This window comes from Bartonella sp. AC70YNML (genome assembly GCF_042196545.1).
Classification (GTDB): domain Bacteria; phylum Pseudomonadota; class Alphaproteobacteria; order Rhizobiales; family Rhizobiaceae; genus Bartonella.
The window spans coordinates 461,374-504,926 of the sequence record NZ_JBHIQK010000001.1 but is presented as its reverse complement, the minus strand read 5'-3'; the positions used below and the strand labels follow the sequence as shown (position 1 = coordinate 504,926).

32 protein-coding genes and 1 tRNA gene (1 of these 33 running past the window's edge) are annotated in these 43,553 nt (G+C 38.0%); 24 read left to right on the top strand and 9 right to left on the bottom strand.

Annotation, left to right across the window (positions count from 1 at the left end; translation table 11 throughout):
- Nucleotides 1-166: 166 nt before the first annotated feature.
- From ACFIMU_RS02195 to ACFIMU_RS02140, 12 genes are all read left to right on the top strand, one after another.
- Nucleotides 167-460 carry a hypothetical protein gene (locus ACFIMU_RS02195; protein WP_375606464.1) on the top strand — a complete coding sequence of 98 codons (294 nt, stop codon included), beginning with the start codon at nt 167-169 and terminating at the stop codon, nt 458-460.
- Between the two features lie 51 nt (nt 461-511).
- Entirely contained in the window at nt 512-1,594 is a 1,083-nt protein-coding gene (locus tag ACFIMU_RS02190) for a quinone-dependent dihydroorotate dehydrogenase (RefSeq protein ID WP_375609059.1), read from the top strand.
- A 138-nt stretch (nt 1,595-1,732) separates the two neighbouring features.
- A tRNA-His gene (locus ACFIMU_RS02185) sits at nt 1,733-1,809 on the top strand.
- A gap of 829 nt (nt 1,810-2,638) precedes the next feature.
- Complete coding sequence (locus tag ACFIMU_RS02180) at nt 2,639-2,767, top strand: DUF2924 domain-containing protein (RefSeq protein ID WP_375686367.1); 129 nt, start codon at nt 2,639-2,641, stop codon at nt 2,765-2,767.
- Between the two features lie 1,112 nt (nt 2,768-3,879).
- Nucleotides 3,880-5,817 (top strand): site-specific DNA-methyltransferase, encoded by a 1,938-nt coding sequence (locus ACFIMU_RS02175; RefSeq protein ID WP_375696784.1) that lies wholly within the window; start codon nt 3,880-3,882, stop codon nt 5,815-5,817.
- Nucleotides 5,818-5,845: 28 nt separating this feature from the next.
- Nucleotides 5,846-9,043, top strand: a complete 3,198-nt coding sequence (locus ACFIMU_RS02170) for a DEAD/DEAH box helicase family protein (protein WP_375696783.1) — start codon at nt 5,846-5,848, stop codon at nt 9,041-9,043.
- Nucleotides 9,044-9,448: 405 nt separating this feature from the next.
- Entirely contained in the window at nt 9,449-10,369 is a 921-nt protein-coding gene (locus ACFIMU_RS02165) for an MFS transporter (RefSeq protein ID WP_375686370.1), read from the top strand.
- The gene (locus ACFIMU_RS02160; RefSeq protein WP_375686371.1) at nt 10,366-10,635 is read left to right on the top strand and encodes a hypothetical protein; all 270 of its coding nucleotides are present in this window, start codon (nt 10,366-10,368) and stop codon (nt 10,633-10,635) included. Before ACFIMU_RS02165 ends, ACFIMU_RS02160 begins: the two co-directional genes overlap by 4 nt.
- 553 nt (nt 10,636-11,188) lie before the next feature.
- Nucleotides 11,189-11,365 carry a hypothetical protein gene (locus ACFIMU_RS02155; protein WP_375686372.1) on the top strand — a complete coding sequence of 59 codons (177 nt, stop codon included), beginning with the start codon at nt 11,189-11,191 and terminating at the stop codon, nt 11,363-11,365.
- Nucleotides 11,366-11,487: 122 nt separating this feature from the next.
- On the top strand, nt 11,488-12,831 hold the full coding sequence (locus tag ACFIMU_RS02150) for an MATE family efflux transporter (protein ID WP_375695254.1): 1,344 nt from the start codon (nt 11,488-11,490) through the stop codon (nt 12,829-12,831).
- A 260-nt stretch (nt 12,832-13,091) separates the two neighbouring features.
- The gene (locus ACFIMU_RS02145; protein WP_375606460.1) at nt 13,092-13,430 is read left to right on the top strand and encodes an NADPH-dependent FMN reductase; all 339 of its coding nucleotides are present in this window, start codon (nt 13,092-13,094) and stop codon (nt 13,428-13,430) included.
- A 558-nt stretch (nt 13,431-13,988) separates the two neighbouring features.
- Nucleotides 13,989-14,378 carry a hypothetical protein gene (locus ACFIMU_RS02140; RefSeq protein WP_375608560.1) on the top strand — a complete coding sequence of 130 codons (390 nt, stop codon included), beginning with the start codon at nt 13,989-13,991 and terminating at the stop codon, nt 14,376-14,378.
- A gap of 46 nt (nt 14,379-14,424) precedes the next feature.
- Here ACFIMU_RS02140 and ACFIMU_RS02135 read toward each other — a convergent pair whose 3' ends face one another.
- The 3 genes from ACFIMU_RS02135 to ACFIMU_RS02125 all read right to left on the bottom strand — a co-directional run bounded on the left by ACFIMU_RS02135 (nt 14,425) and on the right by ACFIMU_RS02125 (nt 18,005).
- Entirely contained in the window at nt 14,425-14,571 is a 147-nt protein-coding gene (locus tag ACFIMU_RS02135; protein WP_375608561.1) for a hypothetical protein, read from the bottom strand.
- A 781-nt stretch (nt 14,572-15,352) separates the two neighbouring features.
- On the bottom strand, nt 15,353-16,573 hold the full coding sequence (locus ACFIMU_RS02130; protein ID WP_375614152.1) for an MFS transporter: 1,221 nt from the start codon (nt 16,571-16,573) through the stop codon (nt 15,353-15,355).
- 10 nt (nt 16,574-16,583) lie between these two features.
- On the bottom strand, nt 16,584-18,005 hold the full coding sequence (locus ACFIMU_RS02125) for a coproporphyrinogen-III oxidase family protein (protein WP_375696782.1): 1,422 nt from the start codon (nt 18,003-18,005) through the stop codon (nt 16,584-16,586).
- A gap of 1,610 nt (nt 18,006-19,615) precedes the next feature.
- Here ACFIMU_RS02125 and ACFIMU_RS02120 point away from each other — a divergent pair.
- From ACFIMU_RS02120 to edd, 5 genes are all read left to right on the top strand, one after another.
- The gene (locus tag ACFIMU_RS02120; RefSeq protein ID WP_375606455.1) at nt 19,616-21,043 is read left to right on the top strand and encodes a glutamine synthetase family protein; all 1,428 of its coding nucleotides are present in this window, start codon (nt 19,616-19,618) and stop codon (nt 21,041-21,043) included.
- Nucleotides 21,044-21,048: 5 nt separating this feature from the next.
- Nucleotides 21,049-22,338 (top strand): NAD(P)/FAD-dependent oxidoreductase, encoded by a 1,290-nt coding sequence (locus tag ACFIMU_RS02115; protein ID WP_375609062.1) that lies wholly within the window; start codon nt 21,049-21,051, stop codon nt 22,336-22,338.
- Between the two features lie 119 nt (nt 22,339-22,457).
- On the top strand, nt 22,458-23,930 hold the full coding sequence (zwf, locus tag ACFIMU_RS02110; protein ID WP_375696781.1) for a glucose-6-phosphate dehydrogenase: 1,473 nt from the start codon (nt 22,458-22,460) through the stop codon (nt 23,928-23,930).
- 10 nt (nt 23,931-23,940) lie between these two features.
- Nucleotides 23,941-24,693 carry a 6-phosphogluconolactonase gene (pgl, locus tag ACFIMU_RS02105; RefSeq protein ID WP_375606452.1) on the top strand — a complete coding sequence of 251 codons (753 nt, stop codon included), beginning with the start codon at nt 23,941-23,943 and terminating at the stop codon, nt 24,691-24,693.
- A gap of 55 nt (nt 24,694-24,748) precedes the next feature.
- Nucleotides 24,749-26,572, top strand: coding sequence for a phosphogluconate dehydratase (gene edd / locus ACFIMU_RS02100; protein WP_375608566.1), 1,824 nt, complete (start codon nt 24,749-24,751; stop codon nt 26,570-26,572).
- A 60-nt stretch (nt 26,573-26,632) separates the two neighbouring features.
- Here edd and folD read toward each other — a convergent pair whose 3' ends face one another.
- Nucleotides 26,633-27,532, bottom strand: coding sequence for a bifunctional methylenetetrahydrofolate dehydrogenase/methenyltetrahydrofolate cyclohydrolase FolD (folD, locus tag ACFIMU_RS02095; protein WP_375606450.1), 900 nt, complete (start codon nt 27,530-27,532; stop codon nt 26,633-26,635).
- Nucleotides 27,533-27,829: 297 nt separating this feature from the next.
- Between folD and ACFIMU_RS02090 the strand changes: the two genes are divergently transcribed.
- Nucleotides 27,830-29,710: an AsmA family protein gene (locus ACFIMU_RS02090; RefSeq protein WP_375696780.1), complete on the top strand. Its 1,881-nt coding sequence runs from the start codon at nt 27,830-27,832 to the stop codon at nt 29,708-29,710.
- 319 nt (nt 29,711-30,029) lie between these two features.
- On the opposite strand, the gene ACFIMU_RS02085 is transcribed toward ACFIMU_RS02090, so the two are convergent.
- Nucleotides 30,030-30,173: a hypothetical protein gene (locus tag ACFIMU_RS02085; RefSeq protein WP_375606448.1), complete on the bottom strand. Its 144-nt coding sequence runs from the start codon at nt 30,171-30,173 to the stop codon at nt 30,030-30,032.
- Between the two features lie 237 nt (nt 30,174-30,410).
- On the opposite strand from ACFIMU_RS02085, the gene ACFIMU_RS02080 reads away from it, so the two are divergent.
- The 3 genes from ACFIMU_RS02080 to ACFIMU_RS02070 all read left to right on the top strand — a co-directional run bounded on the left by ACFIMU_RS02080 (nt 30,411) and on the right by ACFIMU_RS02070 (nt 35,910).
- Nucleotides 30,411-31,154 (top strand): 16S rRNA (uracil(1498)-N(3))-methyltransferase, encoded by a 744-nt coding sequence (locus ACFIMU_RS02080; RefSeq protein WP_375606447.1) that lies wholly within the window; start codon nt 30,411-30,413, stop codon nt 31,152-31,154.
- Nucleotides 31,155-31,213: 59 nt separating this feature from the next.
- Nucleotides 31,214-32,587, top strand: coding sequence for a glutamate--cysteine ligase (locus ACFIMU_RS02075; protein WP_375606446.1), 1,374 nt, complete (start codon nt 31,214-31,216; stop codon nt 32,585-32,587).
- Between the two features lie 1,967 nt (nt 32,588-34,554).
- A complete protein-coding gene (locus ACFIMU_RS02070; protein ID WP_375606445.1) occupies nt 34,555-35,910 on the top strand; it encodes an L-cystine transporter in 1,356 nt (451 codons plus the stop codon).
- A 7-nt stretch (nt 35,911-35,917) separates the two neighbouring features.
- Here the strand turns inward: ACFIMU_RS02070 and ACFIMU_RS02065 are convergent, their stop codons facing one another.
- Nucleotides 35,918-36,796, bottom strand: a complete 879-nt coding sequence (locus ACFIMU_RS02065) for a methyltransferase (protein ID WP_375606444.1) — start codon at nt 36,794-36,796, stop codon at nt 35,918-35,920.
- Nucleotides 36,797-36,992: 196 nt separating this feature from the next.
- Between ACFIMU_RS02065 and ACFIMU_RS02060 the strand changes: the two genes are divergently transcribed.
- Together ACFIMU_RS02060 and grxC are read left to right on the top strand one after the other, a co-directional pair.
- The gene (locus tag ACFIMU_RS02060) at nt 36,993-37,778 is read left to right on the top strand and encodes a ComF family protein (RefSeq protein ID WP_375609068.1); all 786 of its coding nucleotides are present in this window, start codon (nt 36,993-36,995) and stop codon (nt 37,776-37,778) included.
- Between the two features lie 46 nt (nt 37,779-37,824).
- Nucleotides 37,825-38,082 carry a glutaredoxin 3 gene (grxC, locus tag ACFIMU_RS02055; protein ID WP_375606442.1) on the top strand — a complete coding sequence of 86 codons (258 nt, stop codon included), beginning with the start codon at nt 37,825-37,827 and terminating at the stop codon, nt 38,080-38,082.
- A 17-nt stretch (nt 38,083-38,099) separates the two neighbouring features.
- Here grxC and ubiG read toward each other — a convergent pair whose 3' ends face one another.
- Nucleotides 38,100-38,843, bottom strand: a complete 744-nt coding sequence (gene ubiG, locus ACFIMU_RS02050) for a bifunctional 2-polyprenyl-6-hydroxyphenol methylase/3-demethylubiquinol 3-O-methyltransferase UbiG (RefSeq protein WP_375606441.1) — start codon at nt 38,841-38,843, stop codon at nt 38,100-38,102.
- Nucleotides 38,844-39,031: 188 nt separating this feature from the next.
- On the opposite strand from ubiG, the gene ACFIMU_RS02045 reads away from it, so the two are divergent.
- Nucleotides 39,032-40,288 (top strand): aspartate kinase, encoded by a 1,257-nt coding sequence (locus ACFIMU_RS02045; RefSeq protein WP_375606440.1) that lies wholly within the window; start codon nt 39,032-39,034, stop codon nt 40,286-40,288.
- A 1,217-nt stretch (nt 40,289-41,505) separates the two neighbouring features.
- Here ACFIMU_RS02045 and nhaA read toward each other — a convergent pair.
- Together nhaA and ACFIMU_RS02035 are read right to left on the bottom strand one after the other, a co-directional pair.
- Nucleotides 41,506-42,867, bottom strand: a complete 1,362-nt coding sequence (nhaA, locus tag ACFIMU_RS02040; RefSeq protein ID WP_375606439.1) for a Na+/H+ antiporter NhaA — start codon at nt 42,865-42,867, stop codon at nt 41,506-41,508.
- Nucleotides 42,868-43,015: 148 nt separating this feature from the next.
- Nucleotides 43,016-43,553, bottom strand: partial view of a hypothetical protein gene (locus ACFIMU_RS02035; protein ID WP_375696779.1) — the 3' end only. Its footprint extends 1,169 nt past the window's final position; 538 of the gene's 1,707 nt are visible here — the last part of the coding sequence; the start codon falls outside the window, past its right edge — the gene reads right to left on this strand; the stop codon is at nt 43,016-43,018.

Genomic DNA, 43,553 nt, shown 5'->3' with positions numbered 1-43,553 from the left:
ACGTGCAAGCGAATGGTTTTGATTGATTCAAGATAAACAGATTTGAAATGAGACAATCTTACGATATTCGGGATTCTTATTCAATATGAATAACGATTAACTATCATTAAAATCAATATATTATATGATATTACACAAAGTAACTTTGAGAATAGAGATAATTTTTTTGCCTTTTAAAGGGGGGTATAAGCTTACCTATAAGAAAGAAGAGAAAGGCTTTGGTGAAGAGCCATTGATGTCTCAATTTGTGCTGCATTTTATAAGGTTTAGGTTTGAAAGTTTATCTCTGAACAGTAGCAAAAAAGAGAAACGTTTTTTAAAGAATAAAAAGTTTTTACACGGTATGCATCAATATAAATGTGTATGGTTATTAATGGATTTTTATGCTGAAGTTTCTTATAGAAGAGAGCAGTATTATTTGGATAATATGCTCTCTTTGATTGGTAATCTTTTGTGTTAAAAGATATAGGTGAGGTGCGATGGATCATTTTTATGTTGTGGAGAAGGATTGATGAGTTTTTTTCGTTGTATTGGCCGTTCTGCCTTATTTATGTTGGATCCAGAGCAAGCACACGGTTTAGCGATTCTCGGGCTGAAAAGTGGATTAAATGGCTGTCAAAAGGTTATCGATAAACGTTTGTGTGTAACTGTTGCTGGGCTTGAGTTTGAAAATTTTATTGGTCTTGCTGCGGGGTTTGATAAAAATGCAGAGGTTGTGGATGGTGTTTTTCGTTTAGGATTTGGTTTTACAGAAATTGGGACAGTGACACCAAAGCCTCAGATTGGAAATTCTAAACCACGACTCTTTCGTTTAAAAGAAGATGAAGCAATTATTAATAGAATGGGTTTTAATAATGATGGACATCAAGTTGTTTACAACAGATTGCGCGCGTGTAAAAAAACTGGTGTTGTAGGCGTTAACATTGGAGCCAATAAGGATACGGTTAATAAGATTGGTGATTATACTGTTGGTATTGCTCATTTTTATGATGTTGCTGATTATTTTACGGTTAATATTTCTTCTCCTAATACACCAGGCTTACGTGATTTACAGGCCCGTGACAGTTTGCATCTTTTGTTGAGTGCAATTTCGCAAGTGCGAAATGAGCAAGAGAAAAAGCATGGATTCTCCATTCCCATTTTTTTAAAAATTGCTCCTGATTTATCAGAGAAAGAATTAGATGATGTTGCTGAAGAAATAAAGCTTTCTAATTTTAATGGGCTGATTGTTTCTAACACAACTCTTTCACGCCAGGGGCTTAGCAATAGTCACCTCAGCAATGAAGAGGGAGGGCTTTCTGGACGTCCACTTTTTGAACGTTCTACTATTGTGCTTGCAAAAATGCGTCAAAAGTTAGGGAAGGAGATTGCAATTATCGGTGTTGGCGGTGTAAAGGACGCACAAACTGCTTTGGAAAAAGTAAAAGCTGGTGCAGATTTGATTCAATTATACAGTGGGATGGTTTATGAAGGTCCAGATCTTGTCATAACTATTCTGCAAGAGATTTTGCAGATGATGCAACAAGATGGAGTTGATAACATAAAAAGCTATCGTGATCATAGTCTTGAGCATTGGGCAAAATTTCCTTTGTAAAAAACGCTTTTTTCTTCACAAAAAATTGCGAGATTTTTTTAAAGGGGCTTGCAAACTTTGTTGATTTTCCTTATGTCACATAAGCAAAGGATAAATGTTTACAAAATCGTGAACAGTTATGGTACATTTTCTTTTTATGCGGTTGTAGCTCAGTTGGTTAGAGCGCTGGTTTGTGGCACCAGAGGTCGTAGGTTCAAATCCCACCAACCGTACCATTTTCCTTTATAAACTATTCTCATTTCTTTTGTTTCTTTAAGAAATCTGCACTTCTCAGCCTCTTTTGCATATGATCGCTAACGTAGCTTAAGTTCCTTGAGACAGTGAATTTTTCTCTCTTTTCGCCCAAAATAGCCAAAACATCTCATTGAGCGGAGACTTTTTTAAAAAGTCCTCTTCTAAATTTATTATTTTTTTCAATAGGATATAAATTTATCGTTTTGGGGGCACGGTAGACTTATAGCAGTAACAAGCTTAGGCGTATAGTTAGTAGACACCGTCATTATTGAGGAGTTTATTTAAATTGTGTTTGATCGATTAAGGTATACAGAAAAACGTGATCAATAAGCTTAGGTTTATTGGTTCTAAGCGTGGAGGGGGGGAAGCTATCCAATGCAAAAGAATAAATTATTTTTTTGCGCTGAGCGTTGGTTGTTTTTCGACATAATTGCATTTTTGTCTAACTTTGTGAACACACACTATTTTCTGGACTAATCGAGGAAATAGAACATTCATGTGTTAAGAGGATTAGACAGTGAGTTGTAAACAATTAGAGCAAGAAATAGCCACTGTAAAGTATACATCAATGTAGGAATCCAAAGCCTTATAGCACACTTATTTCAGTGAGGATGTGCTGTGGTGCAATAAAGCAACACTGGCTATGAAGCGGGCTTATCGTATGAAAGTGCTAGAATATGGTGGTTTAAGTTAAGAGACACTGATCTTTTTGCGTGATGAACAGTCGGCTAAAATAAAGAGCACGCAAAAGAAAAGCGCCCGTTTTGGGTACACAATTGCGCCGCGACGATTATTTAGGCCAAACGCATCATGTGCTTGTGGTGCCAAAAGGCTATCAATGAGGGCAAGATTTACAAAAGCTTGAAAGCTATTGCCAAATATATTACTGACATCAATTGGAATGGCTATTTGTTTTTTGGCTTTGTAGGGCGGGGATGAGAGGATGACAGTGGACAAGAAAGGTGCTTAAACAAACGATAAAACCAATACGCGGCGCTATATATAAACGTAAATTCACTGAAGAAGGCTTAGAGCAAGAGTTTAATTCACTAGACGACAAAAAGAAGCAGGCGAAAGCTTTGTTAAAGCTTATTGTTATGAAGGTTGGCAATTAATACCAACGTTGCTGATAATGTAAAAATTATGACACAATATATTTAAGGAGCGAGTGCAAGAGATTAATACATTCCTATGGCAGATTGTAAAAGCATGGTTTGCACATGAGCCTAATTATATGATTGATAAGGCAATACAAATCATTCAGGGAAAAAATGACAAGAGCTATATTTTATTATGAATCTGACACACAGTATAAAACCTATAAAAGCAAAGCGTTTTATGGCATGGGAAGGATTTTCAGCCTCCTGGCGGGCGTTTGAGGGTGTTCTTACACACCGTAAAAGGTATTTTAGCAAATTTTGCTTGCACGGACAAGGGAGAACTAGAAGTGGATGTCGACATAATTCCTTGTGAAATTGGTTTTTATTGCGTCGAAATAAATGATGAAGAAATTTATGTTTTAGTTGGCAGTGATAGTCTTGTATGTGCTTGACCAAGCCACATGTGACGCAATTTTAAAATTACCTATGGTGGCATGTCGTCAAATTGACGATACAGCTCTTCGATTTGTTAGAAATATAACAAGACTAAAAGATAGACATATTTTGGATGTGTTTGTGCCAATTGATAAGCTTATTGATAATATTTGTAAGTGCCATAATAGCACACAAAAAATATAAAATCGCCGCCTTTATTATGCCAAAAAGTGCGCCAATTTAGAGCGCGAAATTATTGCTTTTGCAGAGTAAATCAAAGAAAAGCAAAATGATCAAAATGTGGTAATGCGAATTGATCTAGCTGACTTGCGTAAGCAAAAAGACATAAAACAAGCACAAGAAACTTTAAAAAATAAAGAGAACAGCTTATACGACACTTTTCATGAAAGTAAGTTTGCAGAGGATATAGAAATAAATAGGATAAAAGGAATTGCGACGTACAAAAGAAATATTCATAGACATATTTTATACTAAGCGTAACGGAGAAGCGCAAAGATGAGTATAATAGCGGGTGAAGATAAAATAGAGGGCATGAGTCAAAGCCCTATTAATCCAGACATAGAAAAGTTAAAAGCAGCCTTTCCGCAATGTTTTGCTGAGGGAAAACTGGATATAGATCAGCTTCTTAATCTATGCGGTGAATATATTGATAATGATTTTGAGAAGTTCAAATTTGAATGGAAGGGCAAAGGAGCAAGTTTAAAGCTTGCGCAAAAGCCTTCACTTGCGACATTGCGTCCGAAGCGCGAGGAGAGCGTAAACTTTGATAATACACATAATCTTTATATTAAGGGCGATAATCTTGAAGTGTTAAAACTTATCCAGCGGGCTTATTTTGGCCAAGTGAAGATGATCTATATAGACCCGCCCTATAATACGGGGAATGATTTTATCTATGATGATGATTTTAAAGACCCATTGGCGCGATATAAGGAAGTAACCAAGCAGACAACGAAGTCAAACCCTGAGACAATGGGGCGGTTTCATACGGCGTGGCTCAATATGATTTATCCGCGCTTGCGTTTGGCACAGACGCTTTTGCGTGATGATGGTGTGATCTTTATCTCGATTGATGATCATGAAGTGCACAATTTGCGTAAGCTCTGTGATGAAGTGTTTGGCGAGGAGAATTTTGTCGCGCAATTGGTGTGGAGTTTGTCTAGCGGAACGCAAGCAGGGCATTTCACGCGGTCGCATGAATATATTGTTGTTTACGCAAGATATAAGACAGCCCTAAATTATTTTAAAGATTTAGACGGTGGAGTTATCAGTGATAGGGCAGTAAAAAAAATCTCGGCTGCAAATCCAGCGAGTGAAGTATTGTTTCCTAAAGGAAGCATTCAATTTGAAGGAACAGATGCGGAGTTTCCTGATGAGTTGGGGGGCTTAGAGAAGCAATATGTTGTTGCAGGTAAATTGCGCTTTGAGAATGGCTTATTAGCGGAAGATGTAACTATTAAAGCAGGGTGGGCTATGAAGAACCAGCTTATGTCATGGCTGGGCGGAAAAGAAACTTTTGATAGTAAGGGACAAAGAGTCACTCGATTTTATTTTAATGCGCAAGGTCGTGTTTGCTATGAAAAAGAAAGAGGTACGGTTCATCCCAAAACAGTGCTGCCTCTGGAGATTGGGAGTACCAAAAAAGGCTCTTCGGAATTGATTCAATTGTTGGGTGCAAAATTGTTGGAGTATCCAAAGCCTACTGCGCTGCTTGAGTATTTAATAAAGCACATTTGCACCAGCGACAACGACATCATTCTCGATTTTTTCGCTGGATCTAGTACAACAGCGCATGCAGTGATGGCTTTGAATGCCGAAGATGGTGGCAATCGCAAATTCATCATGGTGCAATTGCCTGAATTGTGTGATGAGAAGAGCGAAGCTTATAAGGCTGGTTATAAAACTATCTGCGATATAGGTAGCGAACGTATTCGCCGCGCTGGTGCACAAATCAAGCAAAAGCATGAAGCAGAACTCAGAAGCAAGCAGCCTTTAGATACCGGATTTCGCGTGCTAGAGCTCGATAGTTCCAACTTTTCCATATGGGACGATAGCCCGATTGATCCGAATGCATTTGATGTTAAAGAACAATTACAAATGCGTTTGGATCATATTTTGCGGGGGGTGAAACCCGAGCGCTCTCATCAAGATATTATCTTCGAGATCATACTTAAATATGGTTGGCCATTGGATTGTAAAATTTATCCTTTACCAATCAATGGCAAAAAATTCTATTATATAAGCGAGAGCGAAGGCGATGTCTTAGTGATTATAGCCATAGATCCGCCCTTTGAACCCGAAGATGCGGAAGAGATGATAAAGTATTTTCCCGTAAAAATCGTAGCGCTTGATGCGGCTTTTAAAAGTGATGAGGCGCTTATTAATTGCGACTTTATCTTTAAAGACAATGAAGTAAGTTTTGATAAAATTTAAACTATAGAGAGACGATTGGGGCGTCGATATGAAACTTAAATTTAAACAACAAGAATTTCAAAATGATGCGGTTAAAAGCGTCATTGATTTATTTAAAGGCCAACCACGACGAGATTCTTCTATTTTTTTGTGTTCAGAACAAGGACAATTAGCGTTAAATGAATTTGGTTATGGTAATCAATTATTGATCAGTGATGAAAGTATATTAGCAAATTTACAAGAGGTGCAACAGAACAATAAACTCTTGGCGAGTGAGACGCTAGAGCAAAAGCAATTTTCTATTGAGATGGAAACGGGAACAGGCAAAACTTATGTCTATAGCAAGACGATTTTTGAGTTAAATCAACGCTATGGTTTTACCAAATTTATTATCGTCGTACCAAGTGTTGCTATTCGCGAAGGGGTATATAAATCACTTCAAGTAACAAGGGAGCATTTTCAAGCAGAGTTTGATAATCTGCCCTATCGTTATTTTATTTATAATTCAAAAGATCTTTCGCAAATTCGCCAATTTGCAAGTTCTACCAATATTGAAATTATGATTATCAATATTGATGCATTTAAAAAAGCAGAAAATATTATCAACCTTCCGCAAGATAGACTGAATGGCGAAAGTGCTATGCGCTATATCCAAGATACAAATCCGATTGTGATCATAGATGAACCGCAATCGGTGGATAGTACAGCAAAAGCGAAGGAGGCTATTGCGAGCCTTAATCCGCTTTGTGTTTTCCGCTATAGTGCCACGCATAAAGATGAGATTAATCTTTTATATCGTTTAACACCTGTTGATGCTTATAAAAAAGGACTTGTAAAGCAAATTTGTGTTTCTTCTAATCAGATAGAGCAAGATTTTAACCGTCCCTATATTGCCTTGAAATCCGTATCACACAAACATGGCTTTAAGGCGCGCTTAGAGTTGGATATTGCGGGAAAGAATGGCACGGTGAGCCGCAAAACAGTTACAGTGAGACAAGGCGATGATCTGTATCGCGTTACTGGCGGGCGTGAGCTTTATAGGGGTTATATTGTTTCGGGTATCAATTGCATGGCGGGGGATGAAGCTGTTGAGTTTTCTGATACTGAAGTTGTCAAATTTGGCCACGCTCTTGGTGATGTGAATATAATAGAGCTTAAACGCGCGCAAATTTATCGCACTATAGAAACACATTTAGATAAAGAATTGCGGCTTGTTCCTTTAGGGATTAAAGTTTTATCACTTTTTTTTATTGATGAGGTGGCTAAATATCGTAGCTCTGATGAAGAGCCAGCACTTTATGAGCGTATGTTTGAAGAATGTTATGAAGAGCTGTTGGCGAAAAAGAAATATGACTTCTTGCGAACTAAGTTTGCGCAAAATGTTCGAAACGTGCACGGTGGTTATTTCTCGCAAGACAAGAAAGGCGTGTATAAGGATACAAAGGGCGATAGCCAAGCTGATGATGACACTTATAACACGATTATGCGTGATAAGGAGTGGTTATTATCTTTTGCATGCCCCTTGCGTTTTATCTTTTCGCATTCGGCCTTGAGAGAAGGCTGGGATAATCCGAATGTGTTTCAAGTGTGTATGTTGATTGAGCAAAAGTCGAACTTTACCGCACGGCAAAAGATTGGTCGCGGTTTGCGCTTGTGCGTAAACCAACAGGGTGAACAGGTAGAAGATAAAGATATAAATGTGCTGCATGTCATGGTGAATGAAAGCTTTTCTGAGTTTGTGAGTACATTGCAAAAAGAATTAGAGGCGGATATTGGTTATAAACTTGGTACATTGCAGATGGAGCAGTTGGTTGGCCGTATTTATGAAGATGTAAAATATGTGGCCGCTAAAGTGGAAGTATCGCAAGCACAAAAAATTGTTAAAATACTTGTTGCAAAAGATTTTATTGATGAGGCGGGTGTCGTTAAAGTAGATCAAGATTTAGTGGCGAGCGAATTTGAAGCGATGGGGGCGGAAGAAATACCACGCGAATTGCGTCAAGAAATTGTTAAAAAAACTAATTCGGGCGCGCTTATTAATGTTGAGATGCTGCAAGATCTGATTTATATGACAGCTGTAACGGAAACAAAGATTCTGTCTTCGCAAGAGGCTGCTGATATATTGGTTGAGTTGCGTGAAAAGGCCTTGCTTACATCAGCAGGAAAAATCACAGATACATTAAAAGCGCAATGGGCGACTGGGACGTTAGATTTAAGTGAACGTTTTAGTAAAGGGCAAAAGCGGGCTGTGCTGCAGGCATTAGAAGCGAGCCAAGCTATGCCGATTATTCGTAATGCTACGCGCGAAGTGCGGGTTAAGCTTAAAAAGCAAACAGTGGCTTCGCCAGAGTTTTTGTCCTTGTGGGAGAAGATCAATAAAAAGACCACTTATCGTGCAAAGCTTGATCGCACAGAGTTTTTTGCCAAAGCAGTGGATGCAGTGGAAAAAATGGCACCAGTTGCGCCCGCGCATTTGGTTTATCAGACAGCAGAGATAGAACTGGATAGTGCTGGTGTAACCTATGAAGAGCAGTTATTAAAGCAAAGTGCGCTTGATTATAGTTTTTGTGCACTGCCGAACATTGTACATTATTTGACCTTAAAGCTAAAATTAACCGCAAAGACAATTATTGGTATTTTGACAAAGAGTGGTCGTGAGCATGAGTTTGTGAAAAATCCACAAGCTTTTTTAGAGCGCATAGAAGAAATACTCAATAAAATCTATGTTAATCTTACAATTGATGGCATTAAATATTTAAAGCTGGTCGGGCAAGAATATAGTGTGCAAGAGCTTTTTACCAGTGAAGAGCTTGTGGAAAATTTAGAGCGTACAGCTGTTATAAGTGAGAAGAGTGTGTATGATCATGTGGTTTATGAAAGTAGTGTGGAGAAAGAGTTTGCACAAAGTCTTGAAAATGATCCTGAAGTCAGATTGTTTTTTAAACTGCCAAGAAGTTTTAAAATAGCCACTCCTATTGGTTCTTATACGCCTGATTGGGCGGTTTTTTTAGAGCGGGATGGCGAACAAAAGCTTTACTTTGTGCTGGAGACAAAAGGGGCAAATAGCGAGTTTGATTTGCGCCTTAAAGAATTACTGAAGATTAAATGCGGCAAAGCGCATTTTGCTGCACTGCAAACGAGCGTTGCGTTTAACGACCAGCCGGTGATAAATTGGCGTGAATATAAGCGTACTTTGCCCGAAGGGGCGCATGAGTTTCCAAGTGCTGCGGTGGTTGTTGCAGAATGATTGGTGCATGAAATACTTAACGTGGGTGAGGGGGAGAGCAAAGCTTTTTATATCAAGATAATAAATTGACAAAAGGTAGCTATAATGTACACTTCATGTTAAATTTAATTGTTTTCATTTAATACGGGGGTAAAGTTGTGAAAACTAAAATATGTATAATCCACTGAAAAAAATTAAAATTAAGCGTGTTGATGTTGCTGCGCTCAAAGCTCGAGTAAGTGAGCAGAAAATGGCTGCTCGATGTGCCCTTCTGAATTGAGGTTTTAAAATATATAAAGCTGGCGGCAAAAAAACCGCCAGCTTTATAGGTTTTGGATATATTAATGACAATAGATTATGAAGTTAAAAAATTGCTCTATGGCTGTGGGGCAATGAGCGGGGTCCAGCTGATTATAGGTCCCTTCCATGCTTTTTTTCTTGTTTATGGGCGTTAATATAGCACAGTTAGCCTTATTGCAAATTGTGTTTAGCGCGGTTATTTGTATTTTTGAAGTGCCTTGTGGGATTTTAGGATATAAAATCGGCGTTAAACAAAATGTTATCTTTTCATGTTTCTTTTTTTCGCTCTTCTTCTTTTTATGTATCTACGCGCCTAATCTTTCTGTCTTAATTCCGGCAGAAATTATTTATGCTTTAGGCTTTGTTTTATTTTCTGGTTCTGATAGCACATGGATTAAAGGCTTAATCGACAGCGGTGGTTACAAGAGTAGTTTGATCGACCACCAAGTAAATGCCTATAAGCGGGAACTAACGGCATTCATGAATATGATTGCTGGTGTACTAGGTGTTCTTATTGTTTTGTGTATGGATAATTATCAGTCGGCATATTATTTTTGTTCTTTCGGGTTTCTCATGCTTGTATTCTTGTTTAGTCGGGTGACGGGGATAGGTATTGCATCCGCTTCGGATAGTCAGTCAATAGACTCGGGTTCTTTGTTGCATGCAACAGAAGCTTTTACTTATTTAGTTACCTCAAAAATCGGGTTATATTATATATTGATATGTGGTTTTATTGTTGCTGCATTGCAGCCAATATTTCATTTTTGGCAACCTTTTATTTTGGGACAGACAGGAGTATTAGACAATGCGACAGGAAAGACTAAAATTCTTATTCTTGGCCTGTGCTTTGTGTCTTATACTCTCGTAAAATACTTATTTAATCGCTTTGTAATTAAATATCTTATGCAAAAATATGCTCCTATGGTGATAATTTTGTGCTCACTCGTCCTGAGTGCTGTTGTTATGCTTGCTCTGCTTCTCGTTGCAAACAGCAGGGCCCCTATTATTTTATTCACCGTATTTCACAGTTTTTTTCTGTTCCTATGACGCAGTTTGAAGCAGAATTTTTTAAACATATTCAACAAAATAATGCAAATACGGTTTTATCCGTTGTTAGTTTTTTTGCGCGTATTTTTGGTATTTTAGCGCTTGTACTGATTAGTTGGTTAGCAAATAATATTTGTATAGAAGCAGCTTTTTGTTTTGCCTTGATTTGTATATGTTTAATTATCCCGCTTAATTTGGCTTGGCTTTATACTGATAAAAAGTTAATAAAGACGAGGAGGTTTGAGAGTGAAGATACAGTTGAATAGGACTTTGCCTATGACTTACATAAAGACACAGGAAAAAATAGTGTGTGGGTCATCTTATATGGATTTTTTAGTAGAGATGCTTATCGATTTGCATGCGCCAAATGATTGTGCTGCTATTAGCTAGAAATATCGCGAATGAGCATATCAAGAGGATATGATATTGATGCGTTGTTAAATGAATACTTCAGATTGGATTCGGAGGCGGCCAAAATTATTATTTTGGGGAAGGGCAATCATTCATATGAAGCCTCTATAGGTTTTGTGATGTGGACATGGTGCGTATAGTTATAGAATGCTCTCCTAGTGAGTGCTAGATGGTGCTTTTGCGTCCGTAAAATGTTGTGCGTTGGTTGTTGAACTAAAGTTTCATAATTTTAGATCGTAGCGGTGGGGCATCGAGGTGTCTTATGTATCATAACCGCTCTTTTTTAATTGGTGTATAGGCACAATGGATTGTAAAAATGCTAATGCCTGTGTTTTTTGACAACTTGGTCGGCTTTGTTTTTTACGTATGTAAGCAGCGAGTAAGCAAAGGTTAGCACAGGTGTATTACTTGCAGTACCAAAAAATTTTATTGGAAATACTGAAAATGGATGTGCAAGACGAACAAACGCTTGCTAAGAGTATTGTATCAACGACTGTAACTGCTTGGGGGTGTAATGTTGTACAAAAAACGCATGGCATTCCAAAAAAAACAATAAGGCGCATTGCGCTTCTCCTTTTACCTTAATGCGTTCTCATTATGCATCTTTTACACAAGACTTGCGATGGAAAGATTTTACGGAACAAATCAATTGTTTTGTTTAAAAGATCCGAGCTTCATACACTTTTCAATATGGAAGGGTATTCACAATGTTTGTTGTGATGAAGCAATTGCTATCTCTTGGCATGCCACTGGCTGTTGGGTTTATCTCTCAGATGATGATTTCCTTCACAGAAGCAGCGCTTGTAGCGCATTTAGGCGTGCAAGCCTTGAGTGGTACAATGTTAGCTCTGAGTATATTTAGTTTTGTTATGTTGTTTGGGCTAGGTATTATTACCGCGGTTGCACCAAAACTTGCGGAAAGTTTTCGTAGACAAGATAGATATGCATTAAAGGCATGGTTTGATCAAGGAATAGGGCTTTCCCTTTTGATTGGAACGGTGAGTGCGATCATTTTACTCAACACGAGGAATATTTTGTGTTTTCTCGGCCAAGATGGGACAATTGCCAATATAGCGCAGGAATATAATAGTGGTGCTGCTATAGGAGGGGTGTTTTTTTATCTTTATGTGAATAGCCGGGGATTGCTGTCAGCAATTGGTAATCCACAGCCTTTAACCTGGGTTATGCTTGCAGCTATCATCGTGAATTTTTTTATCTCTTGGCCGCTTATTTTTGGTATAGGTTCTGCGAGCGGATTAGGTGTCTTTGGTGCTGGAGTTGCGAGCAGTTTGATCCGTATTTTAATTGTTATCGCTGCGGCAATAATTTTGTCCCGCAATTCTGCTTTTCATTCTTTTCGCTTTAATTATTTGAGACCAAAGTTAGAGATTTCACGAATAATAAAATTGCTGCGAGTAGGGCTACCCATTGGTATACGTATTCTTATTGCGGAAGGCTTTCCTTCGGTCATTGCATTTATGATTACGGCTTATGGGGTCGAATCTTTGGCTGCACATACGATAGGGATGCGTCTCGATATGCTTATTTCTGTGGTGGCTTTGGGAATTTCCAGCGCAGCTGCGACAATAGCAGCGTGGTATAGAGCAGATAGGAATAATATGGCTCTAAAACAGTTGCGTATAAGTGTCACAGTTTTTGCTGTAGCTTATGTCTTATTTTTATCAGTGGTTGTTTATCTCTCTTATGAATTTATCCTTACAACTATCTTTAATATTTCTTCAGAACGCGTTATTGTTTTCTCTTGGGAGTTGCTTCCATTCATCTTATTGTCTTTTGCTTTTGGCACTTTAGGAGCTATGCTCAATGGCATACTTGTGGGTTTGCTTGATACGTTTTGGTCAACAATTGTTGTAGCAATAAGTTATTGGGGGTTAGGCCTATTGGGGGGAGCGCTAATGGCGCATTTTTTTGAATATGACTTTATTGGCTATTGGCTTGGCATGATTGGTGCAAGCTTAATCGTTTCTATCTTTAATTATATGCGCGTGGGTTATTTAATAAAATGCAATCCTATGTTTGGGGTAGAGTGAGTGTTATAAAAGCGCTTGTAAAGCACTAGCTGTGAAGGCATAGCTATTCACCGTCCATAGAGGATGTTTTACTTCTATGGAGATAACAATATAGGTTACAAAACTTGCTTAATATTGAAAAGAAGTGCCTTTGATTGTAGCCTCAATATTCTTTATTGAATTTTAAAATAATATGGATTTATTAAAATCATTCGGCTTCAATTTAAGAGTAAGTTCGGTAGATTGGAAGAGTTTAATACCTTAAAAAATGACGAGAAAAAATGTGCTTATATTCATACGCCGTTGAGGAGGCATTTAAAAAAGTTGTTGTTTTTATAAGTTATTACAATACAATCAGCGGTGCTGAAGTGCATGCATTTGTTAAAACAATTGCAGTCGCTAACGGTGTTATTTTTGCAAATCCTGTTTATTACAGGTCTTATTCAGAGACTTTGAAGAATGCTCTTGATAATTTAGATTATGGTGCTTTTTGGATAAAGCTTTTGGTCTTCTCTCTCATGACAATACAACCAAAAATGCGCACTGCCCTGTGTATATTTGGTACTAGTTGTGCATATGCTTTATGGACAGGCACTGCAATATCAAGTTGCTTCAGCTAAAGATGGTTTTGCGTTTGAGAATGAAAACCGTACATGGAGACTTAGCAGCGTAAATGTACGGGCTCGCTGCGCACATCTTGTTGATGAAATATATATTTTTAAACAATAAGGGTGGAGGATATGATCAAAAATGATAGGAAATACCGTTATTTAGTCGTTGGTGGTGCAGGACTGTTGGCTTCCGTGTACCGGTCATTAGGGCTAAATAACGTGATTATTGCAGCGCGTTTTCGTTCTCATCAATCCAAAATCGAGTTATTTCAGATAAGGGCTAAATGTGTATCTTGGAGATTATTATAAGCCATAGGCACAATTTTTAAAAGGGGTACCACTATGGACGTGCTTGAAATATTGCATATTATGGGGGCATTCGCCTGCACATGCATTTTCGTGTAGGTTGAGATTGAGCTTTTGGCCTTCTTACCGAAGCCGCTTGCGTATTGTTTATGTTTTTGGTTCTAATGCAGAGGATAAAATAATCTCTGGATGTGCGCATCACAATAAGATTGATTCCACATCTGTAAAATTAGGTCAGAAAAGGCGATCATATGGCCGGCGGTGATCAATGAGAAAAGTCTTTATGATCATGTGATTTGTGAGAGCCGTATTGAGAAAGAGTTTGCGCAAAATCTCGATAACGACTCTGATGTAAGATTGTTTTTTAAACTGCAAAGAAGTTTTAAAATAGCTACTCCCATTGGCTCTTACACGCCTGATTGGACGTTTTTTTTAGAGCGGGATGGCGAACAAAAGCTTTACTTTGTGCTGGAAACAAAAGGAACGAATAGCGAGTTTGATTTGCGTCTTAAAGAAATGCTGAAGATTAAATGCGGCAAGGCGCATTTTACCGCCCTTGAGACTGGTGTGGCGTTTAACGAGGCACCGGTGATGAGTTGGCGCGATTCTAAGCGGGGGATGGTAGTAGAGAGAGTAGGGGGGCTGTGGTAGGAGTGGGCGGTACGAATGAGGCTGTCTTTAGTTGCGTACCGACAAGCTAATTTTGTGCTTTGCGAAATTCGCCAAGGCTTTTGGACGTACCGCGTTTATCGCGTAATAAAATCTTATGAATATCATGCAGAAGGCGCGCAGAAACGGGTGATTGCGTGTCTAGCTTCCCAATGCCGTAATTAAGTACAGCCACATAATGAGATAGCTCTTCAATATCATCAGTCGTACTGATACTTTTTTTTTATTTTCAAACAATAATAGGTCAGATGGTAACGATTATGTCCTTTTTATCTGAGAAAAGAGTAGCACCGCTTGCGTATATGTACGAGTAAAAGTCAATCAACATTGGTCTGAGGTAAAAACCGCCAATTATTTCTAATACACCTAAGGATTTCATAGCTTGCTCTAACGGTTTATATAAAACCGCCCTTTTAAAAGATGGATTGGGCGGCAAATTTATTGGGATATAGGCTTTATGAATCTCTCGAACTAAGCTTTCTACTATGCAGGTCCTAAGGCGTGATTGCATATATGGTCGTATCTGTTGCTGCGTTGTGTAGGCAGAGATCATAAATTAGGAAAGGAGGGCTGCTCTTTTAATTACAAAGGAAGAATACGGCGCGTAAGTGAAGCAAAATGTATTTTGAGGAGCAGTAAAGGGGTGAGGCATTTGATGTCCAGCGGGTGACGGATTAACTGGAGTATAAGTAGGCATTGCTAGGGCGGAGTTTTTAGTTAAGAATTGCACTTCGTACGCTATAAGCTCTCTGCATCCTTCATATAGGCGTTGGATCATCGCCCAATGCAACGTAAAGGGGCTGTTTTGTCTTTAGCGTTTGTTTGGCTGCTTCTATAGTGCCGCTGGCTCTATCAGCCATTATGGTGATAATTTTCTCGTCCAAAGAATAAATCAATCGATTGCGTAATAGGGTATGTGTGCCTTTTTTGACCGTGTCTTTTTTTAAAAGCAGCTGTTACCTCGTGGCAGGGTTGGGGGTGTTTATATGATCAGCTTGCCAAAGAAATGGAAGCGTTATCGCGATAGCCACCAATAGTAGTCCAGCGATAAAGGTGGCAGCAAACTGCAATGATATAAAAGAACCAAGGACGCCGACCAAAAAGCTTCCGACCGGCGTTCCAGCATAGCCTATCACCCGAAAAGCAGAATTAGCTCGCCCGAGAAGTTGCTTTGGTGTGAGGCGCTGCCTGAAGGCGGTAACACCAATAAACCATAAGCTTGCTCCAATGCCAGCGATAAAGGTGACGCCCCATACGACGACAGCACTTTTTGAAAAGGCTGGAATCAGCAGCAAGACAACCGTTCCTAAACCGTCAGTGAGAACAGCTAGGCGCACCGGTGCATAGCGTATACGCGGCGCAAATAGGGCACCTGCCATTGTTCCAAGTGCGTAGGCTGCAAACATCACGCCATATTGGCTGCTATGTAGGCCCAGATACCGACTGTCGGTAACGAAGAAGATGAATGAGGTTAGGAATGCTCCAAATACCACCGATAGAAAGAATGTGAGTAATGTAAGGGAGGTAAGATGCCGATTTGAAAAAATGAAACGAAAGCCGGCAATGATATAACGGAAAGTGATGTTTTCTTTATCAGGTGTTGGCGATGTCGGAACAGCATGGCGAGCGGTAAAAATCAATGCGATAAAAAGCACGATTAACAGGCCGAGAAATAGCAGTGTGCTATGCGCTAAAATGCTGCTTGTTATGACAGGGGCAAGAAAATAGGAGACCCCGAAATCTAAAAACAAGACAATAGAGTAGAAGGTCATCAATCGCTCTCCCTCCATGATAAGTGGTGGAATCGTCATTATATAAGCTTCGGCAGAAACGACGATGAATCCAGCAATGGTTGCATAGAAGAAAATTTGTTCAGCTGGAGTAATCTGTATCATGAGCAGTATGAACAGGACAATATGCAGTAGCATGAAGATGAAGAGAGCTGAGGTGGCAAGTTTTATTTTGTCGCAGCGATCAAGTAAAACGCCTGCAAGGATGCCGAAAATTGGCCACGCTAATGAGAAGAGACCTTGCGCCCAACTTACTCCGACTACGCCATATCCAGATTGTCTTGCTAATAGCGGGATGGCAGTGCGCAAAGCACCGCTGAGTAAGGCGAGCAGACTAACGGTTAGGCAAAAATAGCGTATGTTCTTGTTGGCAAAAAGCGTGAACATTCTGTTCTCCTTAAGATGCCACACAGGTTTCCGCTGTTCCATCAAGTACGGCGGTTGTATTCAGCATGTTTGCGACATAGTCGTCCAAGATATTCCTGTCTTCCTGAGGGAGAAGAAAATACATAAGGTTGGAATACCATTGCCAACCACGCTGAGTGAGCTGGAGATCGTTATCACTTTCTGCGATGAGAGCTGCATCTATGAGCTGTTGTAGGTTATTGTATACAAAAGAGGGGAGTGCGGTCCAGTCAATTCTTTCTTTTTTTGCATAGCCGTTATAAGGTAGCCGCATACACAAAGCCTTGGAGGCTTGTTGCTCCGCTGATACCCAATTGTAGTATACTTTGGATTTGCCTTTAAGTTGTATGTCGGTAATGTATTCGCTTCGACTGGGATTGGCTCGTGTGACGAGTGAGCCGAGAATCGACAGTGCTGACGCCCCAAAGCCAACCACATAATCATCATGATAACCATGCAAATATTTGTGATAGCGGAAATAATTAGCTGAACTCGTTTTAGCGAGCGTTAGAGGAGTGTTATTGGAAATTTTGATATAGGAATGCCCATTACACGGCGCATAGCCGCAGCTGCGCATAACGATGTCGCTAAATAATCGAAGCATCTGTCGATGCTGTAGGCTGGACGGTTTCAACCCTTTTTGTGCGTAAGACTTATGCAGTTGCGACGTGATAGCCAGATTGTTGATTGCATAGAGGTTGATGGTTTCAGGGTGAAGCTCGCTTGCTTGCTTCAAATCGTATAATAGTTCTTCGGCTTGTTGGCTGTGCATGCCATATAGTAGGTCTAAACCGACATGTCCAATTATCTCTTGTGACCAAGCTACGGTATTGTTGATTTGTTCACGTGTTGAGGTGAGGTTAAACAATGATCGGAAACGCTCAATGAAACTCTGTATACCGAAGCTGATCCGGTTAACGCCGATCTCACGGGCAGCATAAAGTTTATCACGTGTGACGCTCTTCGGTTCGCTTTCCAGTGTAAACTCGGCTAAGGAAGAGAGCTCAAATTCGGCATGCAATACTTTTCCGATGTGGCGGATATTATCTGCAGACAAAAGCGACGGTGTGCCGCCCCCTATATAGATGCTGCGGATGGGCCCTTTAAGCGAGCGAATGAAATTTCCTTTGTTTCTGATCTCTGTGGTAAGCGCTGACATATAAGATTCGATTTGCTTAACGTGCTTGTAGGCCCCTTTCTGAAAGGGACAGAAGGAACAGATGGTTTCACAAAAGGGAATATGCAAATAAAGAGAAATGGTACGCGCTTGTGGAATCTGCTTACTTTGCGCTAGCTTATTAAAGTCTAGGTAATTGTAAAATTCATTTGAAATAGTGCGAAATAGCGGATATGTGAAGTTGTAAATCGGCTTGGGTTGATTGAATTTCACAAAAGGATGATCCACGAGTTGCATAGCTTATCTCCCCCAATTTCTTAACTCGCACTATATTATTGACGGGCGACTGGTTATCCAATCGCTCGAGTGTATTACCAAAGATTTTCACGGAACATAATGAATCCTCCTTTTGTAGAAGTTATATGTATTATACATATAACTTGTTATATGAACAGGATAGCTTGTTTAAGAGGCAATGGAAAGATAAAAAATGTCTATTTATAAAAGAACTTTCTCTTGCAGTCTTATGGTCTGATATTGTAATTGGTACCCTGTTTTACGTGGTCGGGCTATGAATGCCTAGAGCGAGAAAAAGCAGGGTATTTTAATGGACGTGCGGGACATCATTGTTATGTTGCTGGGTCTTGGAATTTGCGTCTGGTTATGAAATATCATTAGCGCAAAAAGATGGTTTTAAAGGTAGAGATTTTAATATCTCTGTAAAACTTCGAGAAGAGATAGAATTATCTATTAGAAAACATATAAATGTCCAGTGTGATAATATTATCGAATGACATGACATCATCGCTCTTGCTCGCCATTTTGACATATTACCTAAAATCTCATTGAGATTGTGTCATGTACTGGCAAACGGGGATAGATCGCGTTTTGGTATGACTGCGACGAAGTTACGTGCTGCATTGTCTTTGCTAGAATCCAATAGGATTAGGCTTAATAGGGTGCATTTGCATGGGGGCGTGTGCTCGGTCTGCACAGTATCACGAGATCATAAGTCAAAGTATGTGAAAGCAACTGATACAAAAAAGATTTTACGATGGTGGAAGATCGACGATGAAGGACGTTAGTTCAAAGAAAATTGATATTATTGTGTTTTCATATCCTGATTTTTGGGCTTTTGAGATATAAATAACACACCTCTTAGTGGGCTGGAGATTATCAAATGTTGAATCACGCATGGCGCAATTAGCAAAAAATCCTATCTATTGGATTTGGTATGCTCTACTGGATTCTTAGCTCTAAATATTGTGTGCGAAGTGCAATGTCAAGCGGTGGGAATTGATATAAGTGCAGAGTCGTACCATCCGCTCAGAACAAGGTTGATAGCTCTGTTATGCAGGCGATGGTTAAGTTTTATGTCGGAAATGTTGAGCGTATGACTTATCCTGAAAATACATTTACGCATATTATGGCGGGGTGAGTGTTTGTAAGCACTAGCTGTAAAGGCTACTCACCATCCTAGGGTGTTTACTTCTATGTGGATAACAATAGAGTTACAAAACTTGCTTCATATTAAAAAAGTTTCTTTTCTTTTAATTAAGCATTGCTACAACCAAAAGGAAATTAAATATCTCGTCTTTATTATTCTCGCCAATGTTTGCTTGTATATGATTATTTGAATCGGAATTAGGTTATGTTCCCTATGGTATTTCGCACTGTTTTATATAAGGAGAAGGTTCGACCGATGTATCGCGTGCAGTACCAATTTTCACTATGGTGATAGGATAGCTTGATGGTGATAGGATAGCTTGTTGAGCGTAAAATTCTTTTACCTTGATGAATCTTATAGTATTCTTCAAAAATATCAGTTGATAAATTTTTTTTGTGTCGTTTATGCATGGGCTGATACAATAAAAATAGGACTTAATTGTTTTTAAAGTTGGTATGTTATGGCTGTAAAAAATGTTAAACAAACGAAAAGTAAGAATTTTAAACCTGTCTCTCGTTTTCTCAAAAGTTTACGTGGTGTGAATAATTGGGAACAGGTTTCACAATGGCTTTCTTTTCGTAAGGTAGAGGATATTGAATGTATTACGCCTGATCAAGCAGGAGTTCCACGGGGTAAGATGATGCTTTCTAAAAAATTTACATCGGAAACATCATTGGCATTGCCTTCAGCAGTTTTTATGGCAACAATTTCAGGGGATTATCCTGAAGATGGTCATGGTTTTGAATATCCTAAAGCAGATGGTGATTTACGCCTTGAGCCTGATCTTTCTACGTTAAGCATTGTGCCATGGGAAGATGCTCCTACGGCACAGGTGATTTGTGATCTTGTGTATCAAAATGGTCAGGTTGTGGATTATACACCACGCAATGTTTTACGAACGGTGGTTCATTTTTACACAAAAATGGGTTTAAAACCAGTTGTTTCACCAGAAATTGAGTTTTATTTGGTACAAAAAAATCCCGATCCTGATTACCCTTTAGTTTCACCGGTTGGTCGTTCTGGGCGTTCAATTGGTGGAGGGCAAGGCTATTCAATTGCTGGTGTGAATGAATTTGATGATTTGATTGATGATATTTATCATTTTTCAGAGGCACAAGGATTGGAAATTGATACACTCATTCATGAAGAAGGAGCAGGTCAGTTTGAAATCAATTTACGTCATGGTGATCCTATTGAATTAGCGGATCAAGTTTTTATGTTTAAACGAACAATTCGTGAAGCAGCACTGAAACATAATATGTATGCGACATTTATGGCAAAACCCATTCAGGGGCAGCCAGGTTCTGCGATGCATATTCACCAATCGGTCGTTGATAAGAAAACGGGTATGAACATTTTTACACAGGAGAATGGTGAAGAAAGTGTCTGTTTTCGGCATTTTATTGGTGGATTGCAAAAACATATGCCAGGGGTTCTTGTGATGCTTGCGCCTTACGTGAATTCTTATCGACGTCTTGTACCTGATAATTCGGCTCCTGTTAATTTGCGGTGGGGATATGATAATCGGACGACAGCTTTTCGTGTTCCTCGTTCTGCTCCTCAAGCGCGGCGTGTCGAGAATAGGCTTCCTTCATCAGATGCGAATCCTTATTTAGCTCTTGCAGCTTCTTTAGCGTGTGGTCTCATTGGTTTACAGCAAAAAATTGAGCCAGATGAGCCAACGACAAATAATGTGAATGCTGATAATATTGAGTTACCGCGTGGACTCATTGAGGCAGTTAATTTGTTTGAACAAGATACAGCAATACATGCTATTTTAGGGGATGTGTTTGTCAGTACTTATGCTGCAATCAAACGACAAGAGTTTGAAACTTTTATGGAAGTAATTAGTCCGTGGGAGCGTGAATATCTCCTGCTGAATGTTTAAATTTTATGACAACGATTGATGATAATCCAATTTCTCCAGGAATTTCTTGGTATGAAGATACTTTAAAAGAGCGCCCCTCTTATCCATGTTTTGATGAATACAGACAGTGTGATGTGGTCATTATCGGAGGTGGATTTACGGGACTTTCAGCTGCTTATCATTTAGCCAAAGCTGGAGTGGATGTTGTTTTGTTTGAAGCATCACGTTTTGGTGATGGCGCTTCAGGGCGCAATGGTGGTCAATTAGGAACGGGGCAACGGCAGTGGGTAGAAACATTAGAGAAAAAATATGGTTTTGAGCGCAGTAAGGTTCTGTTTGATTTAGCAGAAGAAGCTAAAAAAGATATTTTATCGTTATGCGCGATGCCTGATTGTCAGTGTGATTTGATAGTAGGACAACTTTCTGTGACCCATAAAAGGCGTGATCTTCTCTCTTATCAACGGCATATTGAGGTGATGCAACGTTACGGTTATCAGGCTCTTACTTTTATGGATAGGGCTGAAACATCTAGGCGACTTGGATCGCTTTTTTATTGTGGTGGTATTTATGATGCGGATACCGGCCATATAAATCCCTTAAAATTGGTTGTTGGATTGGCAAAAAAAGCCCAAGATGCTGGTGCTAAGCTTTATGAGAAATCACAAGTAACGACCATAAGGCGCAAGCAAGCCCATTGGAAAGTGATAACAGAAAAAGGCAGTGTAACAGCAGAACATGTTTTACTTGCAACAAATGGGTATAAACTTGGTCTGGAGCGTTTTATTGAAAAAAATATTGTTTCTATTCGCTCTTATATTGGAGCAACGGATCCATTACCAAAGCATAGTTCAATTCTTATAGGGGGGGAATCGGTTGATGATTCCCGTTTTATGGTTCGCTATTTTCGCAAAAGCATTGATAATCGTCTCTTATTTGGTGGTGTAGAAAGTTATGATAATAAGCATCCTCTAAATTTAGATGAACGTATAAAACGGCAAATTGTTGAAATTTATCCTCAATTACATTCTATCAATTTAAGCCATCGGTGGGGAGCAACGGTAGCGATTACAGTTGAGCGCATGCCCTATGTTCGCCAACTTTTCTCAAGGATAACTTATTGTGGTGGTTATTCAGGGCATGGCGTTATGTTGGCTCCTTTCGTGGGAAAATTATATGCAGAATGGTTAACTGGAAAATATGAACGTTTTTCCTATTTCCAAGACTTAAAGATTTCATCTTTTCCGGGGGGACGCGTTTTGCGTTATCCGCTTATATTTTTAGCAATGCATTGGTTTTCTTTAATGGATCGCCTTTAATGGAAACATTGCTTGAAATGAAGAAAATTAATGGCTTATTTAGTATCTGTCTGCTTTAATGATGAAAGCTTTTATAAGTGATATGGGATTTCATAATCGAATGGAAAATAAACAAGTTCATGGTGCGTAAAATTATTCCAGTTTCTTCCTTTGATTGTATTGTTTTTGGTGGCAATGGTGATCTGGCGTCGCGCAAGCTTTTGCCGGCTTTGTATCATTGTCAGTGTGCTGGGCAATTCAATGAGCCAACACGTATTATTGGGGTTTCGCGCACTTCCCTAAGTCGTGAAGAATATCAAAATTTTGTCCGCATTTCTTTAGAAAAACATATCCATCCAAAAGATCTAAATTCAACAGAACTCAATCGTTTTCTTGCACGTTTAAGCTATGTTTCTGTTGATGTTTCCTCGAACCGAGGATGGGAGGATTTAGCCCTCCTTCTGTCACAAGATTCAGCGGATATTCGAGCTTTTTATTTGGCTGTTGGTTCGTCACTTTTTACTGATATTGCGATGAAGTTGGGAAAAAATAATTTGGTGACAGCACAAACACGGATTATCATTGAAAAACCAATTGGTTGCGATGTAAAAACAGCTATTTCACTTAATAATGTATTTGCAAGCGCCTTTAATGAAGAGCAGATCTTTCGCATTGATCATTATCTTGGGAAGGAAACTGTTCAAAATTTAATGGCATTGCGGTTTGTTAATACACTTTATGAACCGCTATGGAACTCCAATTATATTGATCATGTTCAAATAACCGTTGCTGAATCTTTAGGGTTAGAGGGGCGTACAGAATACTATGAAAGCACTGGTGCTCTACGCGATATGGTTCAAAACCATATGCTACAGTTACTTTGTTTGGTTGCGATGGAAATACCATTTACCAACAGTGCTAATGCTGTGCGCGATGAAAAACTTAAAGTTTTACATTCTTTGACACCGCTTGATGTCCATAATGTAGGGCAGCATACTGTACGTGGGCAGTATCTTTCTGGTCTATCAAATGGTATATCTGTAGAGTCTTATTTTGATGATCTGGGAAGAGCGAGTGAGAGCGAAACATTTGTTGCGCTTAAGGTTAAGATTGATAACTGGCGCTGGGCCAATACGCCTTTTTATTTACGAACAGGTAAGCGTATGTTCACGCGAATGTCTGAAATTGTTGTCGTTTTTAAACCTATTCCTCATAATATTTTTAATGTGGATTTAGATGAAATTTTTTCTAATCGGCTTGTAATTCGTCTCCAACCTGATGAAGGTGTAAAACAATGGTTGATGATTAAGGATCCAAGTTATGGCGGTATGCGGTTTCGTCACATTCCATTAGACATGAGTTTTGCTTCCACATTTTCTGAACGTAATCCTGATGCTTATGAACGTTTATTAATGGATGTTATTCGTGGAGATCAAACACTGTTTATGCGTCGTGATGAAGTTGAGGCTGCTTGGCGTTGGATTGATCCAATCATTGAGGGATGGGAAACAATAAAACAGCCTGTTCACAGTTATAACGCTGGTTCGTGGGGGCCGTCTGCTTCGATGAGCCTCATAGAACGTGATGGACGTATATGGAACAATTTAGTTTAGAGCAATAAGTATGTATAGAATGAATATTGATCGTTTAGACTTTGAAACCCCTCAGACTTTAGCTTTGGCATTAGCAGATCGAGTAGCCGCAGAGCTTAGTATATCTGTTCTTGAGCGTAATAGAGCAGTTTTAGCGGTGTCTGGTGGTAAAACACCAGAATTGTTTTTTCATTATTTGTCAAAAGCGGATATTGATTGGCAAAAGATCATTATCACTTTGGTCGATGAACGTTTTGTCCCTACACACGATGAACGTTCAAATGAACATATGGTACGGTGTCATTTGTTACAAAATTTTGCAGAAAAAGCACGTTTTGTAGGGCTTTATCATAAAGCAATTACTGCTGAACTTGCTGCTTTTTCAGCGGCGAGTCGTGTTAATACTTTGCCTAAACCCTTTGATGTTGTTGTTTTAGGAATGGGGGAGGATGGACATACGGCTTCTTTTTTTCCTGATGCTGATCGTTTAAAGCAAGCGCTTGATTTACGAACACAAGCACTTGTTTTACCCCTTCATGCTAAGAGTGCTGTTGAACCAAGACTCTCACTAACTTTGCCAGTTATTATGCAATCTCGTTGCATTATTCTCCATTTCGAGGGTCTTCAGAAACGCGATTGTTTTGAGGAAGCTTGTCAAGATGGGGCTGAAACAGAAATGCCTATTCGGGCAATTTTGCGTAATTCCCCTCATCTCGTTCAGGTTTATTGGTCGCCTGCAGAAAATGAAATAAGTGAATCAAAATATGCGACACAAGGTGAATAAAACGTAATCTCTCTCAATGAATGAGGGGAAGAAACAATGAAAGGGGGAGAGAAATATGGCACTTTCCAAGACAATTGCCACAGTTACACGAAGGATTTATGAACGTTCTCGATCAACACGAGAAATTTACTTAGATCGTATTGCAAAAGCACAAGTTCATCGCCCCAAACGGAGTTTTTTAGGATGTGCCAATCAGGCTCATGGCTTTGCTGCTTGTGGTGCAATAGATAAAGAGCGTTTGAAGGGAAATATCGTTGGGAATATTGGCATTATCACGGCATATAATGATATACTTTCAGCACATCAACCTTTTGAAAAATTTCCTCACTTAATTAAAGAGTCGGCCCGTACGGTTGGTGGTGTTGCACAAGTTGCAGGGGGTGTTCCCGCGATGTGCGATGGTGTTACGCAGGGAAATGCGGGGATGGAGCTTTCCCTTTTTTCGCGTGAAGTAATTGCAATGGCAACAGCTATAAGCTTATCACACGATGTCTTTGATGCAGCATTGTATCTTGGGGTGTGTGATAAAATTGTGCCAGGTTTATTGATTGGTGCCCTAACATTTGGTCATTTACCAGGAATTTTTATAGCTGCTGGTCCTATGACAAGTGGTCAAGGTAATGATGAAAAAGCGAAGATACGTCAACTTTACGCCGAAAATAAAATAGATCGTCAAACACTTCTAGCATCAGAAGCACGTTCTTATCATGGACCAGGAACATGTACATTTTATGGAACAGCTAACTCTAATCAGGTGATACTGGAGATGATGGGGCTTCATATGCCGGGAGCTTCTTTTATTAATGCGAATACACCGTTGCGTGATGCTTTAACAAAAGAAGCCACGGAACGTGTACTTGAAATGACAGATCTTGGTGATCATTATAGTCCACTTGGTATGATCATTGATGAGCGTTCTTTTGTGAATGCCATTGTAGGGTTAAATGCAACAGGGGGATCTACCAATCATACGATTCATTTGATTGCTATAGCTGCGGCTTGCGGTATTCAGTTGACATGGCATGATATTGCAGAAATTTCATCCGTTGTGCCTCTTTTAGCGCGAATTTATCCGAATGGTTTGGCTGATATCAATCATTTTTATGCAGCAGGGGGGATAGGATTTATTATCCGCGAGCTTATCGAGGCAGGTTTAGTGCATGAAGATGTTTCTACGGTTTGTGGTCAAGATCTCAATGCTTATGCAATTGAAGTGAAGCTTTCTGCTGATGGACGTGTGGTGCGTGAAGCTGCTCTCAAGGAAAGTGGTGATCATAAGGTGTTAGCAGGATGGAGAAAACCATTCCAGCCTGAAGGGGGTATTCGTGTTTTATCGGGAGATTTGGGAACAGCTATTATAAAAGTTTCCTCTGTTAAACCAGAGTATTGGCAGATTAAAGCACCAGTCTTTGTTTTTAATGATCAAGAAGAACTACAAAAATCTTTTAAATCTGGAGCGTTGCATGATAAAGATTTTATCGCTGTTATTCGCTATCAAGGACCAAAAGCCAATGGTATGCCAGAGCTTCATAAGTTAACGACCATTTTAGGCGTTTTACAAGATCGCGGTCAAAAGGTAGCATTGATAACCGATGGTCGTATGTCAGGGGCATCAGGAAAAATTCCTGCTGCTCTCCATGTGACACCAGAAGCAGTGGATAATGGCCCCATTGCACGTTTGCAGGATGGTGACATTGTTTTCCTTGATGTTCATGGGGGTAAATTAACTCTTTTGGAAGATTTAGCAAAATTTAACGCGCGAACAACCACGCCTCCTGATCTTTCAAAAAATGAACATGGTGTTGGACGCGAACTTTTTCATGTGTTTCGTCAATCCGTTAATCGTGCAGATCAAGGGGCATCTGTTTTTATGACATGACGAATGTAAAAATGGTAAATCATGTGCAATGAAACCATGCAAAATGAATTGTTACAATTCTTAGAATTTTGGTATAGGAAGATTGTGTGATCGCGCAGCGGCTTTGAGTGTATTAACCATAAGCATGGCAATTGTCATTGGTCCAACGCCTCCTGGAACAGGGGTGATCGCAGCAGCTTTTTCTTTTACATTTTCAAAATCGACATCACCAACAAGACGTGTTTTCCCTATACCTTTTTCTGGTGCAGCAACGCGATTAATACCGACATCAATAACAATTGCACCATTTTTCACCCAGTCTTTTTTAATCATTTGTGGGCGGCCTACAGCAGCTACGAGAATATCAGCGCTTCGACACACATCATCAAGGTCACGGGTACGACTATGGGCAATTGTCACAGTGGCATTGGCTGCTGTTAAAAGGGCAGCCATAGGTTTTCCAACAATATTAGAGCGTCCAACAACGACAGCATCAAGTCCAGATAAATCTTGCCCACATTGTTGTTCAATCATCATCATGGCACCAGCTGGTGTGCAGGGAATAATAGCATCTTCAAGTGCATTTGCCGCGAGTTTTCCTACATTAATATAATGAAAACCATCAACATCTTTTTGAAAAGCAATGGCTTGTGTTACGCGGTTTGTATTCATATGAGCAGGGAGAGGCAGCTGTACCAAAATACCATGAATTTTTGGATCAGAGTTTAATGTTGCAATAAGTTGAAGTAGTTCTTTTTCTTGGGTTTCTTTGGAAACGACATGTTTGATTGAAAGAAACCCACATTCTTCGGCTTTTTTATTTTTTGAGGCGACATATACTTGACTTGCGGGATCATCTCCAACAATAATAACGGCGATACTAGGTTGTATATTATAGTGACGGCGGAGCTTTGTTGTTTCGGCCTTAACTTTTACGATAATCTCTTCAGCAAGTTTTTTCCCGTCGATAATATTATTCATTCAGAGATCCTTTCGGTAAGGCTGTTTGTTTTTTTGTAAAGCATTTTCTAATGATACGATAGAGTTTTATAGCAATAACGGTAAGAATGGTTTGATAAGGTTGTGGATTTATAGTTTTAGAAGACTTTTAAATAATTGCTTTATAAAGAAGCAGCAACATTGCTGTTTGAATAAACTTTGGATAAAGAATAAAAATAATGAAGATATAAGGCGAATTATAAGGATATAAAAAATCTTTTAACGATCATTTAATTTTGTATTTAATCTGTTATAGGGGGATAACTGCAGAGGGATGTTGTGCACATCAGAATAATAAAATTTTTGAGCGGAATTTTTATTACAATTATCTTTTTATTTGGAGTGGGGATTCTCGTTTTACCTTATCTTGTCTCTACAGATGCGATTCGTATTCATTTAGCACAGGATTTGAGTGCATGGACGGGTTATAATGTACAACTGCGTGATCCACCGCGGTTACATCTTTTCCCTTATCCTAAAGCATTTCTTTCCGGCGTTACTTTAACATCAAAAATGGATGATGTTACGCCATTATTGGAAGCTGAATCAATAGAAGTTGATCTTTCTTTAATAGATCTTCTTTGGGGGCATGTTTCTTTTTCCGAGACGCGGATTGTGCGTCCTCAATTTGTTATGGAAAAGCCCGTTGAAACAATGGCAGATTTTTTTGATAGATTTTCTCGCTCACAAGGTGCATTAGGATTGGCAATACGCAATGCGCGTGAAATATTAAAAAATAATCCTGAACATCCAGAGCTAGAGCATCTTTTGAAACAACCTTTTGGGAGGATTGTTATTGAAAATGGTGTTCTTGTGTATCACGATAGTTTTTCGGGAGTAGCAGAAAAAATAACAGGATTAAATGCGACTTTAGATTGGGCTGAATCGACTGAGGAAGTACGCTTGCGTGCAGATGCTCGTTGGCGCGGAGAATTTACAAAGTTATCAATTGATGCTTCTCAAGCATTGCTGCTTCTTGCAGGAGGAAAAAGCCAGATTAAGGCAAGTCTCAATTCTGTGCGTGGGGGAATAACGTTTACAGGACAGGCTCGGTTATCTGAATATTATATTTTTGATGGAAAGGTATCGATGCGTTCTCCGGGATGGAATCAGACATTGTCTTGGATTGGTGGGAATCAGTTTTGGGGACATAAATTAAAAATACCCATTGTATGGGAATCTCATTTTTTAGCGCAACCAATGCATATCCAAATGAATAATGTTACCTTTACGATGGGGCAAACTAGTGCGCGTGGGGCTTTAGAACTTGATTTCCAAGATTCTGTACCAGATATTATGGGCTCTTTAGCATTTGATAACTTAGATTCTAGCACTTTGGGCTCAATGTTTTTTTCAAGCAAAAAGAAAAATTCATTTTTTGATATGACAAATTTTGATTGTATTGGGGTGGATGTACGACTTTCTGCACCACAAACTAAAATAGGGAATATTTCACTCACAAATTTAGCTGCTGCAATACAAATAAAAAATGGGCATGGTATTTTTGATCTTGGGCATGCGAATATTTGGGGTGGATCCATTCAAAGTAATATTGAAGTTACGCCAGTTGGACAGAAAGTGCGTATTGGAGGAAATATTTCAGGTGCTTCTATTGATATGCAGGAAGCTCTAGAAGCTTTAGGATTTATTCCATTTATACAAAGCAAAACGAATTTTACTGCAACGATACAGACACTGGCTGATTCTTGGATGGAAGTTTTTACAAAAATGCAGAGTGAATTAACATTAAAGATGTCTTCTGGTCGGCTATTAGGGTATGATTTGAATGAATTACAAACAAGACTTTCAAACAAACAACAATTTCTTTTAACAAATGATGATTCTCTTTCCACAACTTTTGATCACTGGGATATCCAGACAAGCTTTTCAGAAGGTGTGATGAAAGTGACAGAGTCATTGATGCATACAGCAGACTTGAGTTTATCCATTCAGGGAGCTATTGCAACTGCTATTTCTCAAGGGAAGCAGAATGAATTGATACTACAGGCACAATTACGAAAAAATTATAGATCAGACACTTTATGTAAAGATGTTCAATGCCTTGCTAACAGCCTTGCATGGCCTTTTACATTTTCTCTGAGCTCTAAAGGACAAGATCATGGTAATTTTTTAATTACAAAAGCCACTGATACAGATTGAGTATTGTTTTTCGTCTATACAACATTTTATTTTATAATTATAACTCATCCGTTTACAATTTAAAGTTGTTTTTAAACTTAAATAAGAAATTCCACTATCGTAAGATTCTCTCATTTTAAATCTATTCGTGATAAAGTCATAAAAATCGTCCTCTACGTTATAAGCGTGGTTGGTATGTCGATAAATGAGTGAAGAGAGGAAGAACAACGCTTCTTATAAAATCTTTTAAATACAAGAGATTCATAATATTGATGCAAGTCTTAGAAGGTTGCTAGCAATATTTTGTTACACTAAATTTTTAAGGGATGTCGGTCAGTGCTTATTGAATCTCAGAAGAAATACCATAGCCATCTTTGGTAACTGTATGCTTCCCGTCGGCTCCAACAGAACCAATTCCCACTGTAATCAAAATAAAGGCTAAGAGGGTTGTAATCGTAATAATTGTAGCTTTTTTAGCAGACATATCTTTTTCCTCCACGGATGCATCAATGACCCAATTCAAAGATGAACGGTGTATTATCTAAACTTTTATGAAAGCAGAATCACTTAAAGACCGATAGGTTCCTATTATCATCTCATAAAGCTAAAAAAACTCTATAAATTTTTCATATATTATAGTTCTATAGATATATTTTTTTCTTTTTGTTATATATTTTTCTTCATTTTCTCGATGATGATAGTGAGCTTTGGCAAAATTTTTATGCGCATAAATTATAAACTTAAAAGATTATTTATTAGACAGACATTGGCTTTGAATGAAGAAATAAAGATAGAGGGGGCGCAAGCTTTTTATCTTGTGCATGTTTTGCGGATGAAAGAAGGAGCAGAAATTTTACTTTTTAATGGACAGGATGGTGAATGGCTTGCTAAACTTATCATTGTAAAAAAAAAATTTGTTGTGGTTCAGCTTATCCATCAAGAAAGATTACAAACGAGGCATTCTAATCTTATTTATTGCTTTGCTCCACTTAAAAACGCGCGGTTGGATTATATGGTGCAGAAAGCTGTTGAAATGGGGGTATCGATTTTGCAGCCTGTTATAACGCATCATACGCAGGTTACGCGTATCAATATGGCGCGTATGGAAGCCAATGTTATCGAAGCTTCTGAACAGTGTGGCATTTTATCTCTGCCTGAATGCGTATCTGCTCTATCATTAGCAGAACTTTTAGCACAGTGGGATGAGACACAGCCTTTATTCTTTTGTGATGAAGAGCATAAATCGCATAATCCATTACCTTCTTTTAAAAAGCGTGACGTTACAACACCTGGTGTTCTCATTGGACCAGAAGGTGGGTTTAGTGAAGAAGAGCGGAGCTTTTTAAAAAAACATCCTTTTGTGGTTCCAATATCATTAGGTCCGCGTATTTTACGCGCTGACACTGCCGCTGTCGCTGCTTTGGCTCTTCTTAATGCTACCGTGGGGGATTGGGCAATGGATTGAGAAGTCTGTAAAATCATTCTAAACAATTCATTTAAGACGATGATAGGATATGATAAGTTATGGCGCTTGATATAACCGATGAAAGTGAAATTTATAACTTAGATTCCTTGGTTAGCTATTTCCAAGGGGGGTATAAACCAGAAGATGATTGGCGTATTGGTACAGAACATGAAAAATTTCCGTTTTATAGAGATGGTTTTCTTCCTGTTCCTTATGAAGGTGAGAGAGGAATCCGAGCGCTTTTAAAGGGGATGCAAAGCGTTTTAGGATGGGAACCTATTTTAGATGAAGGGAATATTATTGGGCTCGTAGGATCAGGTGATCAGGGGGCTATTTCTTTGGAACCTGGGGGACAATTTGAATTATCGGGTGCACCATTAAAAACAATAGGTCATACTTATAACGAGTTGATGCAGCATTTAGCTCTTCTCAAGAAAATTTCAGAACCATTAGGGATTGGTTTTTTAGGTCTTGGTGCTAGTCCAAAGTGGACTTTGGCTGAAACGCCGAAAATGCCTAAGTCACGTTATCAGATTATGACTGATTATATGCCGAAAGTGGGGCATAATGGTCTTAATATGATGTATCGCACATCAACGGTTCAGGTTAATCTTGATTTTTCATCTGAAAGTGATATGCGGCAAAAAATGCAAGTATCTATGAAGTTACAGTCTATTGCGACCGCATTATTTGCAAGTTCACCTTTTACAGAAGGACGTCCGAATGGCTTTTTATCTTGGCGTTCTGAAATTTGGCGTAATACGGATAATCAGAGGACAGGGGTTCTCCCTTTTATATTTTCTGAGCGCTTTGGTTTTGCTGATTATGTTGAATGGGCCCTTGATGTTCCAATGTATTTTGTTGTTCGTGATGGTCGTTATTATGATTGTACACACATAACGTTTCGTCAGTTTATGAATGGAGCATTAAAAGGACAAGTTGCAAATTCAATTCCAAATATGGGAGATTGGATTAATCACCTATCAACGTTATTTCCTGAAGTCCGCTTAAAAAGATTTTTAGAAATGAGAGGAGCGGATTGTGGTTCTTGGAAGCGTATTTGTGCGTTGTCAGCTTTTTGGGTTGGGCTTCTTTATGATAGAGAAGCACTTAATGAGGCGGAGGCTTTGACAAAAGATTGGTGTTTTGAAGAAGTTTTAGAGTTGCGCCAACGCGTTCCAAAAGAGGGGTTAAAAACTCCTTTTCGTCAAACCATTCTGTTAGAATTAGCTCGTCAAGCCCTTGCTATTGCACGCAAGGGCCTAAAAAATCGCAAACAGTATGATGCGAATGGTTTTGATGAAACAAATTTTCTTAATCCTTTAGAAGAGGTTGTTGCAATGGGGCAAACAGATGCTGAAAAATTGTTGTCCTATTACTATTCTATTTGGAATGAGTCTGTAGAACCTGTATTTTTAGAATGTGCTTATTAAATTTGAGGCAAAGACATTTTGTACTTTTTTAAAAATGCATATCACTGTGGTGGCTCATTCACTCACTTATCTTAGAAAGAATATTTCCCCTTGCTTTCAACATTGTCTCGTAAATGATACAATACAAAGATCTCTTAGTCCCTATTATTTTTATATCCAGATTAATACTGTCACGATATTTCCGTAACCTCAATCTTGTATCTTTATCTTAGAGATGGATCATAAGAGATATATTTAGCTTGTTATCAAATATTTTTATCCACTTGGCTCATCACGCTTATGAATAAGTCTGAAAACAATATTTTTCACTTTTTAATAAAGGAATAAAAATATTATTTGTGTTTAATAATCTTATCCAATATTAAATTATTATCATTCAATATACGATGTTTATATGAATATGAAGTATTTTTTATGTGGAACAAAATACAAAAATTTAGTTGTTGTACAGGCAAGCTGCAAATACTTATTTTGTTTGCTAAACATAGAGTGGGCTGCTTAACTTTTTGTTGCTTCCATTTTTTATTAGCCAGATCTTATAAGGATTCTTATCCCTTTTTTTATCATTATACGATATAATTACGCTGTCATTATGCAGACAATAGCTGTATTTTTAAAACGGGTAAGGAAATTACATGTTATTATTTTCTCTGGACGCATAATTTGTTCTTTTCGGTTAATGGGAGTTGGAGAATCTAGAAATTTTTTTCCATATTCAGCCATCAGATCATGAAAGTCTTCTGCAAGTTTTGCGAGAAAAACATCTTTTTTCAATGAATCAAATGAGTATTGTATTTGATTAGTGAGCAGATCTTCATCTTTGGATTATTTGCCAAACAACAGCAAAACGTCCACAAAAGGCAAGTATTGTGTGATAATGCTTTAAAATATCCAATTGTGGAGGTTCAATTTGTAGTTCTATTAAATATTTTTAAAATCATACCTTATCATATTCTACAGATGTAACAGGTTTTGTCTTACTTTGAAAGACTTTTATAACTTCTTTTGCTATTTCCTTTTTTTCACGATATTCTAAGTCTTTATGGTTTTGACTGATAAAGTTCATTGTACGGATTCAAATCGTTCACTTTAGTATATCCAAATGATATTAATACAGCAAACAAAAGTATCAATAGAGAAGATACAACAATAAATGTTATGGTACGCTTCATGAGTAATTTAACTCCTTATCTTCAATAAATAGACCGATATTAAATACGTCTATGATGACGATTGATATCATTTAGTTTTGTTATATCAACAGGATATATGGTATTTTTGTTGGTATTGTGTTTTAGGGTGTGTTGAGTAATGTTTTATATTATTAGTTGTATTGCATTTTATAGGTATTGTGGTTTTCGAAGTCTTCACATTTGAGATTTTTTTGTTATTGAGAGGGCATATTTTTATGTCTATAAAGAGAATTTCGAAAAACAAAAAAGCTTCCATTGAGAGCAGAGAAAGAATGTGTAAAAGGTGTTATCCATAAAATAATTATATTTGAAGTGCTGATCAAAATTGTTGAGAGTGCCGTCCATAAAATTGGCAAGAGTGGCTTGATCTTGTATTTTCAGAAAAGTTATGAATGTTCGATTATTAATTAACCATTGTTTGGAAAGCTCTTTTCAATTCAAAGAGCAAAAGAGAGTGATAAGGGCATTTAGAGTGATAAGATATGTTGGAGTTATTCAGTATTAAGATGCTATGAGTGCTGTTTATATTTCTCTTTTTAAATTATTTAATGAGAGTATAAATTTAAATAATAGGAAAATAATTTTATTTATTTTCTTTAAACATTTATTAGTAGATAAAAAATTCTCTTTTAATCTATAAATTGAAAAATAATGGTTTTGTAAAAACCTTGTAAGTTTTATACTTTAACTTTCAAATATCATGCATTGATTTTGAGGTATGTATGTTATTTACATCAATCATAAACAATAGTGGATATAGACTGGGCATAGACAATGACATTTAATTTTTTTATCAATTTATTTCTATTTGTTATTTTTTTATTGTGGATTGCTCAGAGTAAGAGAATGCAATGGAGTCTTTCACTCCGTGTTATGCTAGGGCTTATCCTTGGCTTGATTTTTGGTAGTATTTTACAGTTTGTTTATGGAGAGGGTGAAGGCACTTTATTGAAATCCGTTGAATGGTTTAACATTGTTGGTGAAGGCTATATTTTATTGTTACAAATGATTGTTATGCCACTGGTTTTTGTCTCTATCGTTTCAGCGGTTGCTCATTTACATTCTGTTTATGCTGTTGGAAAGATGAGTATAATAACAATTTCAATATTGCTTTTTACAACGGCTCTTTCAGCATTGGTTGGCGTGCTTGTGGTTAATTTCTTTGGATTAACAGCAAATGGTTTGGTGCATGAAGGGCAAAATGTTTCTGCTATTCTTGAAGGTCATATTTCTCAACTTGGAGATATGAATATACCAAAGATGATTTTGTCTATGATTCCTAAAAATCCATTTGCTGAATTGAGTGGAGCTAAACGTACGTCAATTATCAGTGTTGTGATTTTTGCGTCATTTTTAGGTGCAGCGGTTCTTCTTTTAAAGAAAGATGAGCCAGAAAAAGGAGAAAACGCGCTTTTATTTATTCAAGTGGCACAAGCTTGGATTATGCGGTTGGTCCGTATAGTGATTGCTTTGACGCCTTATGGTATTTTTGCTCTTATGACGAAAGTAGGAGCGATATCACGTATTTCAGATATTTTAAATTTACTGGTTTTTATTATTGCCTCTTATGTCGGTATTATCTTAATTTTTGGTATTCATGGTGTACTGCTTGGCATTTCTGGGATTAATCCCTTTCGTTTTTTCAAAAAGGTTTTACCGGTTTTAACATTTGCTTTTAGCAGTCGTTCAAGTGCTGCAAGTATTCCTTTGAATATTGAAGCGCAAACGCAGTGGATAGGAGTTCCGCAATCCATTGCGAGTTTTGCAGCTTCTTTTGGGGCAACAATTGGACAAAATGGTTGTGCCGGTCTTTATCCAGCGATGCTTGCGACCATGATTGCACCCTCTATGGGTATTAATCCTCTTGATCCTACTTGGATTGCTACGCTTGTTGGGATTGTAACGTTGAGTTCTATTGGTGTTGCTGGTGTGGGGGGAGGGGCTATCTTTGCTGCATTGATTGTTTTACCAATTATGGGATTTCCTGTTACTTTGGTTGCTGTACTCATCTCTATTGAACCGCTAATTGATATGGGACGTACTGCTCTAAACGTGAGCGATTCAATGGTAGCTGGAACAATTACCAGTCAAATGTTACGAACAACGGATAAAAGTATTTTAAAAAAATGATTTTAGGTTATGTTTTTTTAGATTGTAAAACATCTGTAAGAGATATTTGCGCTGAACCAGGTTGTAGGGGTTTTTGTTGATTGGGGTGAGGGGCCCAACCAGAGAGCCAGATGAAAGAAAAATGTGCACGAATACGTCCATCAGGATCACTAAATCGTTGTGCATAGATTTCAGCTGCGCGGAGAAAAAAACGTTTGGATACAGGGCGTCGTGAACGATTTATGTGTGCATTTTGCATTCCCATAGCTTTAAGATCGTGCATAAGATCAAACATTGTATTATAACGTATTGTGATATCTTCAACGTCTGCTACAGGAAGGGCAAAGCCAACACGCTGTAAAAGAGCGCCTGCATCACGAATGTCGGCAAAAGGGTAGACCCTAGGGCTTGCTCCATCATAAATTTCACTTTCAGCTTGCAGTAGGCTTTCGCGCAATTCTCTTAATGTACCAGCTCCTGCCATAACAGCAAGAAATAAGCCATCTGGTTTAAGAGTATTTTTTATCTGGCTTAGAACACCAGGGGTATCATTGGTCAATTGTAATGAAAGAAGTGAAACAATAAGGTCACAGTAACTTTGAGGTAAATCAAGAAATTCTCGATGACGTAAATGAAATTTTTTATCATGGCTTTGATAAAGCGTATCGGTTTCAATACGTTCTATGGAACAAACTTTTCCAGACTTCATTAAAGCTTGCGCAGCAAGGTCTGTATGGCTGTGTAAATCGAGAGCTAATGTAAAGAGGCGATCAACAGTACTAAGACGTTTATAGAGATCTTCTGCTATGTGAGAGAGTAAAAAGTCATATCCTTTTTTTGCTTTTTGGAAAGCGCGTTTGCGGAATTGTTCAATGCGGTTATGATCAAAAATTAAAGGATGCGACATATTGTAGAACACTTTCTCTCTATGAAAGAATATATTTTGAAAAGGTTCATTATTTGTGCAAGCTCTGTCAAGTTTATAATATGAAAGAAAATAAATTTATAGAAGGTAAGAGTTTTTAAAGGAATTAAAATTATAAATTGAGGAAATACAAAGGAACTTTTGTTCTACGGGGAACTTGTAAAAGCCTAGATTTATAATGTTGTACTTTCGAGAAGCGGCGTTAAATAGCAACGATATACTAAGTAGATGCATTGAACGCTTGAAAACAATGCTTTATCCCCCAATTTGTCCTGGATGTAAGCAAAATGTTTCTACTTATGGTACGATTTGCTCCGAATGTTGGAAAGAACTTCAATTTATCACAAAACCTTATTGTCCTGTTATGGGGACTCCTTTTGTTTGTGATATGGGGGAGGGGTTTCTCAGTGGTGAAGCACTTCGTAATTCTTATCCTTTTTCACGTGTTCGCTCGGTCATTGTTCATAAGGGGCTTGCACGAACTTTAGTAACGCGTTTAAAATATGGTGATCATATAGAATTGGCATCATTTATGGCCAAGTGGATGATGTTTGCTGGACGCGAGGTTATTGATGATTGTGATGTTATTATCCCCATTCCATTGCATTTTCGTCGTTTTTGGGAGAGGCGTTATAATCAATCTGCTGAGCTTGCACGTTATATTGCAGAATCACAAAAAAAGCTTTTAAAACCGGGGTGGCTTGTTCGTTGTCGGCATACCCGTCCGCAGGTTAGTCTTTCTTCAAGAGAGAGAAAACTTAACGTAAAAAATGCTTTTAAGGTTTCGCATAAGGTTAAAAAATACCTTAAAGGATGTTCTGTTTTACTGATTGATGATGTTTTTACAACGGGTGCAACAGTTACGGCAGCAGCCTCTGCATTAAAAGATGCAGGTGCACGACAGGTTGATGTGCTAACATTTTCGCGTGTCCTCAAAGAAGATTCTATTTATCCCTCTTCTTAAGAGAAACTTGAAGTGAATATTATAAAAAATATTGGAGGAAACTATTATGAAAGAGATAATAATTTATACACGTCCCGGTTGTCCTTATTGCATAAAAGCTCGTGATTTACTTGATAAAAAAGGCGTAAAATATACAGATATTGATGCTTCTACATCCCGTCGCCAAGAAATGGTACAGCGCGCAAATGGACGTAATACATTTCCGCAAATTTTTATAGGTGATTATCACGTGGGCGGTTGTGATGATCTTTATGCTTTAGAGGCTGAGGGAAAGCTCAATTCTTTATTACAAGGCATACAATAGTTGTAAATGAGATATTCTTAAGACCGTTTTGCGAGAAGGAGGTAGTTAACGTCCATGTCTTTTGAGCGATTCCAGCTGTCGTTTAATGGGTTATAAGTAATACCTATCTCATCAATGACAGCTAGAGCATTTTGTGATAAGAAATTTTTAAGTTCTAGAGGTTTTAGGAATTTTTTATAATCATGTGTTCCTTTAGGAAGCCAACGTAGGATATATTCAGCGCCTACAATAGCAAGCCCCCATGCTTTCCATGTACGGTTGAGTGTCGAGACAAACATCAACCCTTGTGGTTTCAGCATTTTTGCTGTAGCTTCTATGAAGAGATTAACGTCAGCGACATGTTCAACAACTTCCATATTAAGGATGATATCAAATTTCTCTCCTTCGTTGGCGAGTGCTTCTGCCGTAGTGGTACGGTAATCAATTAAAAGATCATTTTGGGTTGCATGAATTTTTGCGACTTCAATATTCGTTTGTGAAGCATCAACGCCTACGACCATAGCGCCAAGACGTGCCATTGGTTCACATAACAAGCCTCCTCCACAGCCAATATCAAGAATTTTCAAATTCTCAAAGGGTGTAAGTGAAACAGGGTCACGATTAAACTCTAAACAGATTTTTTCTCTGATGTAAGCAAGGCGTGTTGGGTTAAATTGGTGAAGAGGTCGAAATTTTCCTTGTGGATTCCACCATTCTGTAGCAATACGTGAAAAGTGATCAATTTCACTTTGATCAATAGTTGTCCGCATTTTATCTATCATTTTGCTTTCCTTTTATTTTTTAATGATCACGTCAAGTTTTTTTATAAAAAGTCAAGAGAAATTAATATAATCATAATGAAACTTGCACAAATGATAGATATTCGCTATGTCGAGTAAATGATTAGTTGATAGAACATCTTATTCTCGTTACCGTTTGAGATAAGAGATGTAAAGATAGAGTATTATTAATGGCGCGCATTGTCATGAAATTTGGTGGAACATCTGTAGCAAACATTGAATGTATTCATAATGTTGCAAGGCATGTCAAAAGAGAGGTTGATGCAGGTAATGAGGTTGCCGTTGTCGTATCTGCGATGGCTGGTAAAACCAATGAACTTGTTCAGTGGACGTGTGATGCTTCGCCTATACATAGAGATGTTCGTGAATATGATGTTGTGGTTGCTGCTGGTGAACAGGTTACTTCTGGTTTGTTGGCTTTAACACTTCAAACAATGGGCGTGAATGCACGTTCATGGCTTGGTTGGCAAATTCCTATTCATACAGACAATGCGCATGGCCGTGCACGTATTACTGATATTGACGGATCTTTTTTAATAGAGCGTTTTCAGGAAGGTCAGGTTGCTGTTATTGCTGGTTTTCAGGGGGTAACTCCGGATAATCGAATTTCTACCTTAGGACGTGGGGGATCAGATACAAGTGCTGTTGCTATAGCAGCGGCTGTACAAGCTGATCGCTGTGATATTTATACGGATGTGGATGGTGTTTATACAACGGATCCACGTATAGAACCGAAAGCGCGTCGTTTACCAAAGGTAGCTTTTGAAGAGATGCTGGAAATGGCTTCTCTTGGTGCAAAAGTTTTACAGGTTCGTTCTGTTGAATTGGCAATGGTTCATAAGGTTCGTACCTTTGTGCGTTCAAGTTTTGAGGATCCTGATGCTTTAGGCATGGAGGATCCAATGAGTTCTTCTGGAACACTTATTTGCGATGAGGATGAAATTGTGGAACAACAAAATGTTACTGGTATTGCTTTTGCTAAGGATGAAGCACAAATTTCCCTTCGTCGGCTTGCCGATCGTCCAGGGATTTCGGCAGCAATTTTTGGCCCCTTGGCTGAAGAGCGCATTAATGTTGATATGATTGTGCAAAATATTTCTGAAGATGGCTCAAAAACTGATATGACTTTTACGGTACCATCAGCAGATGTAGAAAAAGCTGTTGCACTTCTTGAGAAAAATCGTAAAGAAATTGGATTTGATGTTCTCCAATTTGAAAGCGATCTTGCCAAGGTATCTGTGATTGGTATTGGAATGCGCAGCCATGCAGGTGTTGCTGCTACAGCTTTTAAGGCTTTGGCTGAAAAGGGTATTAATATTCAAGCAATCACCACCTCAGAAATTAAAATTTCTATTTTGATTGATAGTGCTTACACTGAACTTGCGGTTAGAACATTACATGCTGTTTATGCTCTTGATAAGGGGTGAGCATTTTTTAGCTCCAATAAAGTTTCAATAACGTAAAGCTTTAATATATATTAATAATTTTTATTAAGGATAACTTATATTTTGAACTTAAATGAGAACTATTCAATACAGCAAAATGCTCTCATTTTAAACTTATTCGTGATCTTGAAAACGGGAAGACAGTTTAACACTGGGAGACTATGAAGTTGTAAAGGTAAAAATCAATACTCATCTTTACGCTTATAAAGGAGAAAGTGAGCCGCACTAAGGCTATTTTCAGTTTCCAATATTGTGCAACTTTTGCTTTGAAATAAGGAAACCTTCCGGTATTTTGCTTTCTTACCCGAGTGATAAGACGACAAATGATCCTTAAAAATATATTTGCTCAAAAAATAATATGTTTTTTAAAGAAGGCTAGGATTAAAGCTGTTGATAATACTGACAATAAAGTCAGTAACGAAAAGATGGATTTGTTGGAAAAATGAGCTACGGGATTACTTAACTAATTATTGGGTCTGCTTGCTATGTTGACGTTATAAGTGATAGGTGAGGTTGGAAGAACTGTTGTGGCTATAAAGGGCAGTAAAAAACTTATATTATTTCAATAAATTAACGTCTATATACTTTATTATAAAAACAGAAGCTTGTAAGAATTGTGATGATGGAGTTAAGGTGTTTGAAACAACTCTCTATGATTTTTATACACACAGTTATGGTGAGAAAGTTATTTTGTGTTGATTAACTCAATATACCTTATTCATGTGCATTGAGTAGCCAAGATCTTAATGATAGCTTCAAATGAAGATATATTATTTACATTACTATTAATTATTGTTTCTTATTTTTTCGTTATAATTAAATATAACATATTGATTTATAATAGGAATTCATTGTTTCTTCATAGTGGATAATAGCTTTGACGAAAGATCGCTTCTCCTATCACAAATCCCTTTATATTAAATCAATTAAAATTATTTCTGTATACGCTACAAGTGGGACTGGTATGTGAGTAAACTTTATTGAAGAAAGGAGTAAAAACGTCTCTTACGAATTCTCTCAAGTGTCAAAAGTTGTTGCAACATGAGAGGTTGGCAAATAATATGATGATGTCAGTTTACATCTTCATAGATGTAAAGATGAGGTAAAACAACGGCTTTTACGTTCAATATTGTCCAAATCCAACAAATGAATAGAATCACTTTTTAAAAAGCTCGTATAAAAGTCTATTTTTAATTAGTTTATTGGGAACTATGAGCAACGTCTTTATTGCGCTTAATATAAATAAATCCATATCCTAGACCGATAAGAGCAGATAAACCAGAGCCACAAAGTACTCCAATTTTTGCAGCATCAAGAAGGATAATATTTTTAAAAGCAAGCATTGAAACAAAGATAGACATTGTAAAGCCAATTCCTGCTAAAAAACCAATGAGTAAAATACCTGTCCATGTCATATGAGGAGGGAGGCGGCATAGACCTGATTTTACAGCTAGATAACTGGCAGTGATAATGCCAAGCGGCTTACCGATGAAAAGCCCAATAACAACACCAAGAACAATCAAGAATGATTTATCGGAAGAAAGGTCAAAGTTTGCAAAACTTACTCCTGCATTTGCAAAGGCAAAAATCGGCATTACACCGTATGCAACCCATGGATGCAATGCTTTCTGAACACGGGTTACTGGAGCAATTATGGCACGCTGTCCTTTGCGCATTTTTTTCAATGCGGTTGAAATATGATGGAGATCTGTTTTAATATTTTTTTCTTGAAGAATTTGCATAGCATTGCTGAGCGTGGTGAGTGGCGCTACAAGAGTCCGAGTAGGAAAAACGGGAGTCATCATCCCTAAAATTACACCAGCAAGTGATGGATGAACGCCTGTTACCATTAAACCCCACCAGATGATTGCACCAGGTAAAATGTAAAGCCATGCTGATGCAAGCCCAATCCATTGAAAGAATAGCACTAGAGCAATACCTGCTCCTGCAATCATTAAACCACTAAGATCAATGTTTGTTGAGTAGAAAAAAGCAATAATAAGAACAGCTATAATATCATCAATAATCGCGAGTGATAGAAGAATGATATGAAGATTAGAAGGAATTTTTTTTCCAAGAAGAGCAAGAATACCGAGAGCAAAGGCAATATCTGTTGCTGTTGGTACGGCCCAACCATGTATATGCCCATCATTAAAGTTGAAGATAAAATAAATAATTGCAGGGAAACAAACACCCCCTATTGCAGCAACAATTGGTAAGATTGCTTGTTTAAAATCGGCAAGAGCACCTTCATGAATCTCGCGTCGGATTTCCATTCCAGCAACGAGAAAAAAAATAGTCATAAGAGCATCATTAACCCAAAAATGCAAATCCCATGAAAGAGTGAAATGCCCCAAATTAAAACCAAGAGGTGTATGCCAAAAAGATTCATAGAGATCAGCATATTTAGAATTGGCAAAAATGAGTGCAGAAGCAGCAGCTAATAAAAGAACAATACCACTAAGAGCTTCAATATGGAGAAAACGCTCGATAGCAGAAAGCGCTTGATTGGTGACACGAGAAGCGCGATTAGGCAAGCGATTTGAAGATAAATCAGACATGAACAACTCCAAGTATCGACAATTTTATAATTCTATATTCTCTTATGTAAATGACTCTATGTGAAGCCTTCTGTATCATATAAAAGCAAAAAGAGGAATAAAGTTCTTAATTTATAGACAAGATCATCATGTTTAAAGCACAAAATGTTCAAGGCGATGCTTCATTTTTAATAGTGAGATCTACTTTGCTTAAAGCCTTGGATAGATCATTTTGTAAAGCAGATTCGAGATCAATTATTGTGAGCCCTTTATTATCTTTTGCTTTAATTTTAACGCTCAATGTTTGCGGATTTTTAGCAAATTCACCTAAGGATTTTGAAATTTTTTCTGCTTCGTCATGATTTTTTAACAGAATGTTAGGGGTCTGCGTCATCATTAGATAGAAATCGTCATAGAGTTCCTTTTTAAGATCATGTTTGCTGTCATTAAGAGTTTGCGCAAGATAAGAAAAAAGCTTATCAATGAAACCTGCATCCTTATATTGTATATCAATTTCATTGATGCCAAGGTCTTGAGAAGCAGAAATCATTACATTTTTCTGACCAGAAAAAAGCTTTTCATCAACATCAATAACCTTGGCTGATATGTACCCAGATCCGACGTCTTTCATATCGAAAGACATTGCATCAAGAAAGAGCATACGTTTTTTTTCATCATAAGAAATATCAATTTTTCCTGAAATGTTA

Coding starts and splice junctions, on each gene's coding strand:
- ACFIMU_RS02160 (WP_375686371.1), top strand. CDS start 10,366: ATGACGCAGTTTGAAGCAGAATTTTTTAAACATATTCAACAAAATAAT.
- ACFIMU_RS02065 (WP_375606444.1), bottom strand. CDS start 36,796: ATGTCGCATCCTTTAATTTTTGATCATAACCGCATTGAACAATTCCGC.
- ACFIMU_RS02075 (WP_375606446.1), top strand. CDS start 31,214: ATGGCGCTTGATATAACCGATGAAAGTGAAATTTATAACTTAGATTCC.
- ACFIMU_RS02060 (WP_375609068.1), top strand. CDS start 36,993: ATGTTGTACTTTCGAGAAGCGGCGTTAAATAGCAACGATATACTAAGT.
- folD (WP_375606450.1), bottom strand. CDS start 27,532: ATGAATAATATTATCGACGGGAAAAAACTTGCTGAAGAGATTATCGTA.
- ACFIMU_RS02120 (WP_375606455.1), top strand. CDS start 19,616: ATGGCTGTAAAAAATGTTAAACAAACGAAAAGTAAGAATTTTAAACCT.
- pgl (WP_375606452.1), top strand. CDS start 23,941: ATGTATAGAATGAATATTGATCGTTTAGACTTTGAAACCCCTCAGACT.
- ACFIMU_RS02085 (WP_375606448.1), bottom strand. CDS start 30,173: ATGTCTGCTAAAAAAGCTACAATTATTACGATTACAACCCTCTTAGCC.
- zwf (WP_375696781.1), top strand. CDS start 22,458: ATGGTGCGTAAAATTATTCCAGTTTCTTCCTTTGATTGTATTGTTTTT.
- ACFIMU_RS02130 (WP_375614152.1), bottom strand. CDS start 16,573: ATGTTCACGCTTTTTGCCAACAAGAACATACGCTATTTTTGCCTAACC.
- nhaA (WP_375606439.1), bottom strand. CDS start 42,867: ATGTCTGATTTATCTTCAAATCGCTTGCCTAATCGCGCTTCTCGTGTC.
- ACFIMU_RS02045 (WP_375606440.1), top strand. CDS start 39,032: ATGGCGCGCATTGTCATGAAATTTGGTGGAACATCTGTAGCAAACATT.
- ACFIMU_RS02145 (WP_375606460.1), top strand. CDS start 13,092: ATGTGCTTATATTCATACGCCGTTGAGGAGGCATTTAAAAAAGTTGTT.
- grxC (WP_375606442.1), top strand. CDS start 37,825: ATGAAAGAGATAATAATTTATACACGTCCCGGTTGTCCTTATTGCATA.
- ACFIMU_RS02070 (WP_375606445.1), top strand. CDS start 34,555: ATGACATTTAATTTTTTTATCAATTTATTTCTATTTGTTATTTTTTTA.
- ACFIMU_RS02165 (WP_375686370.1), top strand. CDS start 9,449: ATGCTTTTTTTCTTGTTTATGGGCGTTAATATAGCACAGTTAGCCTTA.
- ACFIMU_RS02080 (WP_375606447.1), top strand. CDS start 30,411: ATGCGCATAAATTATAAACTTAAAAGATTATTTATTAGACAGACATTG.
- ACFIMU_RS02115 (WP_375609062.1), top strand. CDS start 21,049: ATGACAACGATTGATGATAATCCAATTTCTCCAGGAATTTCTTGGTAT.
- ACFIMU_RS02125 (WP_375696782.1), bottom strand. CDS start 18,005: ATGCAACTCGTGGATCATCCTTTTGTGAAATTCAATCAACCCAAGCCG.
- edd (WP_375608566.1), top strand. CDS start 24,749: ATGGCACTTTCCAAGACAATTGCCACAGTTACACGAAGGATTTATGAA.
- ACFIMU_RS02180 (WP_375686367.1), top strand. CDS start 2,639: ATGTGCTTGTGGTGCCAAAAGGCTATCAATGAGGGCAAGATTTACAAA.
- ACFIMU_RS02190 (WP_375609059.1), top strand. CDS start 512: ATGAGTTTTTTTCGTTGTATTGGCCGTTCTGCCTTATTTATGTTGGAT.
- ubiG (WP_375606441.1), bottom strand. CDS start 38,843: ATGATAGATAAAATGCGGACAACTATTGATCAAAGTGAAATTGATCAC.
- ACFIMU_RS02150 (WP_375695254.1), top strand. CDS start 11,488: ATGTTTGTTGTGATGAAGCAATTGCTATCTCTTGGCATGCCACTGGCT.
- ACFIMU_RS02170 (WP_375696783.1), top strand. CDS start 5,846: ATGAAACTTAAATTTAAACAACAAGAATTTCAAAATGATGCGGTTAAA.
- ACFIMU_RS02175 (WP_375696784.1), top strand. CDS start 3,880: ATGAGTATAATAGCGGGTGAAGATAAAATAGAGGGCATGAGTCAAAGC.